The organism is Micromonospora sp. AMSO1212t, assembly GCF_008868145.1.
GTDB classification, from domain to species: domain Bacteria; phylum Actinomycetota; class Actinomycetes; order Mycobacteriales; family Micromonosporaceae; genus Micromonospora; species Micromonospora tulbaghiae.
In genome coordinates this window covers 1-55,739 of the sequence record NZ_WBKS01000022.1, presented here as the reverse complement: position 1 = coordinate 55,739, position 55,739 = coordinate 1, and the positions used below count along the sequence as shown (strand labels likewise).

Annotated in this window: 53 protein-coding genes; 23 read left to right on the top strand and 30 right to left on the bottom strand. The window is 73.7% G+C overall.

Going from position 1 to position 55,739, the window contains the following annotated elements:
• Nucleotides 1-17: 17 nt before the first annotated feature.
• A complete protein-coding gene (locus F8279_RS09060; RefSeq protein WP_151499656.1) occupies nt 18-416 on the top strand; it encodes a PH domain-containing protein in 399 nt (132 codons plus the stop codon).
• Here F8279_RS09060 and F8279_RS09055 read toward each other — a convergent pair.
• Nucleotides 410-1,336, bottom strand: coding sequence for a 2-hydroxyacid dehydrogenase (locus F8279_RS09055; protein WP_151499655.1), 927 nt, complete (start codon nt 1,334-1,336; stop codon nt 410-412). The two genes, F8279_RS09060 and F8279_RS09055, sit on opposite strands and share 7 nt — an antisense overlap.
• Nucleotides 1,337-1,481: 145 nt before the next feature.
• Between F8279_RS09055 and F8279_RS09050 the strand changes: the two genes are divergently transcribed.
• The 3 genes from F8279_RS09050 to F8279_RS09040 all read left to right on the top strand — a co-directional run bounded on the left by F8279_RS09050 (nt 1,482) and on the right by F8279_RS09040 (nt 6,216).
• Nucleotides 1,482-3,287, top strand: a complete 1,806-nt coding sequence (locus F8279_RS09050; RefSeq protein ID WP_091420212.1) for a SpoIIE family protein phosphatase — start codon at nt 1,482-1,484, stop codon at nt 3,285-3,287.
• Between the two features lie 86 nt (nt 3,288-3,373).
• A complete protein-coding gene (locus F8279_RS09045; RefSeq protein ID WP_151499654.1) occupies nt 3,374-4,549 on the top strand; it encodes a sorbosone dehydrogenase family protein in 1,176 nt (391 codons plus the stop codon).
• Nucleotides 4,550-4,602: 53 nt separating this feature from the next.
• The gene (locus tag F8279_RS09040) at nt 4,603-6,216 is read left to right on the top strand and encodes a metallophosphoesterase (RefSeq protein WP_151499653.1); all 1,614 of its coding nucleotides are present in this window, start codon (nt 4,603-4,605) and stop codon (nt 6,214-6,216) included.
• Between the two features lie 516 nt (nt 6,217-6,732).
• Here the strand turns inward: F8279_RS09040 and F8279_RS09035 are convergent.
• The 7 genes from F8279_RS09035 to ligA all read right to left on the bottom strand — a co-directional run bounded on the left by F8279_RS09035 (nt 6,733) and on the right by ligA (nt 18,930).
• Nucleotides 6,733-9,090: a pyruvate dehydrogenase gene (locus F8279_RS09035; RefSeq protein WP_151499652.1), complete on the bottom strand. Its 2,358-nt coding sequence runs from the start codon at nt 9,088-9,090 to the stop codon at nt 6,733-6,735.
• A gap of 96 nt (nt 9,091-9,186) precedes the next feature.
• Nucleotides 9,187-10,680: an Asp-tRNA(Asn)/Glu-tRNA(Gln) amidotransferase subunit GatB gene (gene gatB, locus F8279_RS09030; protein WP_151499651.1), complete on the bottom strand. Its 1,494-nt coding sequence runs from the start codon at nt 10,678-10,680 to the stop codon at nt 9,187-9,189.
• A gap of 97 nt (nt 10,681-10,777) precedes the next feature.
• On the bottom strand, nt 10,778-11,953 hold the full coding sequence (locus F8279_RS09025) for a putative Ig domain-containing protein (RefSeq protein WP_151499650.1): 1,176 nt from the start codon (nt 11,951-11,953) through the stop codon (nt 10,778-10,780).
• Nucleotides 11,954-12,186: 233 nt separating this feature from the next.
• Nucleotides 12,187-13,662: an Asp-tRNA(Asn)/Glu-tRNA(Gln) amidotransferase subunit GatA gene (gene gatA / locus F8279_RS09020; RefSeq protein WP_151499649.1), complete on the bottom strand. Its 1,476-nt coding sequence runs from the start codon at nt 13,660-13,662 to the stop codon at nt 12,187-12,189.
• Nucleotides 13,659-13,964, bottom strand: coding sequence for an Asp-tRNA(Asn)/Glu-tRNA(Gln) amidotransferase subunit GatC (gene gatC, locus F8279_RS09015; protein ID WP_013284468.1), 306 nt, complete (start codon nt 13,962-13,964; stop codon nt 13,659-13,661). The genes gatA and gatC overlap by 4 nt, the downstream gene beginning before the upstream one ends.
• A gap of 105 nt (nt 13,965-14,069) precedes the next feature.
• Nucleotides 14,070-16,643, bottom strand: coding sequence for a bifunctional diguanylate cyclase/phosphodiesterase (locus tag F8279_RS09010; RefSeq protein ID WP_091419292.1), 2,574 nt, complete (start codon nt 16,641-16,643; stop codon nt 14,070-14,072).
• 151 nt (nt 16,644-16,794) lie between these two features.
• Nucleotides 16,795-18,930 (bottom strand): NAD-dependent DNA ligase LigA, encoded by a 2,136-nt coding sequence (ligA, locus tag F8279_RS09005; RefSeq protein ID WP_192580660.1) that lies wholly within the window; start codon nt 18,928-18,930, stop codon nt 16,795-16,797.
• Nucleotides 18,931-19,130: 200 nt separating this feature from the next.
• Between ligA and F8279_RS09000 the strand changes: the two genes are divergently transcribed.
• A complete protein-coding gene (locus F8279_RS09000) occupies nt 19,131-19,766 on the top strand; it encodes a type II toxin-antitoxin system PemK/MazF family toxin (RefSeq protein WP_151499647.1) in 636 nt (211 codons plus the stop codon).
• Nucleotides 19,767-19,832: 66 nt separating this feature from the next.
• Here F8279_RS09000 and F8279_RS08995 read toward each other — a convergent pair whose 3' ends face one another.
• The 7 genes from F8279_RS08995 to F8279_RS08965 all read right to left on the bottom strand — a co-directional run bounded on the left by F8279_RS08995 (nt 19,833) and on the right by F8279_RS08965 (nt 26,219).
• Entirely contained in the window at nt 19,833-20,867 is a 1,035-nt protein-coding gene (locus F8279_RS08995; RefSeq protein ID WP_192580661.1) for an ADP-ribosylglycohydrolase family protein, read from the bottom strand.
• A 29-nt stretch (nt 20,868-20,896) separates the two neighbouring features.
• On the bottom strand, nt 20,897-21,265 hold the full coding sequence (locus tag F8279_RS08990) for a VOC family protein (RefSeq protein ID WP_192580659.1): 369 nt from the start codon (nt 21,263-21,265) through the stop codon (nt 20,897-20,899).
• Between the two features lie 36 nt (nt 21,266-21,301).
• A complete protein-coding gene (locus F8279_RS08985; RefSeq protein ID WP_151499644.1) occupies nt 21,302-22,306 on the bottom strand; it encodes a methionine synthase in 1,005 nt (334 codons plus the stop codon).
• Nucleotides 22,307-22,336: 30 nt separating this feature from the next.
• The gene (mnmA, locus tag F8279_RS08980; protein WP_151499643.1) at nt 22,337-23,413 is read right to left on the bottom strand and encodes a tRNA 2-thiouridine(34) synthase MnmA; all 1,077 of its coding nucleotides are present in this window, start codon (nt 23,411-23,413) and stop codon (nt 22,337-22,339) included.
• Between the two features lie 37 nt (nt 23,414-23,450).
• Nucleotides 23,451-24,626: a cysteine desulfurase family protein gene (locus F8279_RS08975; RefSeq protein ID WP_151499642.1), complete on the bottom strand. Its 1,176-nt coding sequence runs from the start codon at nt 24,624-24,626 to the stop codon at nt 23,451-23,453.
• Nucleotides 24,627-24,723: 97 nt separating this feature from the next.
• Nucleotides 24,724-25,389, bottom strand: coding sequence for a class F sortase (locus F8279_RS08970; RefSeq protein WP_151499641.1), 666 nt, complete (start codon nt 25,387-25,389; stop codon nt 24,724-24,726).
• Nucleotides 25,386-26,219: a DUF4397 domain-containing protein gene (locus tag F8279_RS08965; RefSeq protein WP_151499640.1), complete on the bottom strand. Its 834-nt coding sequence runs from the start codon at nt 26,217-26,219 to the stop codon at nt 25,386-25,388. Before F8279_RS08965 ends, F8279_RS08970 begins: the two co-directional genes overlap by 4 nt.
• 239 nt (nt 26,220-26,458) lie before the next feature.
• On the opposite strand from F8279_RS08965, the gene F8279_RS08960 reads away from it, so the two are divergent.
• Together F8279_RS08960 and F8279_RS08955 are read left to right on the top strand one after the other, a co-directional pair.
• On the top strand, nt 26,459-27,064 hold the full coding sequence (locus F8279_RS08960; protein ID WP_091419265.1) for an RNA polymerase sigma factor: 606 nt from the start codon (nt 26,459-26,461) through the stop codon (nt 27,062-27,064).
• A complete protein-coding gene (locus tag F8279_RS08955; protein ID WP_151499639.1) occupies nt 27,018-27,791 on the top strand; it encodes an anti-sigma factor in 774 nt (257 codons plus the stop codon). The genes F8279_RS08960 and F8279_RS08955 overlap by 47 nt, the downstream gene beginning before the upstream one ends.
• Before the next feature lie 97 nt (nt 27,792-27,888).
• On the opposite strand, the gene F8279_RS08950 is transcribed toward F8279_RS08955, so the two are convergent.
• The 4 genes from F8279_RS08950 to F8279_RS08935 form a co-directional block, all read right to left on the bottom strand.
• The gene (locus tag F8279_RS08950) at nt 27,889-28,848 is read right to left on the bottom strand and encodes an electron transfer flavoprotein subunit alpha/FixB family protein (RefSeq protein ID WP_013474293.1); all 960 of its coding nucleotides are present in this window, start codon (nt 28,846-28,848) and stop codon (nt 27,889-27,891) included.
• Between the two features lie 12 nt (nt 28,849-28,860).
• A complete protein-coding gene (locus F8279_RS08945) occupies nt 28,861-29,640 on the bottom strand; it encodes an electron transfer flavoprotein subunit beta/FixA family protein (protein WP_091419259.1) in 780 nt (259 codons plus the stop codon).
• A gap of 177 nt (nt 29,641-29,817) precedes the next feature.
• A complete protein-coding gene (locus F8279_RS08940; RefSeq protein ID WP_151499638.1) occupies nt 29,818-30,222 on the bottom strand; it encodes a hypothetical protein in 405 nt (134 codons plus the stop codon).
• A gap of 2 nt (nt 30,223-30,224) precedes the next feature.
• The gene (locus F8279_RS08935; protein ID WP_151499637.1) at nt 30,225-31,022 is read right to left on the bottom strand and encodes a GNAT family N-acetyltransferase; all 798 of its coding nucleotides are present in this window, start codon (nt 31,020-31,022) and stop codon (nt 30,225-30,227) included.
• 41 nt (nt 31,023-31,063) lie between these two features.
• On the opposite strand from F8279_RS08935, the gene F8279_RS08930 reads away from it, so the two are divergent.
• From F8279_RS08930 to F8279_RS08920, 3 genes are read left to right on the top strand one after another with little or no spacing between them, the layout of a single operon-like run.
• Entirely contained in the window at nt 31,064-31,450 is a 387-nt protein-coding gene (locus F8279_RS08930; RefSeq protein ID WP_151499636.1) for a YidH family protein, read from the top strand.
• Nucleotides 31,447-31,746 carry a DUF202 domain-containing protein gene (locus F8279_RS08925; protein WP_091419249.1) on the top strand — a complete coding sequence of 100 codons (300 nt, stop codon included), beginning with the start codon at nt 31,447-31,449 and terminating at the stop codon, nt 31,744-31,746. The genes F8279_RS08930 and F8279_RS08925 overlap by 4 nt, the downstream gene beginning before the upstream one ends.
• Before the next feature lie 26 nt (nt 31,747-31,772).
• The gene (locus F8279_RS08920; RefSeq protein ID WP_091419247.1) at nt 31,773-32,171 is read left to right on the top strand and encodes a PLD nuclease N-terminal domain-containing protein; all 399 of its coding nucleotides are present in this window, start codon (nt 31,773-31,775) and stop codon (nt 32,169-32,171) included.
• 54 nt (nt 32,172-32,225) lie between these two features.
• On the opposite strand, the gene F8279_RS08915 is transcribed toward F8279_RS08920, so the two are convergent.
• Together F8279_RS08915 and F8279_RS08910 are read right to left on the bottom strand one after the other, a co-directional pair.
• Nucleotides 32,226-33,848: an acetolactate synthase gene (locus F8279_RS08915; RefSeq protein WP_091419244.1), complete on the bottom strand. Its 1,623-nt coding sequence runs from the start codon at nt 33,846-33,848 to the stop codon at nt 32,226-32,228.
• A gap of 70 nt (nt 33,849-33,918) precedes the next feature.
• Nucleotides 33,919-34,692: an enoyl-CoA hydratase/isomerase family protein gene (locus tag F8279_RS08910; RefSeq protein WP_091419241.1), complete on the bottom strand. Its 774-nt coding sequence runs from the start codon at nt 34,690-34,692 to the stop codon at nt 33,919-33,921.
• 132 nt (nt 34,693-34,824) lie between these two features.
• On the opposite strand from F8279_RS08910, the gene F8279_RS08905 reads away from it, so the two are divergent.
• On the top strand, nt 34,825-35,388 hold the full coding sequence (locus tag F8279_RS08905) for a DUF6232 family protein (protein ID WP_091419239.1): 564 nt from the start codon (nt 34,825-34,827) through the stop codon (nt 35,386-35,388).
• Here F8279_RS08905 and F8279_RS08900 read toward each other — a convergent pair.
• Nucleotides 35,334-35,762, bottom strand: coding sequence for a nuclear transport factor 2 family protein (locus tag F8279_RS08900; protein WP_091419237.1), 429 nt, complete (start codon nt 35,760-35,762; stop codon nt 35,334-35,336). The genes F8279_RS08905 and F8279_RS08900 overlap by 55 nt on opposite strands.
• A 59-nt stretch (nt 35,763-35,821) precedes the next feature.
• Between F8279_RS08900 and F8279_RS08895 the strand changes: the two genes are divergently transcribed.
• Nucleotides 35,822-36,304 carry a DUF6232 family protein gene (locus F8279_RS08895; RefSeq protein WP_091419234.1) on the top strand — a complete coding sequence of 161 codons (483 nt, stop codon included), beginning with the start codon at nt 35,822-35,824 and terminating at the stop codon, nt 36,302-36,304.
• A gap of 10 nt (nt 36,305-36,314) precedes the next feature.
• On the opposite strand, the gene F8279_RS08890 is transcribed toward F8279_RS08895, so the two are convergent.
• Complete coding sequence (locus tag F8279_RS08890) at nt 36,315-37,808, bottom strand: alpha/beta fold hydrolase (protein WP_151499635.1); 1,494 nt, start codon at nt 37,806-37,808, stop codon at nt 36,315-36,317.
• Between the two features lie 94 nt (nt 37,809-37,902).
• Here F8279_RS08890 and F8279_RS08885 point away from each other — a divergent pair, with 94 nt between their 5' ends.
• The gene (locus F8279_RS08885) at nt 37,903-38,673 is read left to right on the top strand and encodes a hypothetical protein (RefSeq protein ID WP_091419229.1); all 771 of its coding nucleotides are present in this window, start codon (nt 37,903-37,905) and stop codon (nt 38,671-38,673) included.
• A gap of 3 nt (nt 38,674-38,676) precedes the next feature.
• Here the strand turns inward: F8279_RS08885 and F8279_RS08880 are convergent, their stop codons facing one another.
• Together F8279_RS08880 and F8279_RS08875 are read right to left on the bottom strand one after the other, a co-directional pair.
• A complete protein-coding gene (locus F8279_RS08880) occupies nt 38,677-39,573 on the bottom strand; it encodes a ribokinase (protein WP_151499634.1) in 897 nt (298 codons plus the stop codon).
• A 16-nt stretch (nt 39,574-39,589) separates the two neighbouring features.
• Nucleotides 39,590-40,441 (bottom strand): ABC transporter ATP-binding protein, encoded by an 852-nt coding sequence (locus tag F8279_RS08875; protein ID WP_225853200.1) that lies wholly within the window; start codon nt 40,439-40,441, stop codon nt 39,590-39,592.
• A 120-nt stretch (nt 40,442-40,561) separates the two neighbouring features.
• Between F8279_RS08875 and F8279_RS08870 the strand changes: the two genes are divergently transcribed.
• The gene (locus F8279_RS08870; protein WP_091419221.1) at nt 40,562-41,566 is read left to right on the top strand and encodes an ABC transporter ATP-binding protein; all 1,005 of its coding nucleotides are present in this window, start codon (nt 40,562-40,564) and stop codon (nt 41,564-41,566) included.
• Complete coding sequence (locus F8279_RS08865; RefSeq protein WP_151499632.1) at nt 41,563-42,573, top strand: ABC transporter permease subunit; 1,011 nt, start codon at nt 41,563-41,565, stop codon at nt 42,571-42,573. Before F8279_RS08870 ends, F8279_RS08865 begins: the two co-directional genes overlap by 4 nt.
• A gap of 85 nt (nt 42,574-42,658) precedes the next feature.
• Here the strand turns inward: F8279_RS08865 and F8279_RS08860 are convergent, their stop codons facing one another.
• Nucleotides 42,659-43,864 (bottom strand): ROK family transcriptional regulator, encoded by a 1,206-nt coding sequence (locus F8279_RS08860; protein WP_091419215.1) that lies wholly within the window; start codon nt 43,862-43,864, stop codon nt 42,659-42,661.
• A 124-nt stretch (nt 43,865-43,988) separates the two neighbouring features.
• Between F8279_RS08860 and F8279_RS08855 the strand changes: the two genes are divergently transcribed.
• The 4 genes from F8279_RS08855 to F8279_RS08840 all read left to right on the top strand — a co-directional run bounded on the left by F8279_RS08855 (nt 43,989) and on the right by F8279_RS08840 (nt 47,116).
• Nucleotides 43,989-45,440: a glycoside hydrolase family 3 N-terminal domain-containing protein gene (locus F8279_RS08855; RefSeq protein WP_151499631.1), complete on the top strand. Its 1,452-nt coding sequence runs from the start codon at nt 43,989-43,991 to the stop codon at nt 45,438-45,440.
• 119 nt (nt 45,441-45,559) lie between these two features.
• Nucleotides 45,560-45,997 (top strand): hypothetical protein, encoded by a 438-nt coding sequence (locus F8279_RS08850; RefSeq protein WP_091419210.1) that lies wholly within the window; start codon nt 45,560-45,562, stop codon nt 45,995-45,997.
• Nucleotides 45,994-46,476 carry a thiol-disulfide oxidoreductase DCC family protein gene (locus F8279_RS08845; protein ID WP_151499630.1) on the top strand — a complete coding sequence of 161 codons (483 nt, stop codon included), beginning with the start codon at nt 45,994-45,996 and terminating at the stop codon, nt 46,474-46,476. The genes F8279_RS08850 and F8279_RS08845 overlap by 4 nt, the downstream gene beginning before the upstream one ends.
• The gene (locus tag F8279_RS08840) at nt 46,415-47,116 is read left to right on the top strand and encodes a TetR family transcriptional regulator (protein WP_151499629.1); all 702 of its coding nucleotides are present in this window, start codon (nt 46,415-46,417) and stop codon (nt 47,114-47,116) included. The genes F8279_RS08845 and F8279_RS08840 overlap by 62 nt, the downstream gene beginning before the upstream one ends.
• Before the next feature lie 183 nt (nt 47,117-47,299).
• Here F8279_RS08840 and F8279_RS08835 read toward each other — a convergent pair whose 3' ends face one another.
• Nucleotides 47,300-47,965 carry a GNAT family N-acetyltransferase gene (locus tag F8279_RS08835; RefSeq protein WP_192580658.1) on the bottom strand — a complete coding sequence of 222 codons (666 nt, stop codon included), beginning with the start codon at nt 47,963-47,965 and terminating at the stop codon, nt 47,300-47,302.
• A 229-nt stretch (nt 47,966-48,194) separates the two neighbouring features.
• Here F8279_RS08835 and F8279_RS08830 point away from each other — a divergent pair, with 229 nt between their 5' ends.
• Nucleotides 48,195-48,380, top strand: a complete 186-nt coding sequence (locus F8279_RS08830; protein ID WP_128136157.1) for a DNA repair protein — start codon at nt 48,195-48,197, stop codon at nt 48,378-48,380.
• Between the two features lie 108 nt (nt 48,381-48,488).
• Complete coding sequence (locus tag F8279_RS08825) at nt 48,489-49,007, top strand: hypothetical protein (RefSeq protein ID WP_091046979.1); 519 nt, start codon at nt 48,489-48,491, stop codon at nt 49,005-49,007.
• Nucleotides 49,008-49,056: 49 nt separating this feature from the next.
• Here the strand turns inward: F8279_RS08825 and F8279_RS08820 are convergent, their stop codons facing one another.
• Nucleotides 49,057-49,794, bottom strand: coding sequence for a Clp protease N-terminal domain-containing protein (locus F8279_RS08820; RefSeq protein ID WP_151499627.1), 738 nt, complete (start codon nt 49,792-49,794; stop codon nt 49,057-49,059).
• A gap of 67 nt (nt 49,795-49,861) precedes the next feature.
• Between F8279_RS08820 and F8279_RS08815 the strand changes: the two genes are divergently transcribed.
• Complete coding sequence (locus F8279_RS08815) at nt 49,862-51,571, top strand: Na+/H+ antiporter (protein WP_151499626.1); 1,710 nt, start codon at nt 49,862-49,864, stop codon at nt 51,569-51,571.
• A 27-nt stretch (nt 51,572-51,598) separates the two neighbouring features.
• Here F8279_RS08815 and F8279_RS08810 read toward each other — a convergent pair whose 3' ends face one another.
• Complete coding sequence (locus F8279_RS08810) at nt 51,599-54,253, bottom strand: DUF4132 domain-containing protein (RefSeq protein ID WP_151499625.1); 2,655 nt, start codon at nt 54,251-54,253, stop codon at nt 51,599-51,601.
• On the bottom strand, nt 54,254-54,562 hold the full coding sequence (locus F8279_RS08805; protein WP_192580657.1) for a hypothetical protein: 309 nt from the start codon (nt 54,560-54,562) through the stop codon (nt 54,254-54,256).
• Nucleotides 54,563-54,709: 147 nt separating this feature from the next.
• Between F8279_RS08805 and F8279_RS08800 the strand changes: the two genes are divergently transcribed.
• Nucleotides 54,710-55,739: RNA polymerase sigma factor (locus tag F8279_RS08800; protein WP_225853199.1), on the top strand; the 1,030-nt coding region annotated here is incomplete at its 3' end.

Here is a 55,739-nt window from a genome sequence, read left to right as displayed (position 1 = left end):
GGTGGGATCATCGGGGGGTGAGCCGCGCCGATACCGTCCGTTTCCGTCACAACCAGGCCATCCTGGTCGCCGCGATCGTCGCCTTCATCGGCGCGCTGCCCCTGGCCTCCGCCCGCTGGTGGCTGCTCTGGGTGCTGCTCGTGCCGCTCGCCGCCGCGGTCTGGGCGTGGCGGGCCGGCACCGACGCCGACGCCCGGGAGCTGCGGCTGCGGGCGCTCGTCGGGCAGCGCCGGGTGCCGTGGAACCGGGTCGCCGAACTCGCCGGTGACCCCAAGGGAAGGGCGGTCGCCCGGCTCGACGACGGCGAGGTCGTGGTGCTGCCGGCGGTACGCGCCACCGAACTGCCCCGGCTGGTCGCCGTCACCGGCCAGGAGCTACCGGACGCCGGCAACGATCAGCAAACCGGCGATCAGTAGCCGTCGACCACCCGGTTCGTCAGCTCCTCCCCGGCCACGTACCGGCGCAACTGCTCGCCCACCAGGCGGTACGCGCGGGGCAGCAGCCCGCGTACCGAGCCGGCGACGTGCGGGGTGAGCAGCACGTTCGGCAACTCCCACAGGGGATGGTCGGCGGGCAGTGGTTCCGGGTCGGTGACGTCCATCGCCGCGCGCAGGCGGCCCGAGGTCAGCTCGGCGACCAGCGCCGAGGTACGGGCCACCGGCCCCCGGGCCGCGTTGACGAGCAACGCGCCGTCCGGCATCGCGGCGAGAAAACGTTCGTCGACCATGCCCCGGGTCTGCTCGGTCAGCGGCACCAGCAGCACCACCACGTCCGCCTCCGGCAGCAGCGCGGGCAGCTCGTCGACCCCGTGCACGCCCTGGTCGGGGCGCGGCGTACGGGCCACGAGCGTGAAGCTCACCTCGAACGGGGCGAGCCGGTCGCGTACCGCGGTGCCGATCGAGCCGGCGCCGACGATCAGCACCCGCTTGCCGGCCAGCTCGTCGGTGGGCGCCACCTCGTCGTACGCCCACTCGCGCCGCGCCTGGGCGCGGGCCAGCGGCGCGAACCCGCGCAGCGAGGAGAGGATCGCGGCGACCACCCATTCGGCGGTGGGCGAGTCGTGCACGCCCCGGGCGTCACAGAGCGTCACGCCGTCGGGGATCCGTCCCACCCAGGCGTCCGCCCCGGCGGAGAGCAGTTGCACCACCTCGACGTCGGGCAGCTCGGCCAGGAGCGCTCCGGCGTCCGGGCCGGACAGGAACGGTGGCACCCAGAACCGCACCCCGGACGGGGACGACGGGAGCCGACGCGGGTCGTCCAGCAGCTCCACGGTGACGCCGGGCGGCAGCTCGCCGAGCAGCCGGCGGCCCTCCGAATGCGGGATCCATACCTTCACGACCGCCGACGATATCGGCCCCGGACCGGCCGGCGCGGCGTGACCCGTGACGAACACCGCGCCGGGAATGGAGTGGCGCCCCAGCGGGGTATAACCGAGGACGGAACGTCGGCCGGGCGTTCCCGGTTCCCGGGGGGCGATGGCGATGAGCGAGCACGGCCGGGGACGGGTGTCCGTGCCGATTCCGGCGCTCGCCGATCCCGACCGGTTGCGCTCACTCGACGAGACGCGGCTCGACGCCGTACCGGACGAGGCGTTCGACAGGTTCGCGCGGCTGGTCGGCGACCTGCTGGACGTACCCGTCGCACTCGTCTCCCTGGTGGACGCCGAGCGTCAGTTCTTCCCCGGAGCGACCGGCCTGCCGGAGCCGTGGGCGGCACGCCGGGAGACGCCGCTGAGCCACTCGTTCTGCCAGCACGTCGTCGACATCGAGATGCCGCTGGTGCTGCCCGACGCCCGCCTCTACCCCCGGGTACGCCTCAACCTGGCCATCGAGGACCTGGGCGTGGTCGCGTACGCGGGCATGCCGCTGACCGACCTGGACGGGCGGGTGCTCGGCTCGCTGTGCGCGATCGACAGCAAGCCCCGGGCCTGGACCAAGGAGCAGCTGCGGACGCTCGCCGACCTGGCCGCCGCGTGCTCCTCGGAGTTGCGGCTGCGCATCGCGCTCCGCGGCGCCGAGCAGGCCCGCCGCCGCGCGGAGGAGGCGCACGGCCGGCTCGCCATGCTGGCCGGGATGAGCGAGACGCTCGGGGGCACACTCGACGTGACCACGGCCGTCGACCGGCTCGGGCACGCGATGGTGCCGCTGCTCGCCGACTGGTGCCTGATCACGCTCGTCGACCCGGCCGGCCGGCCGCGCACCGTCACCGGCGTACACCGGGACGCCGAGCGCGAGGCCGACCTGGCCCGCTTCGCCGAGCTGCTGACCACCGGGCTCAGCGGGGAGTCGCAGATCCGGTCGGTGCTGCGTACCGGGCGGCCGGCGGTGCGCGCAGTGGCCGGCCTGGACGACGTGGCGCGCGGCACCACGCATCCGGACCTGGTGCCGCTCGCCGACCGGCTCGGCGTGGGTTCCCACCTGACCGTGCCGATCACCGCCGCCGGGGACCGGGTGATCGGGGCCGTCACGCTGGTCAACCGCCAGGGGCGGCGCGGTTTCGACGCGAGCGACCTGCGCACCGCGCAGGACATCGGGGTACGCGCCGGACAGGCGGTCGGCAACAGCCGCCTCTACGGCGAGCAGCGCCACGTCGCCGAGGTGCTCCAGCACAGCATGCTGCCCGCCCTGCCGGCCGTGCCGGGGATCGAGCTGGCCGCCCGCTACCTGCCGGCCGCCGACCGGGTGGAGGTGGGCGGCGACTGGTACGACGCCTTCGTCCAGCCCGACGGCGAGTTGATCGCCGCGATCGGCGACGTCGCCGGGCACGACATCGAGGCGGCGGCCACCATGGGCCAGTTGCGCAACCTGGTGCGCGGAAACGCGTACGGGCGTAACGACCCGGTGGAGGATCTGGTGGCCCACCTCGACCGGGCCATGGGCGGGCTGCGGGTGCCCACTGTCGCCACCGCCGTGCTGGCCCGGATCCGCCCGGCCGACGGCGCGTTGCGCGTCTCCTGGTGCAACGCGGGGCATCCGCCGCCGTTGCTGGTACGCGCCGACGGCACGGTCTCGGTGGCGGACGGTCGCGGGCCGCTGCTCGGCCTGGCCCGGCCGCCCCGGCGCACCGGCCGGACGCTGACCCTCGCCCCCGGCGACACGCTGCTGCTGCACACCGACGGGCTGATCGAGCGCCGGGACCAGCCGATCGACGAGGGGCAGGCCGACCTGCTCGCCCACCTCCGGGCCGGCGGGCCGGGCGTACCGCTGGACCTGCTCTGCGACCGGCTGCTCGCCGCCGCGCACCAGTGGGAGGACGACGTCGCTCTGCTCGCGCTGCGGGCCGGCTGAACCGGCACTCCCCCGAACGGCCGGACGCGGGCAGGCGTGCGCGCGACGCGCCCGGTTCGCCGGTCCGCCCGGCTAGGGTTGGGCGGGTGAGCCCGCGTCTTGCGTACCCCCGTGTCCGCCGCCTCCGGACGGCGCTGGCGGTGTCCTGTGCGGCGCTGCTGCTGGCCACCGCCGGTTGCGCCCTCGGCGAGCCCGAGCCGGACCCGGCCGGCGCGCCGCCCAACCTGCCGACACCGTCCGGCACCGCGAGTCCCGGCGGGGCCGGCCAGCAGGTGGTGGCCACCGTGCTGGCCAAGGGGCTGGAGGTGCCGTGGGGCATCGCGTTCCTGCCCGACGGCGGGGCGCTGGTGACCGAGCGGGACAAGGGACGGATCCTCCAGGTCGGCCCGGAGTCGGGCCCGGACGGGCTGGCCGTCCGGCCGGTACAGACCGTGCCGGACGTGGCCGCCGGCGGGGAGGGCGGTCTGCTGGGCATCGCGGTCTCCCCCGCGTACGCCCGGGACCGCACGGTCTTCGTCTACTACACGGCCGAGGACGACAACCGGATCGCGAAGATGCAGCTCGGGCAGGCGCCGGAGCCGATCCTGACCGGCATCCCGAAGTCGGGCACGCACAACGGCGGCGGGCTGGGCTTCGGCCCGGACGGCCACCTGTACGCCAGCACCGGGGACGCGGGGCGCACCGAGAACGCCCAGGACGCCAAGAGCCTCGGCGGCAAGATCCTGCGGATCACCCCGGACGGCAAGCCGGCGCCGGGCAACCCCACCGCCGGGTCGCCGGTCTGGTCGACGGGTCACCGCAACGTCCAGGGCTTCGCCTGGACGCCGGACAAGAAGATGTACGCGGTGGAGTTCGGCCAGAACACCTGGGACGAGATCAACCAGATCAACAAGGGCGGCAACTACGGGTGGCCCCGGGTCGAGGGGCGCGGCGACGACAAGCGCTACGTGAACCCGATCACGCAGTGGCCGACCGGTGACGCCTCCTGTTCCGGCCTGGCGGCGGCGGACCGTCTGCTCGTCGCCGCCTGCCTGCGTGGCCAGCGGCTCTGGCTGGTGGAGCTGGCCGGCAACGGCACCGTCCTCGGTCAGCCCCGCGACCTGCTCACCGGCCGGTACGGTCGGCTACGGGCCGTCGCGGCGGCGCCGGACGGCTCGCTCTGGGTGAGCACCTCGAACCGCGACGGGCGGGGTACGCCCACCGCCGAGGACGACCGCATCCTGCGACTCGTCTTCGCCGACGGGGGCGCCGGCCGGAGCTGATCCAGCCCACCGGGTTTGTCAAGATCGCTCAAGGGGCAGGTCAGGATCTCAGCATGGACGGGCACGAGAACGAACAGCACCGCACCGGGGACGAGACGTCTCCGGAGCGCGGGCGCGCCCGCCGCTGGACGGCATGGCGTCCCGGTCACCGGCTGCGCCGGCTGGGTGTCGTCCTGGCTCTGCTCGCGGTCACGCTCGGCGGCATCGTCGTCGGCACGTACGCGGGCGGCCACGTCGGCACCGACATCGGCCCGTTCCGGGCCGAGCTGAAGCTCAGCCCGTCGCTGTCCGGCGGCACGACCGTCGACATCCCGCCGCTGGGCGCGCTGCTGCTGGACAGCCACGACGGCCCGGCGTACCTGACCGTCGAGGTGGGTTCGCTCGACCAGGGGCGCACCGAGGCGCTCATCGACGACCCGGCCAGCATCAGCCGGGCCAGCCAGTCGGCGGTCCAGGACGTCCGCGACGGCGTGATGCGGCTCGGGCTGCGTACGCTCGCCTCGGTGGTGCTGGCCACGCTGATCCTGGCGGCGCTCGTCTTCCGGGACGTCCGGCGTACCGCGTGGGCCGGCGGCATGGCGCTCGTCATCACGGCCGGCAGCCTCGGGACGGCCGCCAGCACCCTACGCCCGCAGGCCATCGAGGAGCCCCGGTACGAGGGCCTGCTGGTCAACGCGCCGGCGATCGTCGGTGACGCGCGGCGGATCGCGAACGACTACACCAAGTACGCCGAGCAGCTCCAGCGGCTGGTCGGCAACGTCAGCAAGCTCTACACCACCGTCTCCGCCCTGCCCGTGGTGCAACCGTCGCCCGGCACCACCCGGGTGCTGCACGTGTCGGACATCCACCTCAACCCGACCGGGTGGCAGCTGATCCGTACCGTGGTCGAGCAGTTCGGCATCGACGTGGTGGTCGACACCGGCGACATGACCGACTGGGGCAGCGAGCCGGAGGCGTCGTTCGTCGGCTCGATCGGCCTGCTCAAGAAACCGTACGTGTTCATCCGCGGCAACCACGACTCGCCGCGCACCGCCGCCGCCGTGGCGCAGCAGCCGAACGCGATCGTGCTGAACAACTCGGTCACGACGGTCGGCGGCCTGACCATCGCCGGCATCGGCGATCCCCGCTTCACCCCGGACAAGGAGACCTCACCAGCCGGCAGCGGCCTCACCTCGGCCGTCGCCGACCAGGTGATCGGCGCCGGTGAACAGCTGGCCGCCACGATCGAGAAGTCGCCGCGCAAGGTGGACATCGCGCTCATCCACGACCCCGCCTCGGCGGGTCCGCTCTCCGGCACCTGCCCGCTGGTGCTCTCCGGGCACACCCACTCCCGGCAGGTGTCGAAGCTGCCGCAGGTCGAGGGCAAACAGCCGACCACGCTGATGGTGCAGGGCTCGACCGGCGGGGCCGGGCTGCGGGGCCTGGAGGGCGAGAAGCCGACCCCGCTGACCATGACGGTGCTCTACTTCGACCAGCAGAAGCTGCTCCAGGCGTACGACGAGATCACCGTGGGCGGCACCGGGCAGTCGCAGGTCAACCTGGAGCGGCACGTCATCCGCGACCCGGCCAAGGGCGACCAGGTGCCGGTCACCCCGACCCCGACCCGCGGCCCTTCGGAGTCGCCGTCGCCAGGTATGACGACCCTGAGCCCCACACCCACCAGCTGACCGTCCCGCGCCTGCTCCCGTTCTTCCCTGCTTCTCGCGGTCCCTCACGCCCGGCCCCTTGCCACGCGGGGCACCCGGTCACTCGGCGTCATGAAACTGTCGGGCACCGGGATGCCCCCCCCCGGCCTTTGCTCTGCACCCATCGGCGCGGCAGACACCGGGAGTAACCGCATGGGTGGCTGCAGAGCAGCGACACGGACCGCTTCACCCCAGCTCAGAAGGGGTGCTGCGGATATGGCTGCAGAGCAAAGGGGCCGCGAGGCAACCCCTTCGGCCGCGAGAGGCGGTTACTCCCCGCAACCGGATCGGCAGTGACGTTCCGTGAGGAACACTGCCTAGGCTCGACCGAGACGCGGACCGCCACGCCGGGGTCGAGCCGGGACAGCCCGGTTGCAGGACACACCGGGGCCGAGCGGCCGAGGCGCGCACGGAGGCCGGACCTCACCGCGAGGTCCGGGGCCGCCCGGGGTGCCCGGCGGCCCCTTGACACGATGCGCTCAGCGCAACGGAGAAGCCTCAGCGCAGCGCGATCGCGGCCAGCGCGGCGTTGACGATGCTGCCGGGCAGCAGGTCGTGCAGCTCGTACAGCTCCCGGACGCTGCCGGACTGGCCGAACTCGTCCACGCCGAGCGGCACCGCCGGGGCGCCGACCGCCGAGCCGAGCCACGCCATCGCGTGCGAGGCCGCGTCGTGCACGGTGACCACCGGCACCCGGTCGGCGAACGCCGACCGCAGCGCGCCGGGCACGCTCGGCACGGTCGCGGTCCGCACGCCCTGACGCAGCGTCCGCTGCCACGCGCGGTAGAGCCGGTCCAGGCTGGTCACGTCGACCACGTGCGCGGCCACGCCCTCCTCCGCCAGCTCCGCGGCGGCCGCGAGCACCTCCGGCAGCACCGCGCCGGAGGCGGCGAGCTGCACGACCGGGGCATCAGCCAGATCGGGGTACGCCTGGTGCGCGTCGACGAGCCGGTACGCGCCGGCCACCACCTGCCGCCGCAGCACGGCGTCCCCGAGTCGCGCCCGGGCCGCCTCGAACGGCGCCTGGTCGATCGGCCGGGTGCTGAGGCGGAAGTAGTACGCCCCGTCCTCGGCCGGCGCGGCGGTCGCTGCGGGCGCAGACCCGCCGGCGATCTGCCCGAGCGCGTCGCAGAGCAGCCAGTCGAGGCTGCCGGCGTACGCGGGCTCCAGGAACGTCACCCCTGGCAGCTCCAGGCCGACCGAGGCGGTGATCGTGGACTGGTGTGCCCCGCCCTCGGGGGCCAGCGTGATGCCCGACGGGGTGCCGGCCACCACGAACCGGGAACCGGAGTACGTGCCGTAGAGGAACGCGTCGAGACCACGCAGCACGAACGGGTCGTAGACGGTTCCGATCGGCAGCAGCGGCTGGCCGGACAGGTCCCACGACAGGCCGAGCTGGCCCAGCAGCAGGAACAGGTTCATCTCCGAGATGCCCAGTTCGATGTGCTGCCCGGCGGGGCTCTCGGTCCACCGCAGCATCCGGTCCTCGGTCCAGGAACGCTGCTCGGTCGGGGCGAAGACCCCCGTCTTGTTGATGAATCCGGCCAGGTTGGTCGAGGTCGCCACGTCCGGCGCGGTGGTCACCAGGTAGGGCGCCACCTGCGGATCGCGGGCCAGGTCGACGAGCACCCGGCCGAAGACCTCCTGGGTGGAGACCGGCTTGTTCGCGCGTACCCGCGTGGTCTCCGGAACGGTGACGCCCAGCGCCCGCTCGCGCGGCGGGCGGGACAGCGCCTCCCGGCGTTCGCCGGCCCGGATGCCGGCCGGGGACGCCGGGTCGAGGCGGTCCCACTCGGTCTCGGCGGTGAGGCCCTGCGCGGCGCGCAGCACGTCGACCTGTTCGGTGGTGAGCAGCGCCGAGTGGTTGCGCGGGTTGCCGGCGATCGGCAGGCCCCAGCCCTTCACGGTGTACGCGAAGACCACGCTGGGCCGGTCGGTGACCGCGTCGCACTGGGCGTACGCGTCGAGCATGGCCTGTGCGTCGTGCCCGCCCAGGTCGGTGACGAGCGGGCCCAGCTCGTCGTCGCCGATGTCGGCGACGATGGCGGCCACCTCGGCCGGCGCGCCGTCCAGGAACTGCTTGCGCAGCGCCGGCCCGGCCAGCCCGAACAGCGACTGGTACTGCTCGTTCGGCATCCGGTCGATCCAGTCGCGCAGCGCCTCGCCGCCCGGCCGGGCGTACGCCTCGGCGAGCTTGCGGCCGTACTTGACCTCCACGACGTGCCAGCCGCCGGCCTCGAACTGGCCGCGCCACTGGTTGATCCGGATGCCGGGTACGACCCGGTCCAGCGACTGGCGGTTGAAGTCGACGAGCCACATCACGTTGCCCAGCCCGGTGGTGGCCGGGTCGGCGACCGCCTCCCAGATGTTGCCCTCGTCCAGCTCGGCGTCGCCGAGAATGGCGACGAACCGGGAGTGCGGGCGCGGGCCGAAGTGCGCGTCGACGTAGCGGCGGGTGACGGCGGCGAACAGCGGCGCGGCGGCGCCCAGGCCGACCGAGCCGGTGGAGAAGTCCACCTCGTCCGGGTCCTTGGTGCGCGAGGGGTACGACTGGAGCCCGCCGCGCGCCCGCAGCTTCGGCAGGTACGACTTGTCGAGGTTGCCGAGCAGGTACTGGATCGCGTGGAACACCGGCGAGGCGTGCGGCTTCACCGCGACCCGGTCCTCGGCGTCCAGGTGGTGGAACCAGAGCGCGGTCATCGCGGTGACCAGGGAGGCGCTGGACGCCTGGTGGCCGCCGACCTTGACCCCGTCACCGGTGTCGCGGTCGTGGTTGGCCGCGTCGACGATGCGGGTGGCGAGCCAGAGCACCCGGCGCTGGATCTCGTCGAGGACGTCGAGGTCGTGCTGGTTCACGGTGACTCCATCCGGGCGTCGCCGTTGACGCCCTCTGCGGGGTGAGGAGCGGACGAAGGGCCCCTCCCCTGCCGGGAAAGGGCCCACACGACCGGGTCAGGCGCCGAGTCGCGCCAGGATCAGCTCGCGGACGGTCTTCGCGTCCGCCTGGCCGCGGGTGGTCTTCATGACCGCGCCGACGAGCGCGCCGGCCGCCGCGACCTTGCCGCTGCGGATCTTGTCGGCGACGTCCGGGTTGGCGGCGATCGCCTCGTCCACGGCGGCGGTGAGCGCGCCGGTGTCCGACACGACCTCCAGGTTGCGGTTGGTCATGATCTCGGTCGGCGAGCCCTCGCCGGCCACCACGCCCTCCAGCACGGTACGGGCCAGCTTGTCGTTGAGCTTGCCGGCGTCGACCAGACCCTGGAGCTCGGCGACCTGGGCCGGGGTCGCGCCCACGTCGGCCAGCTCCCCGCCGGTCTCGTTGGCGCGGCGGGACAGCTCGCCCAGCCACCACTTGCGGGCGGCGGCCGGGGTGGCGCCCGCGGCCACAGTCGCCTCGATCAGCTCGACCGCGCCGGCGTTGACCACCGACTGCATGTCGAGGTCGGACAGGCCCCAGTCCTGCTGGATCCGCTTGCGGCGCAGCCGCGGCAGCTCCGGCAGGGCGGCCTTCAGCTCGGCCACCCACGCGGTGTCCGGGGCCAGCGGCACCAGGTCCGGCTCCGGGAAGTACCGGTAGTCGGTGGCGGTCTCCTTGGACCGGCCCGACGTGGTGTCGCCGGTGTCCTCGTGGAAGTGCCGGGTCTCCTGGGTGATCCGGCCGCCCGCCTCCAGCACCGACGCCTGGCGCAGCATCTCCGAGCGGACCGCCCGCTCGACCGAGCGCAGCGAGTTGACGTTCTTCGTCTCGGTGCGGGTGCCCCACTCCTCACCCGGCCGGTTCAGCGACGTGTTGACGTCGCAGCGCAGCGAGCCCTCCTCCATCCGCACGTCGGAGACGCCGAGCGAGCGGATCACGTCACGCAGCTCGGCGACGTACGCGCGGGCGACCTCGGGCGCGAGCGCGCCGGTGCCGGGGATGGGCTTGGTGACGATCTCGACGAGCGGGATGCCGGCCCGGTTGTAGTCGACGAGCGACTCGGTGGCGCCGTGGATCCGGCCGGTGGCGCCGCCGACGTGCAGCGTCTTGCCGGTGTCCTCCTCCAGGTGCACCCGCTCGATGCCGATGCGCACCATCTCGCCGTTGACCTCGACGTCCAGGTAGCCGTCGAAGCACAGCGGCTCGTCGTACTGGCTGATCTGGAAGTTCTTCGGCATGTCCGGGTAGAAGTAGTTCTTCCGGGCGAACCGGCACCATTCGGCGATCGAACAGTTCAGCGCCAGCCCGATCCGGATGGTCGCCTCGATGGCGGCCTTGTTCGCCACCGGCAGCGAGCCGGGCAGGCCGAGGCAGACCGGGCAGACCCGGGTGTTCGGCTCGCCGCCGAAGTCGGTCGGGCAGCCGCACCACATCTTGGTGTTCGTGCCCAGCTCGACGTGGGTCTCCAGGCCGATCACCGGTTCGAAGCGCGCGACGACCTCGTCGTACGCGGGCAGCGTCGTGGTCATGAGAACTCCAGCTTTGCAGGCGGTAGCCGGCCCACGGCGGCATCCGGACACAACGCCGCCAAGCCTACCGCTCCGCCTACCCGGCCTCGGCCGGGCGTCACTCGGGCGTGGTGAAGCTCCGCCGACGGTTGTAGGCCAGCACGAGCAGGATGCCGCCGACGGAGAAGGCCACGACGCTCAACAGCAGCAGTACGAGCGGCGAACCCGGTCCGGTGATCGGCAGCCACGCGCCACTCACCTTCGACGGCGAGGGCGTCGGCTGGGGCGCCGCGGTGCTGCTCTCCGACGGCGTGCCGGCCGGATCGCTCGGCGTCGGCGTGGCCGTCGGGTCTGCCGGGGTGGGCGTGGCCGTCGGGTCGGCCGGGGTCGCCGTAGGGGTGCTCGGGGCCGGGGCGGCGACGGTCAGCGACACCTGCTTCGTGGCGCTGGTGCTGTACCCCTTCGCCGCGACGGTGAAGGTGAACGTGCCGGCGCTGCCGGGGGTGCCGCTGAGCCGGCCCTTCTCGTCGAGGGTCAGGCCGTCCGGCAGGGCCCCGGCGGCCAGGGCGAACGCGATGTCCGAGTCACCGTCGGCGGTGAACCGGAACGAGTACGGCTTGCCGACGGTGGCGGCTGACGGTTCGCCGGAGGTGAACGCGGTCGCCGCCGCGGCGACGACGACTGTGGCGTTCTGCTCGTCGAAGCGGTCGTTCTTGTCGGTCATCCGCAGCGTGAACGTGTACGTGCCGGGGGTGGTCGGCGCGCCCCCGAGCGAGTTCCCCACCACGAGCATGCCCGGCGGCAGAGCGCCCGAGGCCACCGACAACCGGTACGGCCCGGAGCCACCGGTCGCCTCGACGGTGTGGATCGCGTACACCCGCCCGAGGTACATGGGTGACCGGGGCTTGCCCGACGTGATGACGACCTTCGGTTCGCGTACCTCGATGGTCGCCGTCTGCTCGTCGAAGAGGTCGTTCTGGTCAGTCATCCGCAGCGTGAAGGTGTAGGTGCCAGGCGTCGTGGGGGCGCCCCCGAGCGAGTTCCCCACCACGAGCATGCCCGGCGGCAGAGCGCCCGAGGCCACCGACAACCGGTACGGCCCGGAGCCACCGGTCGCCTCGACGGTGTGGATCGCGTAGACCTGCCCGATGTCCATGACCGACCGGGGCTTGCCCGAGGTGATGGTGACGGTCTCGGTGGCGGCGGTGGCCGGTTGCGCGGCGGCGGGTTGCGCGGCGCCCAGCAGCAATGCGGCAACCAGCGTCAGGGCCATGACCGGGCGAAGTGTCCCCATCGCACATCCAGCTCTCGGTCGGAACCGCTCGCGTCCGCCAGCGGGCCACAGTCCAGTCGATCCAGCAGACTCGCAGTTTATTCGACCAGTGCCAGTCACCCCGGGCAATCCACTGATCGGTGATCACCGTGTCGCCGCGACGACAGCCGCGCCCGGCGCGGTCGTGGTGACCGCACCGGGCGCGGGACGTCTCCCGGTACGGAGGCGGGCGACCCTCCTCCGTACCGGCGGGTTCAGAGCGTCGGCGGGGTGAGCGTGCCGACGGCGCTCTCCAGCGCGGCGGCGACCCGGTACATCCGGTCGTCGGCCATGGTCGGCGCCATGATCTGGAAGCCGACCGGGAGCCCGTCGGACAGGCCGCACGGCACCGAGATGGCCGGGCCGCCGTACAGGTTCGTCGGGATGGTGAACAGGTCGGCCAGGTACATCTGGTACGGGTCGGCGGTGCGCGACCCGATCGGGAACGCCACGAACGGCGTGGTCGGCGAGATCAGCGCGTCGACCTGCTCGAACGCGCTGGTGAAGTCCCGCGTGATCAGCGTGCGGACCTTCTGCGCCTGGCCGTAGTAGGCGTCGTAGTAACCCGACGAGAGCGCGTACGTGCCGATCATGATGCGCCGCTTGACCTCGGGGCCGAAGCCGGCCTCGCGGGTCAGCGACATGACCTCCTCCAGCGACCGGTTGCCGTCGTCGCCGACCCGTAGGCCGAACCGGACGCCGTCGAACCGGGCCAGGTTGGAGGAGCACTCGCTCGGCGCGATCAGGTAGTAGGCCGGCAGCGCGTACTTGAAGTGCGGGCAGGAGATCTCGACGATCTCGGCGCCCAGCTTCGCCAGCGCCTCGACCGACTCGCGGAACGCGGCCATCACGCCCGGCTCCGCGCCCTCACCGGTGAACTCGGTGACCACGCCGAGTTTCACGCCGGTCAGGTCGCCGGTCGCGCCGCGCCGCGCCGCGGCCACCACGTCCGGCACCGGGGCCGGGATCGAGGTGGAGTCGCGCGGGTCGTGACCGCCGATCACCTCGTGCAGCAACGCGGCGTCGAGCACGGTACGCGCGCACGGGCCGGGCGTGTCCAGCGACGAGGAGAACGCGACCAGGCCGTAGCGGGAGGTGCCGCCGTAGGTGGGCTTCGCGCCGACGGTGCCGGTGACCGCGCCGGGCTGGCGGATCGAGCCGCCGGTGTCCGAGCCGATCGACAGCGGCGCCTCGTACGCGGCCAGCGCCGCCGCGCTGCCACCGCCGGAGCCGCCCGGGATCCGCTCCAGGTCCCACGGGTTGCGGGTCGGCCCGTACGCCGAGTACTCGGTGGAGGAGCCCATCGCGAACTCGTCCATGTTCGTCTTGCCGAGCATCACCGTGCCGGCGGCGCGCAGCCGCTCGACGATGGTCGAGTCGTACGGCGGGCGCCAGCCCTCCAGGATCTTCGACCCGACAGTGGTCGGCACGCCCTTCGTGGTGAGGACGTCCTTCACCGCGACCGGCACACCGGCGAGCGGGCCCAGCTCCTCACCGGCGGCGCGACGCTCGTCCACGGCACGCGCGGCCGTCAGCGCCCCCTCGGTGTCGACGTGCAGGAACGCGTGCACCCGGCCGTCGACGGCGCCGATGCGGTCCAGGTGGGCCTGGGTGACCTCGACCGCGGAGGTCTCGCCGCTCGCCACCAGTCCGGCGATCTCAACGGCGGTCAGCTTGCTCAGGTCGGTCATGAGGCCACATCCTCGTCCAGGATCCGCGGGACGCGGAACCGCTGCTCCTCGGCGTCGGGGGCGCCCGACAGCGCCTCCTGCGGGGTCAGGCCCGGCCGCACCACGTCCTCGCGGAGCACGTTCGTCAGCGGCACGGAGTGGGACGTCGGCGGGATGTCCGCCGCGGCGACCTCGCCGACCTGCGCGACCGACTGGAGGATCACATCCAGCTGGCCGGCGAAGGTGTCCAGTTCCTCCTCCGTGACGGCGAGCCGCGACAGTCGCGCGAGGTGCGCGACCTCCTCGCGGGAGATGGCGGCCATCAGTGCCCCCTTCGTGGCTGTCCTGAGACGTCTGCGGTGGGCCGGCCGCGCGTACGGGCGTGCTCGATGACGCGCGGTGACCGGAGCGAGTCTATTGTCCCGCCGTCACGACGACGCCTTCGACTCCCCCTCCGGAGCCGGACCGCTGCGGCTCCCCGCCTCCGCGGGGCGCACCGGACGGTAGCGGGACAGCCAGGCCACCAGATCCTCGGCGGGCATCGGCCGGGCGTGGAACCAGCCCTGCGCCACGTCGCACCCGGCGGCGTGCAGCATCCGCCAGGTGCGCTCGTCCTCCACGCCCTCGGCCACCACCCGCAGCCCGAGCGCGCCGGCCAGTTCGATCATCGAGCGGACGATCGCCGCGTCGTCCGGGTCCTCGGCCATCCCGAGGACGAACGACCTGTCCACCTTCACCTCGGACAGCGGGAGCCGGCGCAGGTGTTGCAGCGACGAGTAGCCGGTGCCGAAGTCGTCGAGCGCGATGCCGACGCCGATCCGGTGCAACTGGGTGATGCTGGCGAGCACCCGCCGCGGGTCGGCCATCAGCGCGCCCTCGGTGATCTCCACCTGGAGGCGCTCCGGCGGCACGCCGTACCGGGTCAGCCGGTCGGCGATCTGGTCGGCGATCTCCCCGGTGTGCAGGTCACGGACACTGACGTTGAGCGCGGCACGCAACGTGAGCCCGGCCGCCGACCACTTGGCGAGCTGCTCCACCACGTCGTCCACCACGCGGCGGGTGAGCAGCCGCATCACCGCGCTCTGCTCGGCGACCTGGATCAGCTCGCCCGGGTCGACCATGCCCCGGCGCGGATGCCGCCAGCGCAGCAGCGCCTCGACGCCCACCACCTCGCCGGTGGCGATGGCGATCTGCGGCTGGTAGTACATGGTGATCTCGCCCGGGTGTCCGGACTGGTCCTCGGGCTCGGCGGCCGCGCTGCCGTCGGCGGTCGGCCCGATGACGCCCGGCGCACCGGTGCTGACGGCGACCTGCGCATCGTGCGCGGCGCCGGTCGCGTCGGCACGATCCGGCGCGGCTTCCCCGCCGCCGACCACGAGCGGCGCCACCACCGGCCCGGCGGCGCCACCGGGGGCGGCCCGGCGGCGGATCGGGTCGGCGCCGGTGAGGATGCGCTCGATCAGGTCGTCCCCGTGCTGTTCCTGCGCGTGCTCCCGGCGGCGCCGCAGCCACCGGTTCGACCCGTCGCCGGACCGTCCCCCGCCCGCGCGCCCGCCGCCCCGGCCTCCGTCGCGCGCCGGGCGCTGGTTGCGCGACGGCCGCTCGGCCCGGGCCGGGCGCACGCCTGGCAGCGCCGCCTCCAGCGTCGCGCCGTCACCCCCGCGTACGCCCACCGTCTCCCCGGCCGAGGCGGACGGGCCCGATTCCAGCACCCGGCGCAGGTCGGCCAGCAGGCTCAGCCGCTCGGCCGAGTTGTGGTCGGACTCCGGCGCGTAGACCGCCACCGTGTCGTTGCGGTGCTTCGCGTCGTACATGGCCACGTCGGCGTGACGCATCAGGGTGGCGAAGTCCTCGCCGTGGTCGGGGTAGAGCGCGATGCCGATGGCGCCGCCCACGTCCAGCGGCAGGCCGTCGAGCGGCACCGGCTCGGCGAGCGCGGCGACCACCCGGTCGGCCCGCTCGCGGGCCTGGTCGATGTCGGTGAGCCGGGGTACGACGATGGCGAACTCGTCGCCGCCGAGCCGCGCCACCATGTCACCGCCGTCCACAGCGCCCATCAGCCGGGCGCTCACCTCGACCAGCAGGCGGTCACCCACCGCGTGCCCGAGCGCGTCGTTGACGTGCTTGAACCGGTCGAGGTCGAGCAGCAGCAGCGCCAGGTGCGCGTCCGGCGCGCCCCGGGCGGCCCGGTCGCCGTGCAGGTGCACCTGCTCGGCCACCTCGGTCAGCAGCGCCTTGCGGTTGGGCAGCCCGGTGAGCGGGTCCACGTCGGCGAGCTGTTCCCGTTCGGCGGAGAGCCGGGCCATCCGGTAGACCGCGAACAGCGGCACCAGCACCAGCGGGATCAGCGCCGCGCTGGCCCGGGCGGCGGCCACCAGCACCGGCGCCAGCAGCAGCAGCGAACCGGTGGCGAGCAGCTCGTAGGCCAGGCCGCTGCGGACGCTGGGCCACCAGCGGTCGCCGAAGCGCAACCGGACCGCCGAGCTGACCAGCCCGTAGTTGACCACGAACCAGGCGACCGTCGCGCCGCCCACCGCCGCCACGTCGGTCCAGTGCAGCCGGCCGCCGTCGAACAGTTCACCCGGGCCGAGCCGGGTGGCCGCGTACGCGGCGGCGAGCGCGCACGCGTACTGCGCCGCGTTGAAGCCGGTGCGCCAGGGGGCGTACCCGAGCCGCCAGCCGCTGACCGCGACCGCCACGGCCTGCACCGCGACGGCCGGGCCGAAGCCCCAGCCGAGCAGGATGGCGAAGGTGAAGCAGGTCGACGGGAACACCGCCGACGTCTGCCGCCGGCCGGGCGGGACGAACGGGCGGGCGTCGCAGGCGACGGCGAGCGCCGCCATGGTCCAGAACGCGGCCGGCAGCTCACTCCACCTGTCGGCGAGCGCGACGAGCGGCCCGGCCGAGACCGCCAGGGCGACCACGCCGATCGCGCCGACGAAGCCGAAGAACGGCCCGCTCCGCCCAGGCGGGACGGAGTTGCGCGGGTCGCCGGTCTCCATCGCACCTCCCGGGGAACGTCCTGGCGCGCGCCGTCACGCGTCGTACGCCAATGAAACGCCCTCCGAGGCGACTTCCCCGACACGACAGTCACGAATCGGTCGTAGTCGTAATTAACTTGGTATCCGCCGGACGGAAGCTGTGACCAGCCTGTCAGTCCTCCACCCGGGCCACCGCGCGGGCCGCCTCCGGGCCGGAGTCCAGCAGGACGCGGAATCCGTCCTCGTCGAGGATCGGCAGTTTCAGGGTGGCGGCCTTGTCGGCCTTGGAGCCGGGATTGTCGCCGACCACCACGAAACCCGTCTTCTTGGAGACCGAGCCGGTCACCTTGCCGCCCCGGGCCTGGATCGCCTCGGCCGCCTGGTCACGGCTGAACCCGCTCAGCGTGCCGGTGACCACCACAGTGACGCCGTCGAGCGGTCGCGGCCCCTCGTCGGCGGCCTCCTCGGCCATCCGTACGCCCGCCTCGGCCCACTTGCGCACCACGTCGCGGTGCCAGTCGACGGCGAACCACTCCTTGACGCTCGCCGCGATGGTCGGGCCGACGCCGTCCACCGAGGACAGCTCCGCCTCACCGGCGGCCTCGATCGCGGCGACCGAGCGGAAGTGCCGGGCGAGCGCCTGGGCGGCGGTCGGGCCGACGTGCCGGATGGACAGTGCCACCAGCACCCGCCACAGGTCGCGTTCCTTGGCCTCGGCGAGGTTGTCGAGCAGCTTGGTGGCGTTGCTGCCCAGGCTGCCGTCCTTGTTGACGAAGAACGGCGACCGGCTCAACTGCTCGGCGTCGAGCTGGAACAGGTCGCCCTCGTTCGTGATGATCTGCGCGTCCAGCAGCGCCGCCGCGCCCTTCTCGCCGAGCACCTCGATGTCGAGCACCTTGCGACTGGCCAGGTAGAAGACGCGCTCACGGATCTGACCGGGACAGGCCCGCCCGTTGGGGCAGCGGATGTCGACGTCGCTCTCCTTGGCCGGCGCGAGCGGCGTGCCGCAGGCCGGGCAGGTGGTCGGCATGACGAACGGGCGGGCGTCGGCCGGGCGCAGCTCGACCACCGGGCCGAGCACCTCGGGGATCACGTCGCCGGCCTTGCGCAGCACCACCGTGTCGCCGATGAGCACACCCTTGCGCTCGACCTCGCGGGCGTTGTGCAGCGTCGCCAGCGCGACTGTGGAACCGGCCACCCGGACCGGTTCGAGGACCGCGAACGGGGTGACCCGGCCGGTGCGCCCGACGTTGACGTCGATGTCGAGCAGCTTGGTGTTGACCTCCTCCGGCGGGTATTTGAAGGCGATCGCCCAGCGGGGCGCCCGGCTGGTCGAGCCGAGGCGGCCCTGGATGGAGACCGGGTCGACCTTGACCACCACACCGTCGATCTCGTGCTCGACGTCGTGCCGGTGCTTGCCGTAGTAGGCGATGTATTCCGCGACCCCCGCCAGGTCGTCCACCACCCGCCACCGGTCGCTGGTGGGCAGCCCCCACGCCTTGAGCGCGGCGTACGACTCGGACTGGGCGGCCGGCCGGAACCCGGTACGCGCGCCGATGCCGTGCACCACCAGGCGCAGCGGGCGGGAGGCGGTCACCCGGGGGTCCTTCTGCCGCAGGCTGCCGGCGGCGGCGTTGCGCGGGTTGGCGAAGGGCGCCTTGCCCTGCTCGACCAGGCTCGCGTTCAGGTCGGCGAACGCGGCCACCGGGAAGTAGATCTCGCCGCGCACCTCGATCAGATCCGGCACGTCGGGGAAGTCGTCGGCCGGGGTCAGCCGGGCCGGCACGCCTTTGATGCTGCGCACGTTGGCGGTGACGTCCTCGCCGGTGCGGCCGTCGCCCCGGGTGGCGGCGCGCACCAGCCGGCCCTTCTCGTAGGTCAGGTTGATGGCGAGCCCGTCGACCTTCAGCTCGCACAGGTAGGGCACCGGGCCGCCCGCGTCGCGCTCGACCCGCTCGGACCAGGCGGCCAGCTCCTCGTCGGCGAAGGCGTTGTCGAGCGAGAGCATCCGCTCGGCGTGCGCGACCGGCGTGAAGTCGGTGGAGAAGGTGCCGCCGACCCGCTGGGTCGGCGAGTCGGGGGTGCGCAGTGCCGGGTATTCGGCCTCCAGCGCCTCCAGCTCCCGCAGCTGCCTGTCGAACTCCGCGTCGGTGATGCTCGGCGCGTCGAGCACGTAGTAGCGGTACTGGTGCTCGGTCAGCTCCTGGCTGAGCGTGGCGTGCCGCTCCCGGGCCGCCGGGGTCGGCTCGGCACCCGCCGCCGCGTCCTGGGCCGCGTCGACCGCTGGGGGAACCGCTTCTTCGGACACGCCGCCGCCTTCGGACACCGCTGTCGACCTCCCGTGTTCGTACTACCCGAGAACCGTAGCGGTCGGGGGTGACAGTCGTCCGGCCACCCGCGCCGAGCAGGGCGAACCGTGCACGTCGCGCCACCCGGGCGGCTGGCGCCCGGCCGTGCGACGATCACGTCGGCGGTGCTGGGCGACAACGGTCGGAAGGCGGGCGGCGAATGCGCGACGGGGTGATCTGGGCGCTGGTGATCGTGGCCTGCGTCGCGGCCGGCTGGCTGTGGAACGAGTGGCGCCGCCGGTCGGCCGAACGCGCCGCCGGCACGCGCGACCGGGCCGGTGGACGGCGGCCGGGCACCGGCCGTGGCAGCCGGAGCAGCGGACCGGGCGGCGACCGGACCGGCACCGACCGGCCCGGCGGCGGACGTGGCGACGACCGGCCCGGCGGCGGGCGCCGCAGTGACCGGGCCGGCGGCGGGTCGCGAGGTGAGCGCGTCGGCGGGCCGCCGAGGCCGCGGGGCGCCCGGACCGACCGGGACGAGCCCCAGCCGGGGGAGATCTGGTGGGCCGACGTGCCCTACGCCGACGGAACCGGTTCGAAGGTGCGCCCCTGCCTGGTGCTGCGCGTCGACGGCCGGGACGCCGAGGTGCTCAAGATCACCAGCCAGGACAAGTCGGACCGGGACGACCACCTGCCGATCCCGACGCGGGACTGGGATCCGGACGCCGGCCACGACAGCTACCTGGACGTCAGCGAGCCGATCCCGGTGCCGCTGAGCGCGTTCGCCGACCGGGCCGGCACCTGCGACCCGGCCCTGTGGCGCGGCATCCGCCGCCTCGACCACCTCACCGGCTGAGCCCTCCGCAGCCGGCACCCGGTTCCGCCCACCCCGCGAGCCGGAGCCGGTGCGGCTGTCCGGACCTCAGCGCGCGGGCCGGGCCCCTCCGTCGAAGGCGGTGGCCAGCGCGTCGAGCTGATCGGCGTACTCGATCCGGTCGGCCCATCCGGCGGGCCAGGCGGCCATGCCGTACGCGGCGCCGACGAACGCGCCGGCCAGCGCGGCGATGGAGTCCGAGTCACCGGCCGTGGTGGCACCCCGGGCCAGCGCTCCGACCGGGTCGTCGGTGTGGCGCAGCGCGCAGAGCAGCGCGGTGGCGAGCGCCTCCTCGGCGATCCACCCCTCGCCGGTGAACCGGCACGGGTCACCGCCGTCGTCCGGGCGGTCCAGCGCCGCCTCCAGCCGGCCGAGCACGCGCAGGCAGTCGTCCCAGCCACGGGCGGCGAACTCGGCCGCGCTGGTCTCTCCGGGCCGCTGCCACAGGTCACCGAGCCAGTCGTCCCGGTAGACGGTGCGCTGCTCCCTGGCCCGCTCGGTGAGCAGGCCGGGCAGCTCCGGCAGCGCCGCGCCGTCGCGCAGCAGCCGGATCGCGTACGCGGTCAGCTCGCTGGCCGCCAGACCGGTCGGGTGGCCGTGGGTCAGACCGGCCTGGAGCTGGGCCAGCCCGGCCATCGTGTCCAGGTCGACGTCGAGCAGCCCGACCGGGGTGACCCGCATGTTCGCGCCGCAGCCCTTCGAGCCGGCGACGGTGGCCTCCTGCCAGCGGGCACCCAGGGCCAGCTCGGCGCAGGCCCGCAGGCAGGTCATGCCGGGGGCGCGGTTGTTCTCCGGGCTGACCGACCAGTCGACGAAACGCTGCCGCAGCAGCGGCTCCACCGCCCCGGCCGTGTACGCGGGCGCGTCGTGCAGCGCCCACGCCACGGCCAGCGCCATCTGGGTGTCGTCGGTGACCAGGGCCGGGTCGCCGGTCAGCTCACGCGGACCGGCCGGGCCGTAGCGCCGGACGATCTCGGTGACGGTGAGGAACTCGGTCGGCTTGCCCAGGGCGTCGCCGTAGGCCAGGCCGAACAGCGAACCGGCGGCGCGGCCGGTGGCGGTGGAGGCGGTCACGGTGGCGATCATGCCTCCGCCGCGCAAGTCGCGGAAGATCAGTCCCAGCAGAGGCAGAACGGGTGACCGACCGGGTCGGCGTAGACCCGGAAGCCCTCCCCCTCACCTGGCAGCCGCCGTGCGCCCAGCGCCAGCGCCGCCTTCTCGGCCGCCTCGATGTCGTCGACGGTCACGTCGAGGTGGAACTGCTGCGGCCGGGCCGGGTCGGGCCAGTCGGGGGCGAGCAGGCCGGGCGCCCGCTGGAAGGCCAGCCGCGGCTGGTGCCCGGGTGGGCCACCGAGCACCACCCACTCGTCGCCGTCGGAGTTCTCCTCCACCAGAGGCAGCCCGAGCAGCTCGGAGTAGAAGGCGGCGAGCGCGTGCGGGTCGGGGCAGTCGATCACTGTGGAACGCAGTCGTCCAATCATGCCGGTCATCGTGCCCGACGGGTGCGACGGGAAACGTCAGTCCTCGGCGAGCCGCCGGCCCGCGTCGCGGCAGGCGGTGAGCGCCGCGCGGGCGTACGCCGGGGTGGCGCCGGCCAGGCCGCACGCGGGGGTCACCACCACCTGTTCGGCCAGCCGGCGACGGGGGAAGCCGAGCTGGTCCCAGACGCGCCGGACCCGGTCGGCGACCTCGGCCGACGTCGGCGCCCGGCCGGACGGCGGCGGCAGCGTCGGCGCGGCGCCGGCCAGCAGCCCGAACCCGGCGTCGATCGCCTCGCCGAGCGGGTCGAGGTCGGTGACGAGCGACAGGTCGAGCGCGACGCCCACCGCCCCGGCGGACCGGATCAGCTCCAGCGGCGCGTCCGGCGCGCAACAGTGCACGAGCGCCGGGACGCCGGCCGCCTCGATCACGTCGTGCAGCAGTGCCCGCGCCACCTCGGTCTCCACCGGACGGTAGGTGCCGAAGCCGCTCTCGGTCGGCACCCGGCCGGCCAGCACCGCCGGCAGGGACGGCTCGTCGAGCTGGAGCAGCACCGAGGCGCGGGGCAGCCGCCGGGTCACTGCCTCGACGTGCCCGCGCAGCCCCTCGCCGAGCGAGCCGGCGAGGTCGCGTACCGCGCCCGGGTCGCGCAGCATCCGGCCGCCGATCGGCAGCTCCAGCGCGGCGGCGAGGGTGAACGGGCCGGCGGCCTGGATCTTGACCGGTCCGGCGTACTCCTCGGCCTGCTCGGCGAGCTGGTCGAGGTCGCGGTCCATCAGGTCGCGGGCGCGGCGCAGGTCGCGGCCGGGGCGCGGAGCGATCCGCCAGCGGGCCGCGTACAGCTCGACCGGCAGTTCGACGAGCAGGCCGGCGGTGCGGCCGACGAGGTCCGCGCCCGGCCCCCGGGCGGGCAGCTCGGGCAGGTGCGGCAGGGCGGGCAGCTCGCCGAGCACGATCCGCTGCGCCTCGGCGATGTCGGTGCCGGGCAGCGACCCGATGCCGGTCGCCGCGCCGGTGGGCCAGGGCCATGCCTGCTCAGTCACGGCCGCAGCCTATCCGCTGCCGGTCCGTGGTCAGGCGGCGGTGATGGTGGCGGAGCCGAGGACCACATCTCCGGCCGGGTCCGGCCGGTAGGCCACGATCGCCTGGCCGGCGGCGACACCCCGGACCGGGCGGCGCAGCGACGCGCGCAGTCCGTCGGTGTCGACCTCGACGGCGGCCGGCACCACGTCACCGTGTGCCCGCAGCTGCACCTCGCACTCGACCGGCCCGTCCGGGCGTGGCCCGCCGGTCCACACCGGGCGGGTGGCGCGCACGTCGGAGACCTCCAGCGCCTCGGCCGGGCCGACCGTCACGGTGTTCGTGGTCGGGGTGATGGACAGGACGTAGCGGGGTCGGCCGTCCGGCGCCGGACGGTCCAGGTGCAGGCCGCGCCGCTGCCCGACGGTGTACTGGTAGGCGCCGCTGTGGCTGCCCACCACCGCGCCGGTGAGCGCGTCCACCACCTGGCCCGGGGCCTCGCCGAGCCGCTCGGCCAGGAAGCCGCGGGTGTCGCCGTCGGCGATGAAGCAGATGTCGTGCGAGTCCGGCTTGTCGGCCACCGCGAGGCCGCGCCGGGCGGCCTCCGCGCGTACCTCGGCCTTCGTCGAGTCGCCCAGCGGAAAGATCGACCGGTCGAGCTGCGCGCGGGTCAGCACCGCCAGCACGTACGACTGGTCCTTGGCCGCGTCGACGCTGCGCCGCAGCAGGCCGTCGGCGCCGAGCCGGGCGTGGTGGCCGGTCACCACCGCGTCGAAGCCCAGGGCCACGGCCCGGTCCAGCACCGCCGCGAACTTGATCTTCTCGTTGCAGCGCAGGCAGGGATTCGGGGTACGCCCGGCGGCGTACTCGGCGACGAAGTCGTCCACCACGTCGTCGTGGAACCGGTCGGCCATGTCCCACACGTAGAAGGGGATGCCGAGCACGTCGGCGGCGCGCCGGGCGTCCCGGGAGTCCTCCAGCGTGCAGCAGCCCCGGGCGCCGGTGCGGTACGTCTGCGGGTTACGGGCCAGGGCCAGATGCACGCCCGTCACGTCGTGCCCGGCCTCCACCGCCCGTGCCGCCGCGACGGCGGAGTCCACTCCGCCCGACATCGCCGCCAGAACCCTCACCGGCCCACCCCCCTCGTCCTCACCGAGGGTATCCGGGTCAGCGGGGCGTACGGAGGGCGGCCGCGCGGCGGGCCCGCTCCACCGCGCCCGGCAGCGCGGCGATCAGCGCGTCCACGTCCGCGCCGGTGCTCGTGTGCCCGAGCGTGAAGCGCAGCGAGGAGCGGGCCCGGTCGTCGTCGGCGCCCATCGCCAGCAGCACGTGCGAGGGCTGGGCCACTCCGGCCGAGCAGGCCGACCCGGTCGAGCAGGCGATGCCCTGGGCGTCCAGGAGCAGCAGCAGCGCGTCCCCCTCGCAGCCGGGGAAGGAGAAGTGCGCGTTGCCGGGGAGCCGGTCGGCCGGGTCGCCGTTGAAGATCACCTCGGGGACGGCCTGCCGGACCCGCTCGACCAGCTCGTCGCGGAGCGCGGCGACGCGGGCGGCGTACTCCTGCTGGCCCTTGACCGCGCTCTCGACGGCGACCGCGAACGCGACGATGCCCGCGGTGTCGAGCGTCCCGGAGCGTACGTCGCGCTCCTGGCCGCCGCCGTGCAGCAGCGGGGTGGCCGCCACGTCGCGGCCCAGCAGCAGCGCGCCCACACCGGCCGGGCCGCCGAGCTTGTGCCCGGTCACGGTGAGCGCCGACACGCCGCTGGCGGCAAAGTCGACGGGCACCTGCCCGACCGCCTGGATGGCGTCGGTGTGGAACGGCACCCCGTGCTCGGCGGCGACGGCGGCCAGCTCGGCCACCGGCTGGACGGTGCCCACCTCGTTGTTCGCCCACATGGCGGTGACCACCGCGACGTGCTCGCCGTGCTCGGCCAGCTCGGCGCGCAGTCGCCCCGGATCGAGCCGCCCGGCCGCATCGACCGGAAGCCAGCCGGCCTGCGCGCCCTCGTGCTCGACCAGCCAGTCCACCGCGTCGAGGACGGCGTGGTGCTCGACCGCGCTGGAGACCACCCGGACCCGGTCGGCGCGGGCGGCGCGACGGGCCCAGAAGACGCCCTTCACGGCGAGGTTGTCGCTCTCCGTGCCGCCGCCGGTGAAGATCACCTCGGAGGGGCGGGCACCGAGCGCGGCGGCCACCCGCTCGCGGGACTCCTCCACCCGTCGCCGGGCCCGGCGACCCGCCGCGTGCAGCGACGAGGCGTTGCCGACCTCGCGGGCGACAGCGACGTACGCCTCGAGTGCCTCGTCCAGCATCGGGGTCGTCGCCGCGTGATCAAGGTATGCCATCACGGTTCAGCCTAACGGCCTGCGTACCCGGTGCCGGGGGCCGGACCGCCCCGTCCCACCCGGGGCGGTCCGGCCCGCTCACGCGGGAACGCCACGATCACGCGGGAACGGCCGTGATCACGATGTTGTCCCGGTAGCTGCGGGTCTTCGCGTCGAACGGCCCGCCACAGGTGATCAGCGTGAGGCGGGGTCTGCCGTCGCGCGCGAAGTACCGCTCCAGCGGGATCTTCGACTTCCGGTACTCCTCCCGGGCCACCACCCGGTAGGAGCGCTCGCGACCGTCCGAGCCGGTGGCGGCGAGCTCGTCCCCCTGGCCCAGCTCACGCAGCCGGAAGAACGCCCCCTTGCCCTGCTCGGCGCTGTCCACGTGCCCGGCGATCACCACCGAGCCGGCGCCGGCCTCCAGGCCCGGGCCGTAGCGGTACCAGCCGACCTGGTCCACGCTGGGCGGCACCTCGAACTCGTCGGTGCGCTCGTTGACGCCCACCGGGTTGACGGTGGCGGTGACCCGGATCGGCGGGATGCTCAGCTTCACCGGCGGCACGATCTCGCTGCCGGCCGGCAGCGTGCCCGGGTTCACCGGGACCGAGCCGCCGCCGGTCGCCGAGGGCGCGGGCGTCGGCGTGGCACTCGCCAGGGCGGCCACCTCGTCGCCGCCGACGTCCTCGGCGGGCTCGGATCCGCACGCCACCACACCCGCCAGGGTGAGCGCGGCGGCGCCGGCGGCCATCGCCGCCAGCGCCCCGCGGTTGCGCACCGTCACCGGCGACCGGCCCGGGCGGTTGCCGCCACCCGCGCCCCGCCGCCGACCAGGAGCAGCACGCCGGCCCCGGCCAGCACGTACCACCAGGTGTCCACGCCGGTGCCGGCCTGGCCGCCGGTGCCGCTGGGCACGCCGCCCGGCGCCGAGTGCAGGCCGTTGATGGTCTGGGCGACCACGTTCAGGTTCTTCGCCTCGGCCGAGCCGATCGCGTAGACGATGGTGGCGGTGCCCTCCTTCAGGTTCAGGTCGGCCGGGCCGATGGCGACGGTGTCGGTGCCGGCGAGCACCACGTCCGCCTTCACCGAGCCGGCGGCCACGTCCGCCTTGGCCTCCTTCGGGTTGGTCAGGCCCTCGAAGACCGGCTTGCCGCCGGCCCGCACGTCGACGGCCGGGGCGGCGGCGGTGTGCCGGACGATCAGCCGGGCCTTGCCGGCGCCCACCTTGGACACGTCGTTGACGAACGGGGTGATCTGCGGCTCGCCGGTGGCGCTCAGGTGGGCGGCGAGGCTGATGTTCGCCCCGCCCGGCACCGCGGCGTCGTCCACCTTCAGGATCGCCTTGTCGATCGCCTCGCCGGGCTTGGTCAGGGCGATGTCGTACTCCCCCTCGGGCAGGGTGAGCGGGCCGGCGACGTCGCCGGGCTTGAAGTTGTTCAGCGTCTTCTCGCCGTTGACGTACACGTCGACCGGGGTGTCCGGGATGCCGTGGACCACGGAGACCTTCGACGAGGCGGCGTAGGCCGGGCTCATGGTGGCGGCGCCGACGCCGGCGAAGGTGAGGGCGGCCACCGCGCCGCCCGCGGCGACCCGACGGAACATCGCGTACTGCATTGTCTGCCTCCTGGTGGTTGGTGCTGATTCGTCAGGCCTGGCTTGCAGAACGGGTTACGCCGGCTCCGTCGCCCCCGGATGCGCCCGGATCCGATTTCTTTTTCCCGTCTCCGGGCGCATCCGCCGGACCCTCCAGCGACGAAGGAGAGGTGACGAGGGTCGTGACGACACACCGGGAGAGTGGGGCGAGGGCTGTGGGAGTTACAGTCGGGTATGCCCCACGGAAGGCGAGCCGCCCGGTGACGGCGGCCAGGCAGGGCCCCGAACCGCCGGGCGAGGACGACCTCGCCACCCGGTTCCGCGACGGCGACGAGGCGGCCCTGCGAGAGGCGTACGACCGGTTCGGCCGAGCGGTGCTGCACCTGGCCACCACGACGCTCGTGAACCGCAGCGACGCCGAGGACGTGACCCAGGCGACGTTCGTCGCCGCCTGGCTCGGCCGGGAGACGTTCGACCCGGCGAAAGGCTCACTGGTCGGCTGGCTGCTCGGGATCGGGCGGCGCAAGGTGGTCGACCGGATCCGGGCCGCGGCCCGGGAGACCCGGGTGGTCGAGACGGTGCGGCAACTGCCGGAGCCGGTCTCCACCGGCCCCGACCCGGACACCGTCGTCGACCGGCTGGTGGTCGCCGACGAGCTGGCCCGGCTCCCCGACGAACAACGCCGGATGCTCGAGCTGGCGTTCTACGACGACCTGACACACCAGCAGATCGCGGCGGTGACCGGAGTGCCGCTCGGCACCGTCAAGAGTCACATCAGACGCGGCATGCAGAGCCTGAAACGCAGATGGGAGGTGGACGGTGCAGCACCTGGACCACGACCGGCTGGTCTTTCTGGCGCTCGGTGAGAGCGAGGCGGCTGACGGCGAGGCCACCCATCTAAACACCTGCGACCACTGCCGGGAGGAGATGGAGACGCTCCAGCACGTCGCCGGGCTCGGCGCGGGCACTCAGGGCCTGGCCGACCTGCCCGACCCGCCGGAGCACATCTGGCAGGGCATCGTGGCCGAGATCCGGGCCGCCGAGGAGCTGCCGGCCCTGACCGAGCGGCGCCTGCCACGCCCGGCCGATCCGGTGGAGCCGACCGCCGTACCCGTCGTGGCTCGTCGTCCGCGACGGAGCCGGCGCTGGCCGGCGTGGGCGACCACGGCGGTCACCGCCACCGCCGCCGCGGTGATCGGCGTGGCCGGCACCGCCGCGGTGCTCGGCGGTGGCGGCGGCGAGCCGACCGATCCGCAGCCACCGGTGGTGGCCAGCGCGCCGCTCGCCGCGTTCGGTTCGACGCCGAAGGACGCTTCCGGCGACGCCCGGGTCCTCGGCGACCACCGATTGCATCTGCACGTGACGAATCTCCCGACCGTTCCGGGGTACTACGAGGTCTGGCTGATCGATCCGAACACGATGGAGATGTTCTCCGTGGGCACGCTGAGCAACGGATCAGGGGACGCGCTCCTGCCGATCCCCCCGAACGTCGACCTGCGTACCTACACCGTGGTGGACATCAGCGCGGAGCAGTACGACAACAAGCCCGATCACTCCGGTGACAGCCTCCTGAGGGGCACCCTGACGGGCTGATCGGCGGGCCGGCTCAGCTCCCCGGCCCGCCGATCAGCTCCCTGCGAAGAAAGGCCGCCGCCCGGTGCACCGGGCGGCGGCCTTTTTCACGCGACACTCACTTGCGCTTGCGGATCTCCTCGGCGGCCTGCGGGACGACCTTGAACAGGTCGCCGACCACGCCGTAGTCGGCCAGCTCGAAGATCGGCGCCTCGGCGTCCTTGTTCACCGCGACGATGGTCTTCGAGGTCTGCATGCCGGCCCGGTGCTGGATCGCGCCGGAGATGCCCAGCGCGACGTAGAGCTGCGGGGAGACGGTCTTGCCGGTCTGGCCGACCTGGAACTGGTGCGGGTAGTAACCGGAGTCGACGGCCGCGCGGGACGCGCCGACCGCGCCGCCGAGCAGGTCGGCCATCTCCTCGACCAGCTTGAAGTTGTCGGCGTTGCCGACACCGCGACCGCCGGAGACGACGACCGACGCCTCGGTCAGCTCGGGGCGGGAGCCCTTCTGCTCGGCGACCCGCTCGACGACCTTGGCCAGCTTGTCCGCGTCGGTGACCGACACGGTGAGCTGCTCGACGGCCGGGGTGGCCGCGGCCGGGGCCGGGTTCAGCGAGTTCGGCCGGACGGTGACCAGCGGCAGGCCCTTGGTGACCTTGGACTTGACGATGGTGGAGCCGGCGAACGCGACCTGGGTGGCGGTGCCGTCGGCGGCCAGGCCGACCACGTCGGTCAGGATGCCGTTGTCCAGCTTGACCGCCAGGCGGGCGGCGATCTCCTTGCCCTCCTGGGAGGAGGCGAGCAGCACGGCGGCCGGCTGGACGCGCTTGACCAACTCTGCGACCACGGTCGCCTTGGGGGCCACCAGGTAGCCGTCGATCTCCTCGCCCTCGGCGGCGTAGATCTTCTCCGCGCCGTACTCGCCGAGCTTGGCGCTCAGCGCCTCGGCGGCGCCGGCGCCACCGAGGACGACAGCGCTCGGGGTGCCCAGCTCGCGGGCGAGGGTGAGCATCTCCAGGGTGACCTTCTTGACGCCGAATTCCTTGGTGGCTTCGACGACGACGAGAACCTCAGACATGTCAGTGACCTCTCACACGAACTTCTCGGTGGCGAGGAACTCGACCAGCTTCACGCCGCCCTCGCCCTCGTCGGTGATCTTCTCGCCGCCGGAGCGCGGCGGGCGCTTGGAGTGCTCGACCACGGCGCTGGTGGCGCCGTCGAAGCCCACCTCGGCCGGGGCCACGCCCAGGTCGCCCAGGGAGAGCGTCTGCACCGGCTTCTTCTTGGCGGCCATGATGCCCTTGAAGGACGGGTAGCGCGGCTCGTTGATGGTGTCCCAGACGGAGACCACGGCCGGGGTGGAGGCGGTGACCACCTCGTAGCCCTCCTCGGTCTGCCGCTCGACGGTCAGGTCGGCACCGTCGACGGTGAGCTTGCGCGCGCCGGTCAGGGCGGCCACGCCCAGCCGCTCGGCGATCATGTGCGGCATGACCTGGACCCGGCCGTCGGTCGACTCGGCGCCGCAGATGACCAGGTCGGCGTTGAGCTGACCGAGGGCGGCGGCGAGCACCTTCGAGGTGGCCACCGCGCAGGAGCCGTGCAGGGCGTCGTCGACCACGTGGACGGCCTTGTCCGGGCCCATGGAGAGCGCCTTGCGGATCGACTCGGTCGCCCGGTCCGGACCCATGGTCAGGATGGTGACCTCGCCGCCGTGCGCCTCCTTGATCTTCAACGCCTCCTCGATGGCGTACTCGTCCATCTCGTTGATGACGTTGTTCGCCGAACCGCGGTCGACGGTGTTGTCGTCAGAACGCAGGTTGCGGTCCGCGCCCGAATCGGGCACCTGCTTGACGAGTACGACGATGTTCATCGCGCTTCGACGACCCTCCTGTTTGGTGTAGCGATCACTCGCCCGGTCACGGGCGCAGCCTCCCGCGTGACGCAACGTGGGTCAACCGCGGGCAGCTGTGCACTTCCCCACGAGCGCAATGTTACCCGCAAGTAGCATGGCCACCCCGGCGGGCCGGAGTGACGCAACTCACCACCGTCACGCCGCCTCGGCCAGCGCCTGCCTGATCTTCTCGATCGCCGCCGCCTCGGCCGGCTCGATCCCCCGGTGCGCCTGTGCGACCCGCTCCGCCGCGGCCAGCACCACCGACCGGTACGTCTCGACGTCGTCCGGCGACTTGGCGCGCAGGATCTCCACCGACCGGCCCAGCGCGGGCAGCACCACCGACTCGATCTCCATGGCCGAGTCCCGGGGGAGCTGCGGCAGCGGCCCGGTGGTCAGCGCCTCCTTGACCACGCCCCCCACCTCGGCGAGCGCACCGGAGGCGGCGAAGCTCTCACGCACCATGGCCAGCACCCCCGGCACGGCGTTGGAGACCAGGAACACGGCACCGAACGCGCCGGTCTTCAGGGTGAGCCGCTCGTCCGCCGTCAACCGTTCCATGATCACGGAGTGTAGACGTACGGCGTGGAGGTGGTGACCGCAACGAGCCCGAGCCGCTCCAGGATGGGCCGGCTGTCCGGCGAGCAGTCCACCTGGAGCAGCGTCTTGCCGCGCTGCTGCGCCAGCCGCGCCCGGTACGCCACGAGCGCCCGGTAGATGCCCTTCTTTCGCCACTGCGGCAGCGTCGAGCCGCCCCAGAGGCTGGCGAAGCCGGTGCCGCGCTGGTAGCGGATCCAACCCGCGCTGACCACCGTCTCCCCCGCCTCGGCCACCACGATCGTGATCGACTGCGGGTCCGCCTCGATCTCCCGGAGCAGGCCGATCACCAGGTGGCTGCGGTCGTCGTGCCAGACCTCCTCCTCCATCGCCGCGATCCGTTCCAGGTCGGCCCGGCCGGTGACCTCGCGCAGGCGTACCCCCTCGGGGAGCACCGGGACGGCGGCGGCGAGCGGCGCGACCGGGCCGACCACGACTGTCTCCTGGTCCTCCGGTACGAAGCCGGCGGCGCGCAGCCGGTCGCCCAGGTCGGCCGGCTCGTCGTGACCGGCGAGCTTCCACTCGACCGACTCGCCCCGGGCCCGGAAGAACTCGACCTGCCGGGCGATCAGCGCGTCCAGTTCGGCGCCGGCCAGGCCGTCGAGCGTCCGGTAGGTGAGGAAACCGCGGTGGTCCAGGCCGAGCACGCGGAACAGCGGACCGTCGCGCTCCACCGTCACGCCGGCGGGCGCCGGATCGGGCAACTCCGGACGAAGCTGGCTGTCGTAGGCGTCGCGCAGGCTCCGCGCGTCAAGATCGGTCATCCCCCCAGGCTAGGCGCGGGGCAAAGCGGATAATCGGCAGCGTGTGGGAGTCGATCAAGAGCTGGTTCGACCCGCGTGAGCTGCGTTCGGTCGGCACCCCGCCGGACTACCGCTTCTCGCTGGCGAACGAACGGACGTTCCTGGCCTGGCTGCGTACCGGCCTGGCACTCGTGGCGGGCGGGCTGGCCGCCGCGCAGTTCCTCCCGCCGCTGCGCCTGGCCCACCTGCGCGAGGCGCTCGCTGTCGCGCTGCTGCTGCTCGGGGCGGCCGTATCGATCCGGGCGGTCGACCACTGGGCGCGCACCGAACGCGCCATGCGGCTGGACGAGGAGCTGCCCGCGTCCCGCTTCCCGGCCGTGCTGGCGCTGATCGTCGCGGTCGGCGCGCTGCTGCTGGTGGCTGCCGTGCTGCTGGGCGGCGCGGGGTGACCCGCGATCCCGGCCTGCAACCCGAGCGCACGCGGCTGGCCTGGCGGCGGACGCTGCTCACGCTCACCGCCGTGCTGCTGCTGCAGCTCCGGCAGGCGTTCACCGGCCGCGTCCTCGACGCGCTGCTGACCGGGGCGGCGCTCCTGGTCTGGCTCGCCGTACTGGTGGTGACGTGGCACCGGGCCACCGGCGCGGGACCGCGGCGGTTCGACCGCTGGTCGGTGCCGCTGACCGCGCTCGGTGCGGCCGGACTTGCAGTGCTCGGTGTGGCGCACGTGCTCGGCGGGGTGCACTGACGTGCGGCGGTGAGCCATCATGAGGCATGGCCCGCCTCTACGTGCTGCTCTTCCTGGTCCAGATCGTCCTCGCCGTGTGCGCGCTGATCAGCTGCCTCTCCGCCGACGAGGAGAAGGTCAAGGCGCTGCCCCGGATGATCTGGGTGCTGATCATTCTCTTCTTCCCGCTGGTCGGCTCGATCGCCTGGTTCCTGGTGGGCCGCGAGCGCCCGGCCGGGACCGTCGGCGTCACCGGCACCACCAGTCCCGCCGCCCCGGCCCGCCGCCCGCTCGCGCCGGACGACGACCCGGAGTTCCTCGCCTCGCTGAACGAGCGGTCCCGCCGCGAGGACCAGGAACGTCTGCGGCTGTGGGAGGAGGACCTGCGCCGCCGCGAGGAGGAGCTGCGCGGCCGCCCGGACGACCGGGACCGCCCGGAGGTCTGAACGCGCCGCGGGCCGCCCGCCGGTCACCCGGCGGACGGCCCGCACGCGCCGTGTTCAGGCCAGGTTCGACGACCGGGGGTACGCGTCGGCGGGGTCGGTCAGCACGTTCACCAGGTACGGCACGCCCGAGTCGAACGCGCGTCCCAGCGCGGGACCGAGGTCGGCGGCCTTCTCCACCGTCTCGCCCCCGCCGCCGAGCGCCTCGACCACCTTGTCGTAGCGCAGGCCGGGCTGGAGGTCGGCGGCCACGTCGTAGCCGTACATCGCCCGCATCGGGTGCTTCTCCAGCCCCCAGATGCCGTTGTTGCCGACCACGATCACCACCGGCAGCTTCTGCCGGACCAGCGACTCCACGTCCATCAGCGAGAAGCCGGCCGCGCCGTCGCCCATCAGCACACAGATCTGCCGGTCCGGGTGGCTGACCCGGGCGCCCATCGCGTAGCCCATGCCGGTGCCGAGGCACCCGTACGGGCCGGGGTCGAGCCAGGTGCCGGGCTGGGCCGGCTCCAGGTACCGCCCGGCGTACGACACGAAGTCGCCGCCGTCGCCGATGGTGATGGCGTCCGGGGCGAGCACCCTGCGCAGCTCGCCGTAGATCCGGGCCGGGCGGATCGGGTCGGTCTCGGCGGCCATCTCCCCGGCGTCGCGGGCCTTCGCCGCGTCCTCGGCGGTACGCAGCTCGGCGATCCAGTCGGCGTGGTCCGCCCGGTCACCGCTGTGGTCGGCGAAGCCGCCGAGGATCAGCCGGAGGTCACCGGCCGGCGCGGCGGCCGGCTGCACGTGCCCGGCCCGCTGGCTGGGCGCGTCCACCACGTGCACCACCTGGGCGTCGCCGAAGTCGCCGAAGGAGAGCCGGAAGTCCAGCGGGGTGCCGATCACCACGACCACGTCGGCGCCCTTGAGCGCGACCCGGCGGGCCTTGGCGAAGGCGAGCGGGTGCTCCGGCGGCAGCGCGCCCCGGCCCATGCCGTTGGTGAACACCGGCACCCGCAGCGACTCGGCGGCGGCGCGCAGCGCCTCGACGGCGTCGCCCGCGTACACGTCGGAGCCGGCGATGATCACCGGCCGGGACGCGCCCGCGATGAGACGGGCCGCCTTGGCGACCTCGTCCGGGTCCGGCTCGATCGGCGCCGGCGGCGTGACCGCCGGCAGGTCGGTGTCACCGACGGAGAAGACCGCCTCCAGCGGGAAGTCCAGGAACACCGGGCCGCGGTGCGGGGTGAGCGCGGTGGTCAGCGCCGCCGACACCGCGCGCGGGATGTCGTCGGCGCTGAACACCGTCTCGGCGTGCTTGGTCACCGGCGCGACCAGCGGCAGGTGGTCCATCTCCTGGAGGCTGCCCGAGCCCCAACGGAACTGCGGCGCCCGCCCGCCGAGCACCAGCACCGGCGAGGCGTTGAAGTACGCGCTGGTCAGGCCGGAGATCCCGTTGGTGACGCCGGGGCCGGCGGTGAGCACGGCCAGGCCGGGGCGGCGCTGCAGCTTGGCCACCGCCTCGGCGGCGAACACCGCGGACTGCTCGTGCCGCACGTCGTAGAGGGGGAAGCCCGCCTTGTGCGCGGCGTCGTAGAGCGGGAAGACGTGCCCGCCGGACAGCGTGAACATCTCCCGTACGCCGTGCGCGCGTAGTGCCGCGAGTGCCAGATCGCCCCCGTGGCCCTCGATCCGCTCCGTCATGCCATTCCCCTTCGTCGACCGACCGGGGTCACGCTACTGGCCGGTATCGCGGATGTGAACAGCTCTCGCGTCAGCGACCGGTGAAGCCCGGCTTGCGCTTCTCCACGAACGCCGCCATGCCCTCGCGCCGGTCGTCGGTGGCGAACAGCGCCGCGAAGAGCTGGCTCTCCCAGGCCAGGCCGGAGGTGAGGTCCATGTCCAGACCGCCGTCGACAGCCGCCTTCGCCGCGCGCAGCGCCTGCACCGGCCCGGTCAGGAACGGCTTCACGTAGGCCACGGCGGCGTCGTAGACCTCGCCGGCCGGGACCACGCGGTCGGCCAGACCGATCCGCAGCGCCTCGGCGGCGTCGACCATCCGACCGGTCATGATCAGGTCCTTGGCGCGGGCCGGGCCGACCAGGCGGGCCAGCCGCTGGGTGCCGCCGGCGCCCGGGATGATGCCGAGCTTGATCTCCGGCTGGCCGAGCTTGGCGTCCTCGGCGACGATCCGCCAGTCGCAGGCCAGCGCCAGCTCGCACCCGCCGCCGAGCGCGTACCCGGTGATCGCGGCGACGACCGGCTTGGGGATGCGGGCGATCGCGCCGAGCGCGCTGGACAGGTCGGCAGCGCGCTCCGCCATGTCCACGTAGGACATGTCGGCCATCTCCTTGATGTCCGCGCCGGCCGCGAAGACCTTCTCGCCGCCGTACACGATCACGGCGCGGACCTCGGCGTCGGCGGTGGCCGCCGACGCGGCGGCGCGCAACTCCTCCTGCACCTGCGTGTTGAGCGCGTTCATCGGCGGCCGCTCCAGCCGGATGGTGCCGATGCCGTCCTTCACTTCCAGCCTGACGAACTCGCCCACGCTGCCCTCACTTCCTCGTCGAAGTCGCGTGCCAACCTTACGACTCGCCTCGTTGGGGTAGACAGTGTGGTGTCGGCGACTCCCAGGTCGCCGCGCCGGAGTCGCCGCCGCCCCGCCACCGGGAGTGAGGCCATGATCACCTACTACGACGACCGCTCCGTCCAGGTCACCTCCACCGCGGTGCGGGTGGACGGGCGCAGCTACCCGCTGGCCGAGCTGACCACCGTGTGGCACCGGCGGGGCGACCGCTCCTGGCGGGTGCTCGCCGGACGCGGCGCGATCGGGGCCGCGCTCGCCGGGCCGCTGGTGGCCGCCGTGCTGGGCATCGCGCTGGCCGTGTGGCTCCAGGGTTCGGCGGTGGTCACCATCGCCGTCGTCGGGACCTCGGTGCTGGTCGGCCTCGCGGTCGGGCCGCTCGCGGACTTCCTCTTCGAACACCTGGACCGCTCCTACGCCCGGGGCAGCCGGGAGATGGAGATGTGGGCCGAATGGCGGGGCCGGCCGGTGCGCCTGCTGCACACCCGCGACGCGATGCGCTTCGGCCAGGTCTACCGGGCGGTGCAGCGGGCCATGGAGAGCCTGCCGTCCGCACCGGGCCGTCCGGGGCCCGGTCGTACCGCGCCGGGCCCTTCCGCGGCGCGTCAGAACGTGATCGGGTCGTCCGGCAGCAGGCCGAGCCCGCGCAACAGGCCGTAGGTGTCCTGCTCGCCCCAGAACTGCACGATCCGGCCACCGGCCAGGCGGTACATCTTGCAGGCGCTCTGCACAGTCGTCGCCCCGGTCGCGTCGCGCCGGTACGTCTGTGCCATCGACACCACCACCCGGTCCCCGGCCGCGAAGATCTCCCGGATCTCCTGGTCGAGCACGGTCAGGCCGGGCGAGGAGACGGCGGCCTCGGGGTAGCGGCGACCGCGTACCGCAGTGCCCGAGCCGTAGACCTCCACGTCCTCGTCGACCACCTCGGCCAACTCGGCCAGGTCCTTCGTGACGAAGGTGCGCAGGTAGCGCTTGACCACCTCGACGTTGCGCGCCTGCTCGTCACCGATCCCGGCCCCGTTCCGGTCCGCCATGTCCGCCAGCCTAGCGGCGCAGGACGCGCCGGCATCGACGCGCGCGGTTAGGCTGATTCATGGTCCTCTATTACCGAGACGACGCGGTACAGGTCACCTCGGAGGCGATCCACGCGGGCGGCCAGGTCGTCGCGCTCGCCGACGTCACGTACGTCTGGCACGCGCGCGGCACCACCACGCTCGCCGTTCGGGGGCGGGTACTGGGACGCGGGGTGCTGGTCCTGCTCCTGTCGCTGCCGCCACTGGTCGCGGTGGTCTGCGTGCTCTCGCTGGCCTGGTCCGCGCAGGACCGGGGCGAGTGGAAGCTCGCCCTGATCACCCTGGCCGCGTTCGTGGTGGCCGGGCTGGCGCTCACGCCGTTCCTGGAGGTGCCGCTCGGCTGGCTGGACCGCTCCTACGAGCGCGGCAACCGGGTGCACGAGCTGTGGGTGCAGCACCACGGCCGGGAGACGATGCTGGTCCGCACGCCGGACGCGCTGCGGTTCGGGCAGATCTACCGGGCCGTGCAACGTGCCGTGGAGCAGCAGACGGACCGCCGATGAGCGGCGTCGGTCAGGCCAGCGGCAGCGTGGTCGCCATCGGCCAGGCCAGCAGCACCGCCCCGACCGACGGCGCCAGCCACCACGGCGCGCCCCGACGGCGCAGCACCAGCGCCCACGCCGCCTGCCAGGCCACCAGCGCCGCGAACAGCGGCACCACGAGCAGCACGAACCCGGGCGCCAGGCCGAGCACCGCCGCGACGGCCAGCACCAGCACGGCGATCCCGCCGGTGGCCGCGTAGCGGACGCCGGGGCCGTCCGCGAGCCGCTCGGCGCCGAGCAGGAAGACCAGGCAGCAGAACGTCACCAGGGGCAGCAGCCACCACCGGGCTCCGACCGGCACGGTCGAGGTGAACCCGAGGTGCAGGGGCAGCGCGACGGCGAGCACGGCGTACCCGAGGAGCACGGCAGCGACCACCGCGGGCCGGACGCCGCTCGCGGTCGCCGGTGGCCGCGTGGTTCGCGCGAAGGGGCGCGTGAAGCGCGCTGCGGCGGCCAGCAGCACGCCGGTGAGCAGGAGGAACACGGCCACGTATCCGCCCACGGCGAGTGGCAGCCGGGCGGTCGGCAGCAATGCGGCGAGCACGGCGCCCAGCCCGGCCGCCGGCACCACCGCGGCGAGCCACCGGCCCGCGCCGGTACGCGGACCGCCGGTGCTCGCCCCGGCCCGGCGTGGCAGCAACGCCGCCAGCGGCACGAAGCCCAGCGCGAGCCCCACCAGCAGCAGCCCGGCGCCGCCCGGCCGGGTCAACGGGTCAGGCGGCGGCCCGCCGGTACGGTCCGGGAGCGCGTCGAGCACCGCGGCGTGGGTACGCGGCGCGAACAGCACCGAGACGTGCTCGACGCCGGGTGCCACCACCCGTGTGCGGGTGCCCGGCGGTGCGTCCCGGGTCGCCTCGTCGACGGCCTGGCGGAAGCCGGCGAACTCCAGCCCACCCACCACGAGTGTCAGCTTCCCGGGCCAGCCGGCCGGCACGTCACCGCCGTCGGGCAGCGAGATAGCCACGGTCCGGTCGATCTCCGGATGCGCCACCGCGTACCGGGTGACCGCGCCGGCGCCCATCGAATGCCCCACCAGGACGATCCGGTCCGGGTCGACGCCGGGACGCTCGCGCAGCCACGCGACGGCCACGTCCAGGTCGTGCCGCAGCAGCGCTCGGGCGCGTTCCTCGTCCCGGCCCGCGCCCGGCAGCCGGGAGCGGCTGGCACCGTGGCCGGCGAAGTCGAGCAGCACCGCGATCCCGCCCTGGCGGGCCACCGAGTCGGCGAGCGGCCGCATCAGCCGGGCGGACCCGGCGAAGCCGTGCGCGATCACCACTCCGGGCCGCCGGTCCGCGCTCGCGCCGTCCGCCCGGACCTCGGTCAGTGGCACCCCCGCCACTGTCGCCCGCCGGGTGCTCAGACCGGCGTCGGTGCGGGCCAGGAGCAGGGCGCCCAGGACGACGGCGAGCAGCGCGACCACGGCGCAGGCGAGCAGTCGCCGCGACGCCGGGCCGGGGGTGGGCATGCCGGCACCCTACGCCGCGCCGGCGGCCCGGCGTGACCTTCACCGCCCGGCAGCCGCCGGGCGGCACTGGCCGCGACGCCGCACACTGGATGTCATGGCGATCCCACTTCCCCGGCCCGGTGCCCTGCTCGGCCTGACCCGTACCGCGGTGGACCAGGCGCTCGGCTCGGCCGCCACGGTGGCCTCGGTACCCGCTCGCGCGTTCGCCGTCCTCGACCAGGTGGAGGCGCTGGTCCGGCGGATCGACGGGGTGGTGGACCGGATCGAGGGCACGCTCGACCGCACCGACCGGGTGCTCACCGACGCGGAGACGGCGGTCCGCGAGGTGGCGGTGATCAGCGCCGCCGCCACCGCGGCGATCGACACGGCGACCGAGGTGGCTGCCGCGGCGACGGTCGTGGTCGGCGAGGCGCAGCGGGTCTCCGAGGCGGCGGCCACTGTGGTCGGCGAGGCCGACCGGGTGGCCCGGACGGCGGCCGGTGTGGTGACCGAGGCGCAGACGGTGACCGCGCGGGCGGCGGGCACGCTGGCGACCGCCGAGAAGGCGGCCGGCACCGCGAGCGAGCTGCTGACCGCGTACGAGGCGACGCTGCGCCGGGCCGCGCCGATGGCGGCCCGGTTCGTGGAGCAGCTCAGCCCGGAGGAGGTGACCGCCGCGATCCGGCTGGTGGACGAGTTGCCGAAGCTCAAGGACCATCTCACCTCGGACGTGCTGCCGATCCTGGCCACGCTGGACCGGGTCGGCCCGGATCTGCACGACCTGCTGGACGTCACACGCGACCTCAAGCTCGCGGTCGCCGGCATCCCCGGGCTCGGCATGCTGCGCCGCCGGGGCGAGCGCCTCACCGACGAACCGGCCGGCTGAGGCTCAGCCGGCCGGGAAGAGCTCGTCGATCTCCGCGCGGTGCGGCAGCGCCACCGAGGCGCCGAGCTTGCGCACGCACGCCGCACCGGCGGCCGCCGCCCAGCGCACCGCGTCGGCCAGGTCCCGCCCCTCACCCCAGGCCACGGCGAGCGCGGCGGTGAACGCGTCCCCGGCCGCGGTCGAGTCGACCACGTCCACCGGCACGGCCGGCACGTGCGTCGACGGGCGGTCCCGGTCGACGTACCAGGCGCCGTCGCCGCCGAGCGTGAGCACCGCCCGGGGCACCAGGTCGAGCAGCGCCGCCGGCTCGTCCCGGCCCCGGCCGGTCAGCGCCTGCGCCTCCGGCTCGTTCACCACGAGCAGGTCGGTGGCCGCCAGCAGCTCGGCCGGCACCGGCCGGGCCGGCGCGGCGTTGAGCACCACCCGGGTGCCCGCGGACCTGGCCGCCAGCGCCGCCTCGGTCACCGTCTCGACCGGCACCTCCAGCTGCGCGATCAGCACGTCCGCATCGCGTACGGCGGAGAGCTCGCCGGCGGTCAGCGACGTGAACGCGGCGTTCGCCCCGGGGGTGACCAGGATGGCGTTCTCCCCCGCGCCGCCGACCATCACCAGCGCGACGCCGGACGGGCCGTAGACCACCCGCAGGTGGCCGGTGTCCACGCCGGCCGCTGTCATCCGGGCCCGCAGCGTCACGCCGAACGAGTCCGAGCCGATCGCGCCGAGGAAGACGCAGCTCGCACCGGCGCGTACCGCGGCGACCGCCTGGTTGGCCCCCTTGCCGCCGGGCAGCATGACGAAGTCGTCGCCCAGCACCGTCTCGCCGGGCCTGGGCAGTGCCGCGCCGATACCGACCAGGTCCATGTTGGCGCTGCCGACGACGGCGATCCGGGTCTGCGGCACTGTGTCGTCCCGTCGCTCAGGCGGCGCGGGCGGCCCAGCGGTCGTCGGACCGCGTGACCACCAGCGGCAGGCCGAACGTCTTCGACAGGTTGTCGGCGGTGAGCACGTCGGCGAGCAGGCCCTGCGCCACCACGCCGCCCTCGCGCAGCAGCAGCGCGTGGGTGAAGCCCGGCGGGATCTCCTCGACGTGGTGGGTGACGAGCACCATGGCCGGCGCGTCCGGGTCGTACGCCAGCTCGGCCAGCCGGGCCACCAGGTCCTCGCGCCCGCCCAGGTCGAGCCCGGCTGCGGGCTCGTCGAGCAGCAGCAGCTCCGGGTCCGTCATCAGGGCGCGGGCGATCTGGACGCGTTTGCGCTCGCCCTCGGACAGCGTGCCGTAGGTGCGGTCGGTGAGGTGGCCGACGCCGAGCTGGCGCAGCAGCGCGGCGGCGCGCGCCACGTCGGTGCGGTCGTAGCTCTCCCGCCAGCGGCCGACCACCGACCAGGCGGCGGTCACCACCACGTCGACGACGCGCTCCTCGGCGGGGATCCGCTCGGCGAGCGTCGCGGTGGACAGGCCGATGCGGGTACGCAGCTCGTTGACGTCGGTACGGCCGATGCGCTCGCCGAGCACGTGCGCGACGCCACTGGTCGGGTGCAGCCGGCCGGCGGCCAGATTGAGCAGCGTGGTCTTGCCCGCGCCGTTCGGCCCGAGCACCACCCACCGTTCGTCCAGCTCGACCCGCCAGTCGACGTCGTGCACCAGCGCGGTGCCGGAACGCTTGACGACGACTCCGTCGAGGCTGACCACCAGATCCGCGTCCACGGTCGAGGGGGCGGGGGCGCCCGGGGCGCCGGGGATCAGGTCACCAGTCACCGCTCCATCCAATCACGCACCCGGCCCGGCGCCCCCCACGGGCGGCGCCACCGCCATAGGGTGGGGCGCCGTGTCGTTGGTCACCGCTTCCGGAAGGACACTCATGCCCGACCGCTGCCGGGAGGCGCGCGGATGAGCGCGGTCATCGAGATCGCCGGCCTCCGCAAGACGTTCCACACGCTGCGCCAGGGGCGCCGGATCGCCGTCGACGGTTTCGACATGCTCGTCGAGGCGGGCCAGGTGCACGGCTTCCTGGGGCCGAACGGGTCCGGGAAGACGACCACGCTGCGCGCGCTGCTGGGGCTGGTCCGGCCGGACGCCGGGCGGATGCGCGTGCTGGGCGCCGAGTCACCCGAGCACCTGCCGGACGTGGCCGGGCGGGTCGGCGCGATCGTGGAGAGCCCGCAGTTCTTCGCCAACTTCACCGCCCACCGGACGCTGCGGCTGCTGGCCCTGGCCGGCGGTGTGCCGACCGCCCGGGTGGACGAGGTGCTGGAGCAGGTCGGGCTGCGCGACCGGGGCGACGAGCGGGTCAAGGGCTACTCGCTGGGCATGAAGCAGCGGCTGGCGGTCGCGTCGGCCCTGCTGAAGAGCCCGGAGCTGCTGATCCTGGACGAACCGGCGAACGGGCTGGACCCGGCCGGCATCCGGGAGATGCGTGACCTGACCCGGTCACTGGCCGAGGCCGGGGTGACGGTGCTGCTGTCCAGCCACATCCTCGCCGAGATCCAGCTGATCTGCGACCACGTGACGATCGTCAGCCGGGGGCGGCGGGTCGCGTACGGGCCGGTGGAGGAGGTGCTGGCCGGCTTCGACCAGCACCAGTGGCGGGTCCGGGTGGCCGACCCGGAGCAGGCCGGGCAGTTGCTGGGCCGGGCCGGCCTGTCGGTGACGGTCGCGCCGGACCACCTGGTGGTGACCGGCGTGCAGGATCCGGAGACGATCAGCCGGACGCTCGGCGAGCAGGGCATGTGGGTACGCGAGCTGGTCCCGCTGCGGCCGGACCTGGAGAGCGTCTTCCTGGAGCTGACCGGCGACCACGAGCACGTGGCGGTGCCGCGACAGGTCGACGGCGCGCCGCCGAACGACGGTGTGATCGACCTCGACGTCCGGGAGAGCCGGGAGGTGGACGCGTGAACCTGGTCCGTGCCGAGCTGGAGCGGCTGGCCGCCCGGCGCTTCGTGCAGCTCATGGTGGTGCTGCTGGCTGCCGCCTTCGCGGTGACTGTGGTGACCACGCTCGCCGGTTCGCACCGGCCCGGCCCGGCGGAGCTGAGCCGGGCGCAGGCCCAGGCCGCGGAGAGCGTGCGCCAGATGGAGATGACGTACGACCGCTGCCTGCGGATCCGGGAGGGCACGCTCCCGCCGGGCGAGAACGACTACCTGCCGCGCGACTGCGCCCAGATCGACCCGGCCCAGATCGAGGAGTTGCCGAGCGCGGCCGACTACCTCAGCGGCGTCTTCGTCTTCGCCAAGGAGGCCGAGCCGCTGCTCTACTTCCTGATCGCGTTCCTGACGCTGTTCGGGTTCCTGGTCGGCGCCTCCTACATCGGGGCCGACCTGAACTCGGGCGGGGTGGTCAACCTGCTGCTGTGGCGGCCACGGCGGCCCACTGTGCTCGCCACGAAGCTCGGCACGCTGCTGGGCGGGCTGCTCGGCCTGTCGGTGCTGGCGTCGGCGGCGTACCTCGGGGCGTTCTGGTTGATCGGCCAGGCGTCCGGCCTGGTCGGGCGGACCGGCGGCGACTTCTGGCCGTCGCTGGCCGCGATCTGGGTACGCGGGCTGATGCTGGTGCTGCTCGCCGCGGCGCTCGGGTTCGCCGTCGCCACGCTGGGCCGGCACACGTCGGCGGCGCTCGGCACGGTGGCCGCGTACGTGGTGGTGTGGGAGCTGGGGGCGCGGCTGGTGTTCCAGATCCTGGAGGTCGGCCGGCCGGACCGGTACATGCTGTCCAGCTACCTGGCGGCCTGGCTGTCCGGCGAGGTGCGGCTCTGGGACAACAACGCCTGCGGCCCCGGGATCTCCGGCTACTGCGACGGCTCGTACACGTTGACCTGGACGTCGGGCCTGGTGGTGCTGCTCGGGCTCACCGGCGCGCTGGTGGCCGCCGCGTTCACGGTGTTCCGCCGCCGCGACCTGATCTGACGGGAGCCACGCCTCGGCAACTCCTTGCGATCCCTGACGCCATGATGAAGGATTCCTTCACATGGCGTCAGGGTGCACGACGTGGTCAGCCGACCGTCGAGCCGAACACCTCGTCGCGTACCGCGTCCAGCGCGGTACGCAGCGCGCCGCGCAGGATCGGCTCCTCGGTCAGCCCGGTGGTCACCACCCGGGGCCGCACGAGCGTGATCGCGGCGACCTCGTGCTGCACCCGCTCGGCCAGCGCCGCCCCGCCCGCCTGACCGACAGCGCCGGCGAGCACCACGAGTGGCGGGTCCAGCACGACGCAGGTGCTCGCCACACCCAGCGCCAGCCGCCGGGCCAGCTCGTCGAGCATCGGGCCACCGGCGGTGCCGGCGGCGATGGCCGCACGGACCACCTCGGCCGCCCGGGCCGCCGCGACGCCCTGCTCGGCCGCCTCGGGGCTGGCGAAACCGTGCTCGGCGGCCACCGCGCGCACCGCGTCGGCGCCGACGAGCTGCTGGAACGCCGGCTTGGCCCGCTTGGACACGTCGCGCGGGATGGGCGCGCCGGGCACCGGCAGGTAGCCGATCTCCCCCGCCGCGCCGCTGCTGCCGTGGTGCAGCCGGCCGCCCAGCATGATCGCCAGGCCGACGCCCGCGTCCACCCAGACCAGCACGAAGTCGGCGGTGCCACGGGCCGCGCCGGACTGCGCCTCGGCCACCGCTGCGAGGTTCACGTCGTTCTCGAACACGACCGGCGTGTCCAGGTCCTCGCGCAGCGCGGCGAGCAGGCCGCTGTGCCAGCGCGGCAGGTTGAACGCGAACGTGATGTCGCCGGTCTGCGGGTCGACCAGGCCCGGGGTGCCGAGCACGACCCGCCGGACGGCGGACAGCTCCGCCCCGGCGCTGCTGGCCGCCTGGACCACGGCGTTGTGCACCACGCCGACCGGGTCGTCGGTGTCCTTCGTGGACTGCTCGACCCGGCCGGCCACGGTGCCGGTGATGTCGGCGCAGGCCGCCACCACCCGCTCCGCCCCCACCTCCACGCCCACCACGTACGCGCTGCCCGGCCGGACGGCGTAGAGCTGGGCGTTCGGGCCCCGCCCGCCGGCCTGCTCGCCGACCCGGGCGACCAGGCCGCGCTCCTCCAGCCGCTCGACGAGCTGGGACGCGGTGACCTTGGACAGCCCGGTCAGCTCACCGATCCGGGCCCGGGTCAGCGGGCCGCGTTCGAGCAGCAGCTCCAGCGCCGCACGATCGTTGAGCGCCCGCAGGAGTCGGGGGGTGCCGGGCAGCCGGGTCGCACTCATGCCAACGTCCTCAATTTTCAGTAAAGTTTTCTAACCACAAAACGCCTGCCGAGGGGTGCCCGTTAGCGTATCGGCCACCCCCATCCGCAGAGGTCGGACGACCCGGCAGGGAAAGGGGATACTCGTGGGTCTGGATCCAGGACTGCGCCGGCTCGCGCTGGGCACGCTGCTGGCCGCGTACCCGGGACCGGTCCCGCCGGACTGGGCGGTCGACCTGCTCGCCGACGGGCTCGCCGGGCACACCCTGTTCGGCACCAACATCCACGACCCGGCCCAGGTGGCGGCGTCCACCGCGGCGCTGCGCGCCGGCCGCCCCGACGTGATCGTCGCGATCGACGAGGAGGGCGGCGACGTCACCCGGCTGGCGCACGCCACCGGCAGCCCGTACCCCGGCAACGCCGCGCTCGGCGCGGTGGACGACCCCGACCTCACCCGCCAGGTGTACGCGGCGATCGGCGCGGAACTGGCCGCGCTCGGCATCACGGTCGACCTGGCGCCCACTGTCGACGTGAACACCGCCGACGAGAACCCGGTGATCGGCACCCGCTCGTTCGGGGCGGACCCGAAGCGGGTCGCCGTCCACTCGGCCGCCGCCGTCGCCGGCCTCCAGTCGACCGGCGTGGCCGCCTGCGCCAAGCACTTCCCCGGGCACGGCGCCACAGTCGCCGATTCCCACCACGAGCTGCCCACCGTCGACGTGCCACCGGCCGTCCTGCGGGAACGCGACCTGCCACCGTTCGCCGCCGTGGTCGACGCGGGCGTCCGCGCGGTGATGACCGCGCACATCCGGGTGCCGGCGCTGACCGGCGACGGCCCGGCCACGTTCAGCCGTGCGGTCCTGCACGACCTGCTGCGCGTCGAGTACGGCTTCACCGGCGCGATCATCACCGACGCGCTGGAGATGAAGGGGGCGGTGCTCGCCGCCGGCGGGGTCGGTCCGGGCGCGGTCCGGGCCCTGGCCGCCGGCGCGGACCTGCTCTGCATCGGCGCCCGGGTCGACGCCGGGCTGGTCGAGTCGGTCGCCGCCGAGGTCGTCGCGGCGATCGCCGACGGCCGCCTGGCGCGTGCCCGCGTCGAGGAGGCCGCCGGCCGGACCGCCGCGCTCGCCGCCACCGGCGCCGCCGACGCCCCGCCGCCCGCCGTCGACGGGCTCGGCTACGCCGCCGCGCTGCGGGCGGTACGCGTCGAGGGCGACCTCACCCGCGACACCGCGCCCCTGGTGGTGCAGGTGCACGCCACCTCCACCATCGCCGAGGGGCGGGTGCCCTGGGGGCTCGGCCCGCACCTGGCCGCCGGGGTCGAGCAGGCGCGTGCCGTGGCGGGCGAGACCGACCCGGAGCAGTTGCGGCAGCTCGCCGGAGACCGAGCGGTCGTGCTGGTCGGGCGGCATCTGCACCGGCTGCCCGGCGCGCGCGAGCTGGTCGAGGCGCTGGCCGCCACGCACCGCGTCGTCGTGGTCGAGATGGGCTGGCCGGGCGCCTGGCGGCCGGGGGGCGCGCGCGCCTTCGTCGCCACCCACGGCGCGAGCCACGCCAACGGCCGGGCCGCCGCCGAGGTGCTCGGCCTGACCGCCTGACCCACGTCCCCACCCGGCCCGCCGTCTCCGGACGGCGGGCCACTCTCTTGAACGCGTTCAAATTCTGTCGTACGCTCAGGGCGTCCGGAATTTGAACACGTTCAAGAGAGGCGACGGGGATGGACGTGAAGGTCTGGATGTACCTGGCCTACCTCGCGGTCAGCATCGGTCTGACCATCTGGGTGGCGCGGGCACTGTCCCGCAACGGGCTGGTGTTCCTGGAGGACGTGTTCGCCGACAGCCGGCTGGCCGGGGCGGTAAACAGTCTGCTGGTGGTCGGCTTCTATCTGCTCAACCTCGGCTACGTCACGGTGGCGATGAAGGAGTCCGACCCGGTCGGCGACACCAGCCAGGCGCTGGAGCAGCTCTCCATGAAGGTGGGATTCGTCCTGCTCGTGCTCGGCGCGCTGCACTTCTTCAACGTCTTCGCGCTCGGCCGATACCGGCGTGGCCGCCTGCGCCAGCAGGCCACCCACCCGCCGCTGCCGCCGGTCAGAATGCTCCCGCCGCAAGGTGGGCCCGTACCGGCGGCGGGCCCGAACCCGCCGGCCCGGTGACGTCCGCCGCGGGCGGGCACCAGCAGGATCCCACCGGGCACGGGGCCGGTGGGATCCGCGGGTTCACCGTCCTGTTCGACGCGGACTGCCCGATGTGCCGGGCCGCCCGGCGGTGGCTCGCCTCGCGCGCCCAGCTCGTACCACTGGAGTTCGTGCCGGCCGGGTCCGCCGAGGCCCGGCGGCGCTTCCCCGGGCTGGACCACGACGCCACGCTGCGCGACCTGACGGTGGTGGCCGACACCGGCGCTGTCTACCGCGGCGACGGCGCCTGGTTCGCCTGTCTCTGGGCGCTCGCCGAGCACCGCGGTACGGCCGAGCGGCTGGCCCGCCCACACCTGCTGCCGCTGGCCCGGCGGGTGGTGGCGGCGGCCTCCGCGGTCCGCGAGCGGATCCGGGAACCGGGATACGGTGACGACGATGACCGAGCAGAGTGCGCCGACGACCGCTGCGGGTGGCCAGGGGTCGACGGCCCGGGGTGAGCAGACCCGGCAACTGATCCTGGACACCGCGATGCGGCTGTTCCGCGAGCGCGGATACGCGCGGACGACGATGCGTGCGGTCGCCCAGGAGGCGGGCGTGGCGGTGGGCAACGCCTACTACTACTTCGGCTCCAAGGAGCACCTGGTCCAGGAGTTCTACGCGGGCACCCAGCGCGAGCACCGGGAGGCGGCCGCGCCGGCGCTCGCCCGGGAGCGGGACTTCGGCCCGCGACTGGCCGGAGTGCTGCACGCGGGCATCGACGTACTGAGCCCGTACCACGCGTTCGCGGGCGCCTTCTTCAAGACGGCGGCCGAGCCGACCTCGCCGCTCAGCCCGTTCTCCGCCGAGTCGTCGGCGCCCCGGGAGATGTCGATAGCGTTGTTCCGCGAGGCGCTGACCGGCTCCGCCGTCAAGCTCGACGACGAGCTGCGCGAGGCTCTGCCCGAGCTGCTCTGGCTCGGCTACATGGGTGTGGTGCTCTACTGGGTGCACGACCGCTCGGAGGGCCAGGGCAAGACCCGGCAGCTCATCGACGGCGTGGTGCCGCTCGTGGACCGGCTGGTGGGACTGTCCCGGCTACGCGTGCTGCGGCCGGTCACCCGACAGGCGCTCGCCCTGATCCACACACTGCGTCACTGACTCCGAAGGCGCACGGCCCAGCGATTCCGCAGGTGAGAGTCCATAACCGGACAGCGACCCACCCCTTGTTCACCACCGGCACTAACACATAGCGTTACCGATGTCGGGGCCTGGGAGGAGAGCTGCGGACCGTGGATCCGGCCCGGGATCCACGGTCCGCGCCACGCCGGAATCCCAGCCCGGTCAGCGGGGGAACACACCGAACCCGGTGAAGCCCCGATCCGGGAATCCGGCCGCCTCGGCCACCCGCGCTGACGCGGCGTTGCCGGGGTCGTGCAGGTAGGTGGGGATCGCCCCCTCGTCCAGCACTCGGCGGGCCGCCTGCGCGACCAGCCGCCGGGCCAGGCCACGCCCGCGCGCCGTCGGCACCGTGCCCACCGCCAGCTCGTGCCCGTACGCGTCGTGCCGCTTGATCCCCACGCCGGCCCGGTACGCGCCGTCGGCGCCCCGGACCACGAGCACCTCCCGGTCGAACAGCCGCAGCCACGGCGGCAGCCCGGGCAGCGTGGGCGGCACCCACTCCCCCACCTCGGGCAGCGGCGCCGGGTCGGTGCACCAGCGGAAGACCGAGGTGTGCGCGATGAACTCCGGCGCGCCGACCGTGTCCGGCAGGGCGGGCAGCCAGTCGCCGAGCGGCCGGTCCCGCACCAGCGCCCGTACCGCCTCCACCCGGTCGGCGGCCACCGAGAGGACGGTGCTGCCGTCCGCCGTCACCGCGACGGCCGGGCGCAGCCGCCCGTCCCAGGCCGGACGGGCGCGGCGGTACGACCGGACCACGTGCAGCCCGGGGCCCGCCGGCCACTGTCCCAACCAGGTCGCCAGATGAAGGAAGACCCGCCGGTCGAGCACGTGATCATGGTACGCCGGTACGCCGCGCCCGTGCCCGCGGAATTCGCCGATCGCGGCGCGGTTGAGACGCGCCGCAGACGGGTAGAGGGTCGGCACGCCAGCGACGGACGCCGATTCCTGGTCCCGCCACCGGCCGCAGGAATTCCGGCGCTTCGCGGAACCGAAGGCATCGCCCCTGCGTCACATTCATTTCCATACATGGACAAGTTTCTCTGGGACGGTAGTGGTCATGCCTCACGAACCGAATGACCGATTCCAGCAGGATCCGGAGCGCGGCTGGCGGGCCGCCGCGGACGCCGGGCGGTTCCCGGCGCAGCCGGCCTACCGCGAGGCGCGCGACCGCGGGCTCTCCTGGGCCGAACTGAACGCGCAACCGGCCGGCACCGCCGCCTGGCGTGGCCTCTCACCCCTCTAGGAACGCGGGCGGCGACACACCGGCCGGGCGGGCGTACCGGCCTTCGCACACCTGTGCGGTAGCGTCTTGTGGTCCGATTTCCGGCCTACGACAGGAGAAGCTCCGCGCATGGGCAAGAAGACGATCCACGTCTCCGACTTCACCGGTCAGGTGCTCAGCCCCGACGACGAGGTGGTCAAGGTCGTCGTCCTGGAGCACCCGGATCTGGTCGCCGGGCCCGTGCAGCTGGACGCCACCCCGGTCGACGTGGAGAGCATCGACGACGCGGCGCTCGACGTCGCGGTGGTGGAGATCCACGACCGGCACGGCCACGGCGAGCCGCGCCGGGTGGTGCTGACCGCCAGCGAGTTCGACGCGATGGCGACCGACGTGCCGATGGCGCAACTGCTGCGTACCGCCGAGCGGGTCAAGCCGCCCAAGGCCCGGCGCGCCACCGAGAAGATCGACTACGGCACCATCGAGCACGCCGGCCGCCCGCACCGCGGCCGGGTCACCGAGGAGGAGGCCCGGCTGGTCCGGGAGCACCTCGACGAGGTGAACAAGCGCCTCGCCGACGCCGGCATCCGCCAGGTGGACCCCGCCGACCCGGAGCACGCCGCCCGGTACGGCTTCCCCGTCGCCGACTGACAACCCGAGCACCGGGCACGCGCCCCCGTGACGCGTGCCCGGCGTGGTGTCAGGCCCCTTTCCGGGTGATCTCGGCGAGCGCCGCCTCGAACGCCGACTCCAGCTCGTCCTTCTGCAGCCCGAGGCCGCTCAGCACACCGTCACCGCCCTCCTCCTCCAGCAGGGCGAGCAGGATGTGCTCCGTACCGATGTAGTTGTGTCCCATCCGCAGAGCCTCCCGGTACGTCAGCTCCAGCACCTTCTTGACCCGCGCGCCGTAGGGGATCAGGTCCGGCACCTGGTCGGCCTTCGCCGGCAGCGTCGCGGTGACGACCTCCCGCAGCCGTTCCAGCGGTACGCCCCGGGCCACGATCGCCGCGGCGGCCAGCCCTTCCGGCTCGGCGAGCAGCCCGAGCGCGAGGTGCCCCGGGGCGATCTCGGCGTTGCCCGCGGTCCGGGCCTCCTCCTGCGAGGCCAGCACCACGTTGCGGGCGCGCGGGGTGAACCGGCCGAACCCGGAGTCCGGGTCGAGCGCGGCGGCGGTCTCCGCCTTGGCGACGGAACGCTTCTGGGCGGCCTGCTTGCTCACGCCCATGCTGCGGCCGATCTCCGTCCACGAGGCGCCGGAGCGGCGCGCCTGGTCGACGAAGTGCCCGATCAGGTGGTCCGCGACGTCGCCCAGGTGATCGGCCACGAGGACCGCGTCGGCCAACTGGTCGAGCGCGCCGGTGCGCGTCTTCTTGATGCCTTCGATGAGGTCGTCCAGGCGTACCGGGTGGGTCATCTTGAGCGGTTCGTTCTCCTCCATGCGTCAACCATAGGTTGACGATCCTCAAGCGTCAACCCTCGGTTGACGGCACCGCCCGCGTCGCGCGATGATCTCGACCCCGGTAGGGTCGGTCGGGGTGAGCACCCATTCGACACTGCTCTTCGTGCTCGCCGCCGTCGCGGTCGTCATCGCCGTGCGGTGGGTGGCAGCCCGTACCGGTCTGCCGGCGGCGGCGCTCCTGCCCCTCATCGGCATCACGTACGCGCTGCTCCCCGGCCCCAACGTCGGCCTCGACCCCGAGCTGGTGCTCATGGTCGTGCTGCCGCCGTTGCTCTACAGTGCCGCGCTGGACTCGTCCCTGCTCGACATCCGCCGGAACCTGCGGATCGTGGTCAGCCTCTCCGTGGTGCTGGTGCTCCTCACCGGACTGCTCGTGGGCGTCGGGTTCCACCTGTTCGTCGCCGGCGCGACGCTGGCGGCAGGCATCGCGGTCGGCGCCGCGGTCGCCCCGCCCGACCCGGTCGCCGCCCTGGCCGTGGGCCGGAGGGTCAACCTGCCGCCGAAGATGGTCACGATCATCCAGGGCGAGGGACTGCTGAACGACGCCACCGCGCTGACCATGCTCAGCGTCGCTGTGGCCGCCGCCGTGGGCGGCGAGTTCTCGTTCCACGCCGCAATCGGGCAGTTCGTGCTGGCGGCGGCAGGCGGGATCGCGGTGGGCGTGGTCGTCGCCCGGGCGAAACGACTGGTCCGGCCGCTCACCGCGGACCCGCTGCTGTCGAACGCGATCTCCCTCGCGACACCGTTCGTGGCGTACCTGCTGGGCGAGGCGCTGCACGTCTCCGGTGTGCTGGCGGTGGTCGTCGCCGGCCTGATCGTCGGCCACCAGACGCCGGAGTTCGGGTCCGGCGCCGCCCGCCTCCAGACCAACGCCGTCTGGCGGCTCGTCGACTTCCTCCTCGAAGGCTTCGTCTTCCTGCTGATCGGTCAGCAGCTCCCCGCCGTCATGCGGGGCCTGCGCCAGTACGACACGTCGACCATAGTCATCGCCGTCGCCGTGTCGGTCGGCGTGGTGCTGCTCCTGCGCCCGGCCTGGCTGGTCCTGACCCAGTGGCTCCCCGGGTCGCTGCACACGCGGCTGGGGGGCGTCGCCGAGCAGGACGACACCGACGAGCCGGACGCCGCACGGCGGCTCGGCGGCGTCGACCGCAACGCCCGCGGGCTGACCTCCCGCGAGGTGGTGGCGCTGAGCTGGTCCGGTACGCGCGGCGTGATCAGCCTGGCCGCGATCTTCACGCTGCCGCTGACCACCGACAGCGGCGCCCCCTTCCCGGACCGGGACCTGCTGCTGTTCTGCACCTTCGTGGTCGTCCTGGTGACGCTGGTCGGGCAGGGCCTGACGTTCGCGCCGCTCGTGCGGATGCTCGGGCTGCGCGCCAACGAGGCCGACCAGGCCCGGGTACGCAACGAGGCCCGCTCGGCCGCGGTGGAGGCCGCGCTGGCCCGTCTCGACACCGTCGCCGCCGAGGAACCGGACAGCAGGGTGGCCGTCGACACCACGCGTACCCAGTTGGAGACCCGGCTGGCCCGCTACCGGGGGCGGCTCGACCTGATCCAGCAGAGCGGCTCCTCGGAGCTGCCCACCTCGCCGGAGTACGAGACGGCGCTGCGGGTCCGCCGGACCGTCCTCGAAGCGCAGCGCGAGGAGTTGTTGCGGTGGCGTGACTCCGGCCGGCTGCCGGACGAGGAGCTGCGGGTGCTGGAACGCGAACTCGACCACGAGGAGCTGTTGCTGCCGAAGCGGGCGCCGGGCTGACCCTGGACCCGGCGCCCGCCGGCCGCCTCACAGCTGGCGCAGGATCACCGGGTCCTTGATCTTCTTGTCGGCGGCAAGCAGCAACGCCTTGCTGAGGATCTCGCCGAGCCGGCTGTCACCCTCGAAGGGCAGGAACATCTCCGGCTCCTTCGCCTTCGCCGAGTCCGGGATGACGCACAGGTACCGCTCGTCCGGGGCGATCAGGATGTTGCCCGAGCCGCAGTGGATGCGATACGTGTGCAGGTCTCCGCGTACCTCGAGGAACCTGTCGGTGAGGGTGCAGCGGTCGGCGATGGCCAGCCGGGGGATCAGGTCCGCCAGCACGTCCCGGCGCGTCCGGCCGGTCGGGGCCAGCTCGCCGAAGCTGCTCTGCGCCCAGTAGTCGCGATACCGGCCGCCCGGCCCGCCGTCGTACCAGTCCGGGTCGGCGCCCACCCCGGCCGCGGCCACGAACAGGTCGACGTCGCGCATCACCTCGCTCAGCACGACCGGCGGAACCTCCGTCAGCGGAACCGGAAGGCGTTCTCCCCGGATGAAGAACAGCTGGTCGGTCCCCATCGTGTCGAACACGAGGTCGTCGCCCCGGTCCTCGATCCCGGCGACACCCAGTTCGGCGCGCAGCCCCCAGTCCGGCAGGGCCAGCCAGGGCAGGCTGTACGAGGCCCCGTCGTTGCGGTGCTGGACGTACGACCATCCGCGCCGGGACAGCAACGCGTTGAGGCGGTGCTGGAGGACGACGTGCGCGGCGAACCTGTTGGAGTACATGCTCGTGGCCCGCTCCGCGTCGGTGAGCAGGTACTGCTCCCGGTGCGCCTGCTTGAACGGCTGGGTGATCGCGTGCCGGGTCAGGAAGTCCCGCCACGGCCCCACCGCATCGGGGTCGAGCACCGGATGCCACAGCCGGACCGTCGCATCGTCGGCCGGCTCGAACACCGCGGCGTCCACCGTCCGCAGTGCCTCACCGGCCCAGCAGCAGGCGACCCCGTCGACGGTCCAGACGAGACGGCGGGCCAGCGCACGGGCCAGCGGGTGGTCGAGGAACCGCTCGCGCCACTGCTCGACGGTCCACGAACGGTCACGCCGCAGCAGCCCTTCCAGGCGGTCACGGGTGGCGACGAGCGTGGCGGCGACGTCGACGACTGTCGCCTTCAGCTCCTTCACCTCCTCGCCGTGATCCCTGCGCACCTGCGCCGGAGGGGCCTTGACCACCTTGCCGTCCGCGTTGCGCCACACCAGCTGGGCGTCGACGCCGCGCACCTCCAGCTCGTAGGAGCAGTCGCCCAGCTTGTCCGCCAGCGGCAGCCCGAAGCCGGGCAGGGCCATCTCCTCGACGTCCTCCCGGCTGACGCCGAGCGCCTCGGCGTGCCGCGTCAGCCCCTTCTCGACGAGTCGCAGCGTGCTCTTGTAGGTGAGCCGCGACGACAGCCGGGCCAGTTGGGCGAGGGCGGCGGGGTGATCGGTGTCGACGAGCGCCGCGACCGCCACGTTCGCCAGTTTCGGACTGGCCGGCCCGTGCCCGGGGATCTTGCGGACGGCCCGTTCCGCGATCTGGCCGAGGCTGCGCAGGCTCTCCTGCGACGGCGGGCACATCGCCCGCATCCAGATCAGCCCCCACAGCAGCCCGACGTTGTAACGGTCGACCACCCGCGGCGGGACGTCCGCGAGGTGGCCGGGACAGCACGTGGTCCAGCGCAGGGGCAGGGTGCGCGCCTGACCCACGAGCGGGAGCCAGTCGTCGAGCCGGGCGGTGAACTCGTCGGCGCCCACCGCGTCGACCAGCGACCGGCCCTGCCTGCGCCAGCCCGCCGTCGGCCTCGCCTTGTCCGCCTCGACCGGACAGTGGGCCAGCAGCGCCTGCCACGCCGACCGGCGGTCCGCCGGCATCGCCTCGATGTCCGCGATCGCGCGGTCGGCCCACTGCTCACCGACGTTGGGGATCGGCCACATCCGGTCGGCCTCGTCGCTGATATTGCTCAGCGGACGCTCGATCCGGGTCCGGCGCCAGGTCGCCAGCGCCGCCGGATTCGTCCGCCCGGCCGACGCCTCCGCCTGGATGGACTCCCAGGTGAACCGAATGAGATTGGTGCTCCAGCCACCGAAGCCCAGCCATGCCTGACCGCCGAGCCGGTCCAGCCAGGACGCGCCGTCGATCCCGCCGCCGGAGCGCACGGCACGGATCAGCGTGCCCTGCCCGGCGCGGTGCTCCCCCGGCACCGTCAACACGTCGAACACCACCTGCCGAACCGGCGCCGGTTGTGCGGTCAGGAGTTCGGTCGTCCGGCGCCACGCTTCGCCCCGGGCGCGGTCCCACGGGCTCTCGTGCTGAAGCGGCAGCCGCGGCAGACGGCCGGCAACTGTCAGCGCGGCGGCGGCGCGGCGCTCGTCATCCGCGTCGTCACCGGCCAGGTCGGCCACGGCGGCGGCGACCGACTCGGCCTGCCGCGTGGCCTCCGCCAGCAGCTCGGCCTGCGGCGGAGCCAGATCGCCGGGCCCGCGCGGTTCGTTGAGCGCGGCGAGCAGCGCCGGAACCGTGCCGGCCGGCGCCCAGCCGCACACCGTCACCACCTTGTCGACGAACCTCAGCCGAGATGACTCGTTGAGGGTCCGGTCGGGGCGTTCGTACCAGCCCTCGACGGTGGTGACCACATCGCGCAGCGCCGGCTCCGGATCGTACGTGTCCACTCAGCCACCCACCAGCGGAACGAGCTTGAGGAAGGTGACGCGGGATCCCGCGTGCAGGCGGACCTTCTCGTCCAGTTCCGTGACCTGACGGTCGTCGACGAGCACCACGAAGGCGTTGCGGCCGAACGCGGCGAGTGTCATCCGGGTCCGCTCCTCGGGGTCGGCGTCCGCGCCGGACTCGGCGATCTCGAGGAACACCCGGCGGCGGATCAGCTCGTCGAGACCCACCGTCTCCTCGAAGACCTCCATGGTCCACGCGGGTCCGCTCGGCGCTCCGAGGACCTCGTCGGTGACTGTGATCAATGGCATGGCAGAGAACGTAGCCGAGTCCTCCGACATCTCACGCACTTTGTGTGACCCGGCCTCGTACCGGACAGTCTCCACGGATGTACGAGACCGTTCCGTGAAGGCGAGGTTGTGAGCGTGTCCTATCACGCGTACCCAGGCAGGACCGACATGTCGGCGGTGGTGGACGCGGCCCGCCGCGGCGACCAGGCGGCGCTCGACGAGTTGGTCTCGCACTGTCTGCCGCTCGTCTACAACATCGTGGGCCGGGCGCTGAACCGGTCGTCCGACGTCGACGACGTGGTGCAGAACGCGATGGTGAACGTCGTGCGAGGGCTGCCGGGCGTACGTGAGCCGCAGCTCTTCCGGTCCTGGCTGGTCGCCGTCACCATGAACGAGATCCGCACCTACATGCGGCACCGGCACACCACACCGGCGCCGCCGGAGGACATCGACAACGTGATCGACCCGGGTTCGGACTTCGAGGATCTGACCCTGACCCAGCTCCACCTCTCCGACCAGCGCCGGGAGGTCGTGCTGGCCACGCGCTGGCTGGACGACGACCACCGCCACCTGCTGTCCCTCTGGTGGCTGGTCGAGGCCGGTCACCTCACCCGCGCCGACCTGGTCGACGCCCTGCGCCTGGAGCCGCACCACGTGACGGTCCGCGTGGCCCGGATGAAGGCACAGCTGGACACCGCGCGGCTGGTGGTGCGGGCCCTCACCGCACGGCCCGGTTGCGCCGACCTGCGGAACACCGCGTCGGGCTGGAACGGTCAGCCGGCACCACTGTGGCGCAAGCGGATCGCGCGGCACATCCGCACCTGTGCCCACTGCCCGAACACGACATCCGATCTGGTACCCGCCGAGCGGCTGCTCGCCGGGCTGGCGCTCACGCCGGTCCCGGCCGGCCTCGCCTCGGACGTCACCCACAAGCTGCACACAGTCGCCTCCGTGTCGCGCGTCGCCCCGACCGGTACGCACGCCGTGGCGGGTACGCACGCCGTGGCGGCCGGAGCGAGGTCCGGGCTCTCCTTGTCGAAGGCCCTGGCCGGCGTCGTCGCCGCCGTCGCCGTGGTCGGCGGGGGCGGGCTCGTCCTGGCCAACTACCCGGACGGGCCGGACGAACAGCCGGCGGCCGCGACTGTCGTGCAGCCCGCGACCGAGACGACCGCACCCGCGCTCACGCCCTCCCCGACCC

Coding starts and splice junctions, on each gene's coding strand:
- F8279_RS09050 (WP_091420212.1), top strand. CDS start 1,482: ATGAGCGAGCACGGCCGGGGACGGGTGTCCGTGCCGATTCCGGCGCTC.
- F8279_RS09040 (WP_151499653.1), top strand. CDS start 4,603: ATGGACGGGCACGAGAACGAACAGCACCGCACCGGGGACGAGACGTCT.
- gatB (WP_151499651.1), bottom strand. CDS start 10,680: ATGACCACGACGCTGCCCGCGTACGACGAGGTCGTCGCGCGCTTCGAA.
- F8279_RS09025 (WP_151499650.1), bottom strand. CDS start 11,953: ATGGGGACACTTCGCCCGGTCATGGCCCTGACGCTGGTTGCCGCATTG.
- gatA (WP_151499649.1), bottom strand. CDS start 13,662: ATGACCGACCTGAGCAAGCTGACCGCCGTTGAGATCGCCGGACTGGTG.
- gatC (WP_013284468.1), bottom strand. CDS start 13,964: ATGGCCGCCATCTCCCGCGAGGAGGTCGCGCACCTCGCGCGACTGTCG.
- F8279_RS09010 (WP_091419292.1), bottom strand. CDS start 16,643: ATGGAGACCGGCGACCCGCGCAACTCCGTCCCGCCTGGGCGGAGCGGG.
- F8279_RS09000 (WP_151499647.1), top strand. CDS start 19,131: ATGCGCGACGGGGTGATCTGGGCGCTGGTGATCGTGGCCTGCGTCGCG.
- F8279_RS08990 (WP_192580659.1), bottom strand. CDS start 21,265: ATGATTGGACGACTGCGTTCCACAGTGATCGACTGCCCCGACCCGCAC.
- F8279_RS08975 (WP_151499642.1), bottom strand. CDS start 24,626: ATGGCATACCTTGATCACGCGGCGACGACCCCGATGCTGGACGAGGCA.
- F8279_RS08965 (WP_151499640.1), bottom strand. CDS start 26,219: ATGCAGTACGCGATGTTCCGTCGGGTCGCCGCGGGCGGCGCGGTGGCC.
- F8279_RS08950 (WP_013474293.1), bottom strand. CDS start 28,848: ATGTCTGAGGTTCTCGTCGTCGTCGAAGCCACCAAGGAATTCGGCGTC.
- F8279_RS08945 (WP_091419259.1), bottom strand. CDS start 29,640: ATGAACATCGTCGTACTCGTCAAGCAGGTGCCCGATTCGGGCGCGGAC.
- F8279_RS08940 (WP_151499638.1), bottom strand. CDS start 30,222: ATGGAACGGTTGACGGCGGACGAGCGGCTCACCCTGAAGACCGGCGCG.
- F8279_RS08935 (WP_151499637.1), bottom strand. CDS start 31,022: ATGACCGATCTTGACGCGCGGAGCCTGCGCGACGCCTACGACAGCCAG.
- F8279_RS08920 (WP_091419247.1), top strand. CDS start 31,773: ATGGCCCGCCTCTACGTGCTGCTCTTCCTGGTCCAGATCGTCCTCGCC.
- F8279_RS08915 (WP_091419244.1), bottom strand. CDS start 33,848: ATGACGGAGCGGATCGAGGGCCACGGGGGCGATCTGGCACTCGCGGCA.
- F8279_RS08905 (WP_091419239.1), top strand. CDS start 34,825: ATGATCACCTACTACGACGACCGCTCCGTCCAGGTCACCTCCACCGCG.
- F8279_RS08900 (WP_091419237.1), bottom strand. CDS start 35,762: ATGGCGGACCGGAACGGGGCCGGGATCGGTGACGAGCAGGCGCGCAAC.
- F8279_RS08895 (WP_091419234.1), top strand. CDS start 35,822: ATGGTCCTCTATTACCGAGACGACGCGGTACAGGTCACCTCGGAGGCG.
- F8279_RS08890 (WP_151499635.1), bottom strand. CDS start 37,808: ATGCCCACCCCCGGCCCGGCGTCGCGGCGACTGCTCGCCTGCGCCGTG.
- F8279_RS08885 (WP_091419229.1), top strand. CDS start 37,903: ATGGCGATCCCACTTCCCCGGCCCGGTGCCCTGCTCGGCCTGACCCGT.
- F8279_RS08870 (WP_091419221.1), top strand. CDS start 40,562: ATGAGCGCGGTCATCGAGATCGCCGGCCTCCGCAAGACGTTCCACACG.
- F8279_RS08860 (WP_091419215.1), bottom strand. CDS start 43,864: ATGAGTGCGACCCGGCTGCCCGGCACCCCCCGACTCCTGCGGGCGCTC.
- F8279_RS08850 (WP_091419210.1), top strand. CDS start 45,560: ATGGACGTGAAGGTCTGGATGTACCTGGCCTACCTCGCGGTCAGCATC.
- F8279_RS08840 (WP_151499629.1), top strand. CDS start 46,415: ATGACCGAGCAGAGTGCGCCGACGACCGCTGCGGGTGGCCAGGGGTCG.
- F8279_RS08830 (WP_128136157.1), top strand. CDS start 48,195: ATGCCTCACGAACCGAATGACCGATTCCAGCAGGATCCGGAGCGCGGC.
- F8279_RS08825 (WP_091046979.1), top strand. CDS start 48,489: ATGGGCAAGAAGACGATCCACGTCTCCGACTTCACCGGTCAGGTGCTC.
- F8279_RS08820 (WP_151499627.1), bottom strand. CDS start 49,794: ATGGAGGAGAACGAACCGCTCAAGATGACCCACCCGGTACGCCTGGAC.
- F8279_RS08815 (WP_151499626.1), top strand. CDS start 49,862: ATGATCTCGACCCCGGTAGGGTCGGTCGGGGTGAGCACCCATTCGACA.
- F8279_RS08805 (WP_192580657.1), bottom strand. CDS start 54,562: ATGCCATTGATCACAGTCACCGACGAGGTCCTCGGAGCGCCGAGCGGA.